A 57,671-nucleotide genomic window follows, 5' to 3' on the forward strand; every position below is an offset into this window, starting at 1 on the left:
CAGGGAGCGGGTGGGGGCGGGGTCAGGGGCGGCCTGACGGTCCGCCTCGCCGCGGCGCCGGAGCTCCTCGGGTGCCGAGAACGAGGTTGCGGTCGATATGGCGGGCTTGACGACCGCAACCTCGTGCTCGGGTGCACGCAACCTCGTGCTCGACGAGCGCTCGCTGTTGCGCCGTGCGGTGGCCGCACCTCGCCCGCGCGCGCACCATGGCTGACATGCCCATCCCGCACCTGGTCACCCGGACCAACAAGCGGTACGTCAACCCGCTCGTGCTCCGCGTGTCGTCGCGCGTGCCGCCGTTCGCGACGGTGCACCATCGCGGGCGGCGCAGCGGACGGCCGTTCACGACCCCCGTCCTGGCGTTCCGCGAACCCCCGTCGGCCACGTCCCCGCGCGAGGTCCGCGTGATCATCGCGCTGACCTATGGATCGGACGTCGACTGGCTCAGGAACGTCGAGGCGGCCGGGCTGTTCGGGCTGACACGAGGTGGGCGCGGCTACGTCGTCGACGACCTGCGACGGCTGCACGGCGACGCCGGTCTCCGGCTCGTGCCGGGCGTGATCAGGGTCGCCCTGCGGGGGCTGCGCGTGGACGAGCTCCTCGACGGACGGGTGGGGCCGCCCCGCTGAGCGGCAGCCCGGCGCGACGGCGTCCGCGCGACCCGGCTGCCATGATGGGGACATGGCACACGACCTGTGGTTCACCGGCGACCCGGAAGCCGACGCGCTGCTGTCCACCGACCCGTTCGCGCTGCTCGTCGGGATGCTCCTCGACCAGCAGGTCACCATGGAGTCGGCGTTCGCCGGGCCGCTCAAGATCTCCCAGCGCATGGGCGGGTTCGACGTGCACCGCATCGCGTCGGCCGAGCCCGAGGGGTTCGCCGCGATGGCGGCCACTCCCCCGGCGATCCACCGCTACCCGGGTTCCATGGCGGGCCGCGTCCAGGCCGTGGCGCAGGTCGTCGACGAGCAGTACGACGGCGACGTCACCCGCCTGTGGACCGACCCCGGGCCCGACGGCGGAGCCCCGGACGGCCCGCTCGTCCTCAAGCGGCTCAAGGCGCTGCCCGGCTTCGGGGAGCAGAAGGCGAAGATCTTCCTCGCGCTCCTCGGCAAGCAGTACGGCGTCCAGCCCGAGGGATGGCGCGAGGCGGCGGGAGCCTACGGCGAGGACGGGTCGCGGCGCTCGATCGCCGACGTCGTCGACCAGCACTCGCTCGACCAGGTGCGCGAGACCAAGAAGGCGGCCAAGGCCGCCGCGAAGGCGGAGCGCGCGGCCAAGGGCTGACGTTCCGGCACGCCACCCGGGGACGCCTGCGACGCGGTGTATGTTCGCTCGCATGCCTGTCTTCTCCGTCCAGGGTCACGCGACCCGGCACCAGCCCGCCGAGCGCGGGACCATCCGCCTGGCCGTGCAGTTCCGCGGTGAGAACCGGGCCTCCGTCCTCGCGCACGCGGCCCGCGTGCACGCGGACGTCGTCGACCGTGCGAAGGCTCATGTCGCCAGCGGTGCCGCGACCTGGTGGGGCTCCCAGGCCGTCCTCGCGTGGGCTTTCGACGAGTGGGTCAAGCCGAGCCCGAACGTCGACCAGGTCAAGGTGCGGCGGTTCCGCGCGGGCGCCGACGTGCAGGTGAAGTTCCAGGACTTCGCAGCCCTCGCCGCGTGGGCGGCAGAGGTCGCCGCGATCGAGGGTGTGGCGGTCAACGGCATCACCTGGGCACTCACGGACGCCCGACGCGACGGCCTGCAGCGCGACGTGCGCGCCGACGCCGCGCGGGACTCGGTCGAGCGCGCCCGCGCCTACGCCGACGCTCTCGGGTACGGCGACGTCCGGCTCCTCGCCCTGTTCGAGGACGGGCTGCGGCCCCACGTCTCCGGGGGCGGCGGCGGGATCGGGACGGGCATGCGCGGCGCTCCGCCGCCCGTCGGGGGCGCGCAGGCGTTCGAGATGCGGCCCGACGACATCGTGGTCACGGCAGCGGTCACTGCCGACTTCGAGGCGGTCTGAGCGGCAGGGCCGCAGGCACCTGGGACGTCGACTTCCCGGTGTCCCCTGCGAGAGCCTTCACGCCACCCCGCGCGTAGCGTGAGAAGAGGGCACGGCCCCGTGCCCGTTCCCTGGGAGGACCTCATGGCTCACGGCGACATCACGCACATCGACATCCCCGTCGGCGACACCGACCGCGCCCGAACGTTCTACAGCGGGCTGTTCGGCTGGGACATCGCCGAGGCCCCCGGTTTCGAGGGCTACCCCATGTGGCGGGCCCCCAACCAGATCAGCGGTGGCGGCCTCGCTCCGCGCGAGGAAGGCTTCACGAGCCCGCGGAGCTACGTCGAGGTGGACTCGATCGAGGAGTCGCTGGCCCAGGTCGAGGCCCTCGGCGGCAAGGTGCTCATGGGCAGGTCTCAGATCAGCCCGACGAGCTGGTGGGCGGTCTTCGAGGACCTCGACGGGAACCGGTTGGGCCTCTACGAGGGCGTCACCACGATGGACTGAGCCGGGCCGCGCGCCACCGGAGCAGCGCGCACCCGGTTCGTCCACGACGGCGACGAGCGCCACCGATGCTCGCGGGAGGAGGGCGCCCGGCCGTCGTGCGGGGCCTTGGCCCTGCCACCAGGCACCACGGCTCACGGCTCACGGCCCACGGCCCACGGCCCACGGCCCACGGCTCACGCCGACCCGAACACGATCCTCCCGTCGGGGTCGCTCGCGCGTCGCGGCCGCAGCCGTGGCGGCGCCGGCCACGGCAGCTCGTGCCGGACGACAGGCGCGTCGATCGCTCCGAAGTCGTCGGTCTGGACGACGACACGCTCGGGCGTGACCTCGACGAGCCGGACGCGAACCGGGTCCGGCCCTTCGCCGTCGAGCATCCAGACGTCGGCGAGCCAGGACAGTCCGGTGCTGTCGAGGGCCTCCTCGGCGTCGAGCCAGTCGACCGGACCGGTGAGGTCGTGCCCCAGCAACGAGACGGCGACCCAGGCGTCGCCGTCCGGACGGATCCACCCGATGTGCTCACGGTCGTCAGGGCGGCGGTGCGGGATCCAGGAGGCAGGCAGCATCCAGGAACGATAACGAGCGGGACCTGGTTCCGACCAGGAGATTCGGCCACGCGCCGACCCCGGACGACGGAAGCCGTCGCCCTGGACCCTCCAGCCCCACCGGCGACGACCAAGCGGTCGTCGTCCCACGCACAGGCGGTCGTCGTCCCACAGAGCCCGAGATACGACGCCCACCGCATGCTCCGCACCGGGGTCTCGGGCACCAGGTGCACCAGAGTCAGCGGGTCGTCAGAGGCAACGAGGCACCGGAGTCGGCGGGATCACCCCTCGCCACCGGCACCGCCACCGCGGCCGCGGGTCGTTGCCGCGACGTGCCGGATCCGTCGGGTCCTCCCGCTCGCGGCGAGGGTGTCCAGGACGTCGGCACGCGTCGCGGAGCTCGCCGCGCGCAGCTGGAGCCAGTCGGACCAGCCGTCGACGCCCAGCCCTTCGGCCGCCGGTCGGAGCCCGTCGTCCGGCGCGGGGACTGCGCCCGACACCGACTCGAGGATCTCCAGCTCCGCGGCCCGCCGGGCCACGAAGTCGGCCACCGCCCAGTCGCTCGTGAGGGCCACCCAGCGTGCCCTGTCTACCGACGGGACACGCTCGAGAGCGGCGACGACCACCCCGCTCGCCATGACCTGGTCGTCGTCCTCGGCGACGGCAGCGGCCACCAGGTCGTGCAGGCCCCGCCCGAGCGCCTGGTCGTAGAGCGTCCACCGGGCGTGCTCGTCGGCCAGGTCGCCGGAGAACGCGAGTTCCCGTGCGAGCCGGCTCAGGTCCGCTCCTGGTTCCTGCCTCGTCATCCGCCCACCCTCGGCTTTCATCGAGCACGACCTTCCGTCCAGTCGACCACGACCTTGCGGTCGCCAAGCCCCTCAGAACGACCGCAACCTCGTTCTCGGCGCCCGGACGCACCCAGACCACCGACGGCAGGATCAGCCCTGCTGCGGGGTGCCCGTCCCCTCGCGGAAGCCCTCGGCGAAACCCTCGCGGTATCCGTCGGCATACCCGGCCTCACGGGCGAACCGCTCGATGGCCTCACGACCGGTCACCTGCCCGGCGGTCACGCCCCGCGCGTACGCCTCGGCAGAACCCTCACGGAACATGTCGGTCTCCGAGTCCCGCACGAGCACGCGCGCGCCCGGCCCGTCCTCGTCGGTCACGAACCGCCCGAGCCCGCGCACGACGGCCACGGGTCGGCCCGCAGCCTTGCCGCGGACGAGCTCGGAGGCCGCGGCGACCTGGTCCGCGACGGCCGTCACGGTCACGGACAGCTCGCGCCCGTGGGAGTCGACGCCGCCCCGCAGGTCGTCGAGCGCGAGCACCCCGGCGACGCCGATCGCCAGGTCCGTGAGCCCCTCGCGCCACGCGCGCCCGGCCGTGTCGGACACGATGACCCCGACCCGCACCCCGAAGCGTTCCGCGAGCGCCGCCCGCAGCGCGCGGGCCGAGGCGTCCGGGTCGACGGGCAGCAGCAGCACGGTGCCCTCGGGGGTGTTGGACGCGTCGACTCCCGCCGCGGCCATGACGAGGCCGAGCCGGTTCTCGACGATCCGCAGCACGCCCCCGGGCGACGGCCGGGTGGCCACGACGCGCACGGTCTCCTCGGTGATGGCCTGCTCGCGGTCGGCGGCAGCGACCACGCGCCCCTCGGCCTTTGACACGACCTTGCTCGTCACGACCACGACGTCGCCGTCGCGCAGCCCGCCCTCGCGGTCGAGCGCGTCGCCCACGATGCGCGCCAGGTCGTCACCGGGCGAGATCTCCCCGATGCCCGACGGCGCCGCGACCGTGAAGCGGGTCTCGTCGCCCACGGCGTGCCCCGCCTCGGGCGACGTCTCCCGCTCGGGGCGGGCTCCGCCGTCGGGCAGCGGGACGGACGGGCCCGTCACCGGACGAGCTTCGGCAGGACGTCGCGCGAGAACGTGTCGATCCACTCGCGCTGGTTGCGGCCCACGTTGTGCAGGTAGATGCGGTCGAAGCCGAGGTCGACGAACTTCTGGATGTAGGCGCGGTGCACGTCCGGGTCGGACGAGATGACGAGGCGTCCCTCGAAGTCCTCGGGACGCACGAGCTTGGCCATCTGCTCGAAGTCGAACGGCGAGCGGATGTCTGCCTTGGGGAACTTCATGCCGCCGTTGGGCCACTCGGTCATGGCGTTCGCGAGCGCCTCCTCGTCGGTCTCGGCCCACGACATGTGGAGCTGGAGGACCTTGGGCATGGTCTGCGGGTCACGGCCGGACTCGCGGACGCCGTCGTCGAACTTGCCGAAGAGCATCGAGATCTTCTCGAGCGGTGCACCCACCGTGATGAGCCCGTCGGCGTGCTTTCCCGCGCGCTTGGCCGTGACGGGCCCCGCGGTCGCGACGAGGATCTCCGGGGCGACCTCGGGCATGGTCCACAGCCGCGTGGACTCGTGCTTGTAGAACTGCCCCGAGTGCTTGGTGTCCTTGCCCGCGAGCGATGCGGCGAAGAGCTTCTTGATGATGTCGATGGCCTCGAACATGCGGTTGATGCGCTCGGGGGCCTCGGGCCAGTACTGCGCGGTGACGTGCTCGTTGAGCGCCTCGCCCGAACCCAGGCCCAGCCAGTGGCGTCCCGGGTACATCGCGGCGAGGGTCGCCGAGGCCTGCGCGACCATCGCGGGGTGCCAACGGAACGTGGGCGCCGTGACGCCGGGACCCAGGTCTCCGCGCGTGCGCTCGCCGAGGGCCGACAGGACGTTCCACACGAACGCCGAGTGCCCCTGCGCGGGGACCCAGGGCTGGAAGTGGTCAGCGGCCATGACGCCGGAGAAGCCCTTGCTCTCCGCATACTCGGAGAGGGCGATCACCTCGGTCGGGTGGAACTGCTCGAGCATCGCGGCGTAGCCGATCGTCAAGTCCATGGACCGACCTTAGTACGGGCGCCCGGCCCTCTCGCGTCGGTACCGGGTACTTGCCGCAGGGGGTACCTGGTACTTGTCGCAGGACGGCCACCCGGTCGTGCGGACCGGGCGGCCGTCCTCGTCTCAGCCGGTGCTGCTCACGTGAACAGCGGCGTGAGCGCGGCGTACTCCTCGACCGAGCCGTCGCGCAGGCACACCTCGATGATCTGGCGCCCCAGAGGGTCCAGGTCGTCGGTGAGGAACTGCTGCAGCTCGCTCTTGAAGAAGTCCGTGATGATCCTGGCCCCCTCGTCGTAGGCCTCGACCCCCACCTGGGACTGCATCTCGGGTCGGAGGAACGTCGGGCGGACGAGCTGCCCGTCGATCTTCATCTCCTGGAGCGTGTAGCCGAACAGGGGGCAGCGCGAGGGCGTCAGCTCCTCGGTGCGGATCTTGCCGCCGCCGCGACGGGCGAGGTACTCGCGCGTGAGCCACTCGGCCGCGAAGTCGACCTTGTACGCGCCGATGTGCTGGTTGGGCGTGAGCACGTAGCGGGTCCGGTCCATGTCGACGAGCTGGCGCAGCAGCAGGTTCGCGGCCGCGACCTTGGTGCCCGTCGAGAAGGGCCAGTACGAGCCGACGCCCTCGGCGACCATGCCGCCGTGGGCCAGCTTGTCGGTCGCGGTCTTGGACTCACCGATCGAGGGGTTCTTGTCCCCGCGCGGGGCGATGAGCCGCCAGATCCATGCGAGCGACGGCGGCACGATGTGCATCATGCCCATGATCCCGTAGGTCGGGTTGTCGCGGGTGCAGGCCGGCATCCGGGCACCGAAGGTCCGCACGTCGACCTCCTCGGCGCCCGTGACGTCGGTCAGGAGGTGGCGGGGCACGACCACGCGGGGGTTGGGGCAGCGCTTGCCCGTCGAGTCGAGCGTGTGCTCCCAGGGCAGCACGGTGGCGTCCGGTACGCCGTCGATGTTGAAGAAGACGAGCGGCTGGTCGGGGTGGATGCAGGCCCGCTCGAGGTGGGCGTCCTGGCCGTAGCCCGTGAGGTTGTCGACGCGTACGAACCACCCGTCCTCGGCGTCGGCGACCACCAGGCGCCCGTCGCCCGTCTGCAGGTCGACGTGGCACAGGGTCATGTCGTCCGTCACGGGGTCCAGGGCGCTCGTCTCGCCGAGGTTGATGACGTAGGGCTCGTCGGTCACGACGTTGGTGCCCAGCAGGATGCGCCCGTCCTCCTGGCGGCGGATCTCCTGGCACATCTCGGACTTGCCGCCGCCCGAGGCGCCCTCGTGCATGATCACGGTCTCGTTCTCGTAGGGGGTCGTGACCCGGACCGAGGACGCGTGCGCGGTGACCCATCCCTCCTGCTCGCCGACGTCGAGCAGGACGGAGAACACGCCCTTCTTGGCGCTCGGGCCCGGGTACAGGTTGTACGCGAAGACTTCGTGCAGCGTCTCGGAGCGGTCGTGGACAACGACCTGGCGGCCCTCGAAGTGGGTGTGCCGGAACGGCGGGGCGACGTAGAGGATCGAGCGCGGCTCGAACGGGCCCAGCTCGTCGAACGTGACCCAGCCCTGCAGGTCGACCAGGGTCAGTGCGAAGAAGGCCGAGTTGACCGGGCAGATCGCGAGCGACGGGTAGCCGTGCGTGAGGCCACCTGCCTTGAAGGGCACGACGACGAGGTCCTGACCGGCGAGCCAGTCGAGCGTCTCGGCCTTGACGGCGTCGAACTCGGCGTCGAACACGTCGCGGTAGCGAGGCTTGTCGGTCGGCAGGTCGTCGGCGATGCGCATGCAGTCCGGGTCACGACGGCGCATGTAGTCCTCGGGGTAGTTCACCGCGATGCCGTTCTTGCACCGCACGACCTCGGCCTCGGGGACGAGCGTGCCGAACACGTCGTACTCGACCGTGAACCTCGGCCCGCCCTGGGGGCCGAGCGAGAGCTGGTAGAGCTCCTCGCGCGAGGAGGGGACGATGATGTTCGCGCACGCATCCAGGGCGGCCTGGACAGCGGGGGGAAGGACCATGCCTGCGGGGATGCCGGCGGGGAGGGCGCCGGTGCCGCGCACGGCCACGCTGTCGATCAGTGTCATTGCTACTCCAGGGTCGGGCCTCGCACGAAGGCGGCGGAGAGACGGGGCACACCCACACGCGCCCATGTCTTTGCTGGAAGGTTACGAGTAGATGACCTTGCGGACCAGGGACCTTCGGCCCTTCCCGCACCCGTCAGAGGTCACCTCGGCTATCGTCGCCGGGTGATCACGCCCTCCGCAGGACAGCGGCCCCTCGACGCGCGCGCACTCGTGGAGCCCGTGGACCGCTCCGCGGTCCTCGCGGCCCGCTCCCACGGGCCCGCTCGCCGCTCGGCCGCGGTCGTGGTGGTCGGGACCCTCCTCGGAGCGGTGCTGGGCGCCTTCGCGCTCTCGCTCGTGGCGGTCACGATCGGCCTCGTCCTCACCCTGATCACGCAGTGGGTGTACGGCGCACTGAATGTGACCCCCTCCTTCGCCCTCGTGCCGTGGCTCACCCTCCCCGCGGCCGTGGGCGTCTGCGCGCTCCTCGTCGTGGGCGCGCGCCGAGGGACCGCGCAACGGCGCGAGCGGTCCTACCGGCTGAGCCGCTTCGCCGCGGCGAACGGGCTCGACTTCACGCCCGAGACCACGGACCTGGACCGGCCCGGGTCGATCTTCCGGATCGGGGTCGACGGCGTCGTCCGCGACGTCCTGCGCACGCAGGGCCCGCACCCGGTGGAGATCGGCAGCTACACGTCCCAGGAGAACAGCACGCGCGGCGGGAGCCACTCGTGGGACTACCTGACGGTCCCGTTGGACCGCGCCCACCCGCACATCGTCCTCGAGCGACGCCGCACCCTAGGAGCGCGCGGGACCCTGGCCCCGCGCCGCCCGCTGCGCTCGCTCGACCTCACGCTCGGGAGCGGGCTCGACGAGCACGTCCGCGTCCTCGGCCCCCGGGCCGCGCAGGACGTGGCCCGGCAGATCCTGTCCGTCGAGGTCGTCATGCCCCTGCTCGGGGCGCCCGTCTCGGCCGAGATCGTCGAGGACCGCTTCTACGTGTACAGCCGAAGCCCCCTGGTCACCCTCGACCCGGCGACGTGGGAGTGGCTCCTGCGACTGGTCGCGACGCTCTCGAGCGCCCTGCACGACGGGAACGGACGGGGGGCCACCGAGGCGGCGCACGAGCCTCCGGGCCCCATGCCGCCTCCCCGCCGGGGCGACGGCCGCTGGGTGGTGCGGATCCTGCTGCTGTACCCGGTCGCGGCGACCGTCGCGATCCTCGTGGCGGCACTGCTCGCCCGCGGCTGAATCGGCTGCACGCCGGGCACACGCCCGGAGCGCGGCGGGGCGTACCGGGCGCCGAGATGCCGTCGGCCCATGCCGCCGGATCTGGGAGAATGTCGACCATGAGCTCACCCGCCGAGGGCACCACGCCCGCACCCGCCACCCCTCCCACCACCGCACCCGCCCCCGTCGAGGGCACCGAGGTCATCCGTGCCGTGGTCGGAGAGGTACCGGACAAGGTGAGCCTCGACGGCCTCGAGGCCAAGTTCGACGCCGCCTGGAAGGACCAGGGCACCTACTCGTTCGACCGCTCCAAGACCCGCGAGCAGGTCTACTCGATCGACACCCCTCCGCCCACGGTCTCGGGCTCGCTGCACGTGGGTCATGTGTTCTCGTACACGCACACCGACGTCGTCGCGCGCTTCCAGCGCATGCGCGGCCGCGAGGTCTTCTACCCCATGGGCTGGGACGACAACGGCCTGCCGACCGAGCGCCGTGTGCAGAACTACTACGGCGTGCGCTGCGACCCGACGTTGCCCTACGTCGAGGGCTACGAGCCCCCGCTCCAGGGAGCCGAGGGCAAGAGCGTCAAAGCCGCCGACCAGCAGCCCGTCTCGCGGCGCAACTTCGTCGAGCTGTGCGAGCGCCTGACGGCCGAGGACGAGGTCCAGTTCGAGGAGCTGTGGCGCCGCCTGGGCCTGTCGGTCGACTGGTCGCACCACTACCAGACCATCGGCGTGCCGGCACGCATCGTGGCGCAGAAGGCGTTCCTGCGGAACCTCTCGCGCGGCGAGGCGTACCAGTCCGAGGCCCCGGGCCTGTGGGACGTCACGTTCCAGACGGCGGTCGCGCAGGCCGAGCTCGAGGCGCGCGACTACCCGGGCCACTTCCACAAGGTCGCGTTCCACGCCGCCGGCGGCGAGAAGGTCTACATCGAGACCACGCGCCCCGAGCTGCTCGCGGCCTGCGTCGCGCTCATCGCGCACCCCGACGACGAGCGCTACCAGGGCCTGTTCGGCACCACGGTCACGTCCCCCCTGTTCGACGTCGAGGTGCCCGTCCTGGCGCACCCCGCCGCGCAGATGGACAAGGGCGCGGGCATCGCGATGTGCTGCACGTTCGGCGACCTGACCGACGTCCAGTGGTGGCGCGAGCTGCAGCTCCCCACGCGCTCGATCATCAACCGCGACGGGCGCATCACGCGCGAGACGCCGGCGTGGCTGACGTCCGAGCGCGCGGTCGCGCTGTTCGAGGAGATCGCGGGCAAGACGACCTTCTCGGCCCGCACGGCCGTGGTCGACGCGCTGCGCGAGACCGGCGACCTGGACGGCGAGCCCGTCGCGACCCAGCGCAAGGCGAACTTCTTCGAGAAGGGCGACAAGCCCCTCGAGATCGTCACCTCGCGCCAGTGGTACATCCGCAACGGCGGGCGCGACGTGCCGCTGCGCGAGGAGCTGCTCGAGCGCGGGCGTGAGCTCAAGTTCCACCCCGAGTTCATGCAGGTGCGCTACGAGAACTGGGTGGGTGGCCTCAACGGCGACTGGCTCGTCTCGCGTCAGCGCTTCTTCGGTGTCGCCATCCCGCTGTGGTACCCGGTCCTGGAGTCGGGCGAGACCGACTACGAGCACCCGATCGTCCCCGACGAGGCGCTCCTGCCGATCGACCCGTCCTCGGACGTCCCGGCCGGCTACACGGCCGAGCAGCGAGGCGTGCCCGGTGGGTTCGTGGGCGAGCCGGACGTCATGGACACCTGGGCCACCTCGTCGCTGACCCCGCAGATCGCGGGCGGCTGGGAGTCGGACCCGGATCTGTTCGAGCGCGTCTTCCCCATGGACCTGCGCCCCCAGGGCCAGGACATCATCCGCACGTGGCTCTTCTCCACGGTGGTCCGCTCGCACCTCGAGCACGGCTCGCTCCCGTGGACCAACGCCGCGATCTCGGGCTGGATCCTGGACCCCGACCGCAAGAAGATGTCCAAGTCCAAGGGCAACGTGGTGACGCCCATGGGCCTGCTCGAGGAGCACGGCTCGGACGCGGTCCGCTACTGGGCCGCCTCGGCCCGCCTCGGCACCGACGCGGCGTTCGAGGTCGGCCAGATGAAGATCGGCCGCCGCCTCGCGATCAAGGTCCTCAACGCGTCCAAGTTCGCGCTGTCGTTCGGCGGCAGCGAGATCACGCTCGACCCGGCCCTCGTGACCGAGCCGATCGACCGCTCGATGATCGCGAGCCTCGTCGAGGTGGTGGCCCGTGCGACCGACGCTCTCGAGGACTACGACCACACGCGTGCCCTGGAGCTCTCGGAGACGTTCTTCTGGACGTTCTGCGACGACTACCTCGAGCTCGTCAAGGACCGCGCCTACGGCGCCGGAGCCGGGCCCGACGACGTCACGCCCGAGACGCAGTCTGCTCGCGTCGCGCTCGCCCTGGCTCTCGACACCCTGCTGCGTCTGTTCGCGCCGTACCTGCCGTTCGCCACCGAAGAGGTGTGGTCGTGGTGGCGCAAGGGCTCGGTGCACCGCGCACCGTGGCCCACGACGGCCGAGCTCCTTCCCGCGACGAGGGGTGGCGTCCCCGTCGTCCTCGTGGGCGCCGGTCACGCGTTGGCCGCGCTGCGCAAGGTCAAGTCGGAGGCCAAGGTCTCGATGCGCACCCCGATCCTCGCCGTGACGCTGGCCGTCCCCGCGGAGCTCGTCGCGTCGGTCCGGGCGGCCGAGGTCGACATCCGCGGCGCCGGCCGCGTGACCGGGTCGTTCGACGTCGTCGAGGCGAGCGAGGGCCAGGGCGACCCGGCCGTCCAGGGCGGGATCGTCGTCGTGCACTCGGAGCTCGGTGAGCCCGAGGTGCGCAACCGCGGCTGACGCCGCCGAGCGGCATGACGCAGGGCCCCGACCGCACGTGTGGTCGGGGCCCTGCGTCGTCCGTCAGACCGAGGTCACACGATCTCTCCCCGGAGCCTCTTGTCGTCGCCCGACATGGTCGCGGCGACCTCGTTGGGCGTCCCGTCGTCGTTCCACCGCAGCGTGGCCCCGACGCCCTCGATGAGGTCGACGCTGCCGTCGGGTGAGAACGTGAGCCCAGCGTCCTGGCCGATCGCCGCGCGGACCAGAGCCACCGTCGCGGGCAGCTCCTCGATCCCCTCGCTCACGCCCAGGTCCGTGATGTCCGAGCGCGCGGAGCCGATGTGCAGCGGGCTCGGCCCGATCCACAGCGTGCGCCCGTCGAGCTCGGTGTCCTGGCCGTACTCGTCGGCCAGGATGAGCTCCTTGACCTGTCCGCGCGACAGGACGGCGACCACGTCCTCGAGCGAGGTCACCGCGGCGGCCTCGCGGCCCTGCTCCTGGCGGAACTCCGCGAGCACGGACTCACGGCGCCGCTCGCGGAAGCTCGCGAGCGCGTCCGCGACCTTGGCCTCGAACGCCGCCGCGTTGATGCCGGGCCCGCGACCGCCGCCCGCGACCTCGACCACGAGCTCGTCGGTGGCCTTGTTGAGGGCGGCGCGCACGAGCGGGACCGCCCGGACGTCGCCCGTGATGAGGATCAGCTCGGGGCGGTGCTCGAGGACCTGCCGGTCGAGCTCGGTCGCGACGGCCTCGGCGTTGCGGTCCCACGAGTCCTCGGCGCGTGTCTCGATGCGCTTGTGCGAGAGACCACCGGTACGGACCTTGTTGATGACGTCGTGCCCGCCCTCGACGGACTCGGCGTCGCCGTAGGGCAGGTGCCCGCCGGCGACCGACCAGGTGATGTCCGCCCCCTGGCGGTCGACCACGACGCGGACGTAGTCCACGGACTCGTCGGCCGCCCGGGCGGCCTGCAGCAGCGCGGGGACGGGGCCCCAGAGCCCCTTGGTCACGGCGGGCGGGTCCTTCAGCACGCGGTCGACGAGGACCCCCTCCTCGTCGGCGATGAGGACGCGGCCGTGCGGTCCGGGCATCCTCGTGGGCAGGGTGACGGACTCCTCGAGCTCGTCGATGATGCTTGCCGGCGCTCCCGCGTTCGCGAGGGCCCGGCGCACGCCCTTCCACCGGTTCTCGACCTCGCGATCACCCGCCTCGTTGGAACGCGTCGCGTCGAGGTAGACGGTCGCGAAGGGGCCGGGGTGGCCGAGCAGGGGCTTGAGCCAGTCGATCTTCATGCAGGCACCTCTAGACATCCATCGTCGGAGGGACGGTCGGAGGCCGACCGCCCCGATGTCCTCACCAGCCTGGTGCACGGGCACGGCGACCGCCACCGGGGGCGCGGCTTCGTCGCCCGGGACCGGGCAGGGGCTGCGGTCGCGCCGGGCCGGGGGCTGCGACCACGCCCCCGGTGGCGCGCAGCCGACAGGCGCACCCCGTCCGACGCGTGCCTCAGGACGCCTCAGGAACCGTCACGGAGCCTCAGGAGTACGTGTCGAGCACAGGCGCCTCGCCCTGGTGCGCCTCGGCGATGCTGCGGTGGTGGCGGATGACCTCGCTCACGATGAACTCGCGGAACTGCTCGGCGAACGCCGGGTCGAGTCCCGAGGCCTCGGCGATGCCGGTCAGGCGGTCGATCTGCTGCTGGTCCCTTGCGGGGTCCGCGGGCGGGAGTCCACCCTGGGCCTTGAGCTCGCCCACGCGGCGGGTGAACTTGAAGCGCTCGGCGAGGAGGTGGACCAGCGCAGCGTCGATGTTGTCGATGCTCTGGCGGAGGGTGAGGATCTCGGGGGGCACGGACGGCACCTGGGTGCCGTCGGCGTGGGGCTCGGTCATCCGTCGATCCTAGGCACCTGCGAGCCCGCCGGAGCACGGCCGGAAGAACATGAGACGCCGAGTACACAGTAAAGTCGGTCCTTGCCCCACCACTCACCGGAGAGTAGACATGACCGAATTCGCGTCGCCGAGCCTCGTCGAGGTACCGGCCACCAGCAGCATCAGCACCCTTCTCACCGACCGCGCGGAGCGGTCCGGTGACGACGCGGTGATCGAGCGACGCCTCACGCAGGGCGGCCCCTGGCAGCCCGTCACGGCCCGCGCCTTCGACGACGAGGTGATCGCGGTCGCCCGCGGCCTGGTCGCGCGCGGTGTCACCGCGGGAGACCGCGTCGCGATCATGTCGCGCACCCGCTACGAGTGGACGCTGCTCGACTTCGCGATCTGGGCCGCGGGCGCCGTCCCCATCCCGGTCTACGAGACGTCCTCGGCCGACCAGGTCGAGTGGATCCTGTCGGACTCCGAGGTGAGCCTCGTCGTGGTCGAGACGTCCGCGCACGCGCAGGTCGTGGCGAGCGTCCGCGAGCGGCTCCCGCTCCTCCGGGACGTCCTGGTGCTCGACGACGGCGCGGTCGCCGACCTGCAGGCCGCCGGTTCCGCGGTCGAGCGCACCGAGATCGACGCGCGCCGCGCGGCCACGGGCCGCGACGACCTCGCGACCATCATCTACACCTCGGGGGCCACGGGACGCCCCAAGGGTGTCGAGCTCACGCACCTGAACTTCGTGCACCTCGCCCGCAACGGGGTCCAGGGCCTCGGCGAGATCGTCGCGACGCCCGACGCCCGCACGCTCCTGTTCCTGCCCCTGGCGCACGTGTTCGCGCGCTTCATCCAGGTCGTGTGCATCGCGTCGCCCACCGCGGTCCTCGCGCACTCTGCGGACATCAAGCAGCTCGTGCCGGACCTGGGCACGTACAAGCCGACGTTCCTCCTCGCGGTCCCCCGCGTGTTCGAGAAGGTCTACAACGCGGCCGAGCAGAAAGCCGGCGCGGGCGCCAAGCGCCGCATCTTCCACTGGGCCGCGAAGGTCGCCATCACGTACTCGCGTGCCCTGGACAAGCCGTCCGGCCCCTCGGTCGTGCTCAAGGCTCAGCACGCGGTGGCCGACCGACTGGTGTTCGCCACGATGCGCGCCGCGCTGGGCGGCGACCTCACGCACTCGATCTCGGGCGGGGCCCCGCTCGGCGAGCGCCTGGGCCACTTCTTCCGCGGGGTCGGCCTGACGATCCTCGAGGGCTACGGCCTCACCGAGACCACGGCACCGACCGCGGTGAACCTGCCCGGCCTGCTCAAGATCGGCACGGTGGGCCCGGCGTTCCCCGGCACCGCGATCAAGGTCGACCCCGACGGCGAGCTGCTCGTCCGGGGCGACCACGTCTTCCGTGGCTACCACAACCAGCCCGACCTGACCGCCGAGGTGCTCCAGGACGGCTGGTTCCGTACGGGCGACCTCGCCTCGATCGACACGGACGGTTACCTGCGGATCACGGGGCGCAAGAAGGAGATCATCGTGACCGCGGGCGGCAAGAACGTCGCCCCGGCCCAGCTCGAGGACCGCCTGCGCGCCCACCCGCTCGTGAGCCAGGTCGTCGTGGTCGGCGACCAGCGTCCGTTCATCGGCGCCCTGGTCACGCTCGACCCCGAGATGCTCCCGGGGTGGCTCTCGACGCACGGCCTGCCGTCCATGGACGTCGCGACCGCCGCCGCGGACCCCACGGTCCTCGCGGCCCTCGACCGCGCCGTGACCCGCGCCAACGAGGCCGTCTCGCGGGCCGAGTCGATCCGCAAGATCCAGGTGCTCACGACCGACTTCACCGAGCACAACGGGTACCTGACCCCGTCGCTCAAGGTCAAGCGCGGACTGGTCCTCAAGGACTTCTCGACCACGATCGATGACCTGTACGGGTCGCAGGTGTCGGTCGAGGCCTGACGACGGCCCCTGCCGCACGGCAAAGGGCCCGGACCGTGAGGTCCGGGCCCTTCGTCGTGCGTCAGGAGTGCGGCGCCGGCTAGGCGCTCCGCTCGCGCGGGGCCCGCTTGATCGCCGTGCGCGGGATCAGCGTGGGGTTCACGTTGTCGAGCACGGCCTCGCGCGTGATGACCACGCGCTCGACGTCGTCACGGCTCGGGACGTCGAACATGACCTGCTGGAGTACCTCTTCCATGATCGCGCGCAGCCCACGGGCACCGGTCCCCCGGAGGAGGGCCTGGTCCGCGATGGCCGCGATCGCGTCGTCCTCGAACTCGAGCTCGACGCCGTCGATCTGGAACATGCGCTGGTACTGCTTGACCAGGGCGTTGCGCGGCTCGGTCAGGATGCGTACCAGGGCGTCGGTGTCGAGCTTGGCGACCGACGTGATGATGGGCAGTCGACCGATGAACTCCGGGATGAGCCCGTACTTCTGCAGGTCCTCGGGACGGACCTCGGCGAAGAGGTCCGCTTCCTCGTGCGTGTCCATGGGGGCGCCGAACCCGACGCCGCGCTTGCGCGAGCGGGTCGCGACGATCTCGTCGAGCCCGGCGAACGCGCCGGCCACGATGAACAGGACGTTCGTCGTGTCGATCTGGATGAACTCCTGGTGCGGGTGCTTGCGCCCGCCCTGGGGCGGCACCGAGGCCGTGGTGCCCTCGATGATCTTCAGCAGGGCCTGCTGGACGCCCTCTCCCGACACGTCGCGCGTGATCGAGGGGTTCTCCGACTTGCGGGCGACCTTGTCGACCTCGTCGATGTAGATGATGCCCGTCTCGGCCTTCTTGACGTCGTAGTCGGCGGCCTGGATGAGCTTGAGGAGGATGTTCTCCACGTCCTCGCCGACGTAGCCGGCCTCGGTGAGCGCCGTGGCGTCCGCGATCGCGAAGGGCACGTTGAGCATCTTCGCGAGCGTCTGGGCGAGGTAGGTCTTGCCGGTCCCCGTGGGGCCGATCAGCAGGATGTTGGACTTGGCGATCTCCACCTGGGAGTCGTCCGACGGACGGGCCGTCTCGCCTGCCTGGATCCGCTTGTAGTGGTTGTACACGGCGACGGCCAGCGCTCGCTTGGCGGCGTCCTGGCCGATGATGTACTGCTCGAGGAAGTCGAAGATCTCGCGCGGCTTGGGGAGCTCCACGAGCCCCAGCTCGGCCGCTTCCGACAGCTCTTCCTCGATGATCTCGTTGCAGAGCTCGATGCACTCGTCGCAGATGTACACGCCGGGACCCGCGATGAGCTTCTTGACCTGCTTCTGGGACTTACCGCAGAAGGAACACTTCAGCAGGTCCGCACCATCTCCGATCCGAGCCACTACGAGCCTCCTAGCCTCGGTCTTGCTGCTCCGCCGGTGTCGATGACCCGGCGGTCCGGACGGCACCTGCCGACCTACACCCCATTGCACACCACCGGGGGCCCGTTGTCAGCCGGGCACCCCGGTGGGTCGGGAGGAATTGTCCCGATCAGGGCTTGTTCTGGATGACCGGCTTGCGGCTCTCCAGGACCTGGTCGACCAGGCCGTACTCCAGGGCCTGCTTGGCCGTGAGGATCTTGTCGCGCTCGATGTCCTCACGGACCTGCTCGACGTCGCGACCTGAGTGCATGGCCAGCGTGTCCTCGAGCCACTCGCGCATGCGGATGAGCTCGTTCGCGTGGATCTCGATGTCCGAGGCCTGCGCGTAGCCGCCGCCCTCCATCGCGGGCTGGTGGATCAGCACGCGGGCGTTGGGGAGCGCGAGGCGCTTGCCGGGCTGGCCCGCCGCGAGCAGCACCGCAGCGGCCGAGGCCGCCTGTCCCAGGCACACGGTCTGGATCTGCGGCTTGATGTACTGCATGGTGTCGTACAGCGCCGTCATGGCCGTGAACGAGCCACCGGGCGAGTTGATGTAGAGGATGATGTCGCGGTCGGGGTCCTGGCTCTCCAGGACCAGGAGCTGCGCCATGACGTCGTCGGCCGAGGCGTCGTCGACCTGGACACCCAGGAAGATGATGCGGTCCTCGAACAGCTTGGTGTAGGGGTCCTGGCGCTTGAAGCCGTAGGCCGTGCGCTCCTCGAACTGCGGGAGCACGTAGCGCGAGGACGGTGCGCCGTGCGGGAGCGCGATGCCGCCGCCTGCGCCGGCGCCCGCGAGGCGCTGAGCGGTCGAGATGTACTGCGATTCCTGGCTGGCTGAGTAGCTCAAGGTGTCTCCTCGGGTGGGGTCGTGGACGTGTGGGCGGGTTGTCGGCGAGCTCAGCTGCTCGTCGTGCCGCCGCCACCCGTGACCGACGAAGCGTTCGTCACGACGTGGTCGATGAAGCCGTACTCGAGGGCCTCAGGAGCCGTGAACCAGCTGTCGCGGTCGTTGTCCTTGAGGATCTTCTCGAGGGGCTGGCCCGTCTGCTCGGCCGTCAGCTCCGAGAGGACCTTCTTCATGTGCATGATGAGCTGCGCGTTGATGCGCACGTCGGTCGCCGTGCCGCCGATGCCGCCCGAGGGCTGGTGCATCATGACGCGGGCGTGGGGCGTCGCGTAGCGCTTGCCCTTGGTGCCCGAGGAGAGCAGGAACTGCCCCATCGAGGCCGCCATGCCCATCGCGATGGTCGCGACGTCGGGCTGGATGTACTGCATGGTGTCGTAGATCGCCATGCCGGCCGTGATCGACCCGCCGGGCGAGTTGATGTAGAGCCAGATGTCCTTCTCAGGGTCCTCGGCCGCGAGCAGCATCATCTGGGCGCAGATGGCGTTCGCGTTCTCGTCGCGCACCTCCGAGCCCAGCCAGATGATGCGCTCCTTGAGCAGCCGGTTGTAGATGGAGTCGTTCAGGCCGAGTCCCGGCCCCTCGGCTCGTGCCACCGGAAACTGATCGCTCACGTCCATCTCCTTCGTCGTTCCCTCGTCGCTCGCGACGCTCGAACGTCGCGGCTGGTCGGCTGTCCGTCGTCGACGGAGTCACCGTTGCTGTGACCCTAACGCGGGCAGGGAGCGGAAACCGTCCCGATATCCGGGGTTTTCGCTGTCGGCGCAGGAAGGGCTCCCCCGCTGCCCGACGGCGCCGCTCACCAGGCGTTCCCGGGCCCGTTCGGCGACCCTCGCCCGGGCGACCGCGCGGGTCTCGTCGGGCACTGGAGCGAGCCCTCACCCCGTGCCGTCGCCGACCCGACCATGCGCGACGGCCCCCACCTCCGCGCGGAGGTGGGGGCCGTCGTCGGGCAGCTCGGCGAGCCGCTCCTCAGGGAGATCAGGCCTTGTCGGCTGCTGCCTCGTCCTCGGAGACGACCTCGATGCCCTCTTCGTCCGTGATGCCGGTGACGTCCTCGCCCGCGGCGGCGGCAGCGGCGTCAGCGGCCGCGTCCTCCTCGTCCGAGCCGATGAACTCGCTCAGGTCCACGACGTTGCCCTCGGAGTCCTTGACCTCGACCTGGCGCAGCGCCACGGCGAGCGACTTGGAGCGCGCGACCTCGCCGACCATGGCGGGGATCTGGCCGCCCTGGTCGAGCGACTGGATGAACTCGTTCGGGTCCATGCCGTACTGGCGCGAGGCGTTGACGAGGTAGTCCAGGAGCTCGTTCTGGGCGACCTTGATCTTCAGCTGCTCGGCGAGCGTGTCGAGGAGGATCTGGTTCTTGAGCGCGTTGGTCGCGTCGACCACGACCTCGGCACGGTGCGCGTCGTCCTCGAGACGACCCTCGGACTCGAGGTGGCGGTGCACCTCTGCCTCGACCGCGCCCTGGGGCACGGGGATCTCGGTGTTCTCGACGAGGTGCTTGACGAGGGCGTCACGCGCCTCGACGGCCTGGTTCGAGGTCTTGATGCTCGCGACCTGCTCGCGCAGGTCCGCCTTGAGCTCCTCGATCGTGTCGAACTCGGACGCGAGCTCGGCGAACTCGTCGTCGGCCTCGGGGAGGTCACGCTGCTTGACCGAGGTGGCCGTGACGGTGACCTCGGACTCCTTGCCCTCGTGGTCGCCACCCGCGAGCGGCGCCTTGAAGGTCGTGGTCTCGCCGGCCGAGAGGCCCGTGAGCGCCTCGTCGAGGCCCTCGAGCATGTTGCCGGAGCCGATCTGGTAGCTGATGCCGGAGACCGAGTCGATCTCCTCGTCGCCGATGACGGCCTTGAGGTCGATGACGACGAAGTCGCCCTCGGCCGCGGGGCGGTCGACGCCGACCAGCGTGCCGAAACGCTCGCGCAGCGCGTCGAGGCGCTCCGCGATGTCGTCGGCGGAGACCTCGGCGGCCTCGACCGTGAGCTTCACGGAGTCGAGCGCGGGGATCTCGATCTCCGGGCGGACCTCGACCGTGGCCGTGAAGTGCAGCGAGCCCTCGGCGTCGAGCGGCACCTCGGTGACCTCGACGTCGGGCTGGCCGAGCGGGCGGATGCCCGACTCGTTGACGGCCTGGCGGTAGAAGCCGGAGAGGCCGTCGTTGATGGCGTGCTCGAGCACGGCAGCACGACCGACGCGCTGGTCGATGATGCGCGCGGGGATCTTGCCCTTGCGGAAACCGGGGACGTTCACCTGCTCCGCGATGTGCTTGTAGGCGTGGTCGATGCTCGGCTTGAGCTCGTCGTACTCCACCTCGACGGTCAACTTGACCTTGGTGGGGTCCAGGGTCTCGACGGCGCTCTTCACTTCGATGATCTCCAACTGATCGGGGAGCCGACGTGCGGCAACGGGGTGCGTGCATGTCCCGCCGGTTGCAGCGGGACCTGTTCGAACGTTCATCGATCGGGGCAGGCGCTGGCGCCTGGTCGATCGCGTCGCCTCGAGCGGTGCGGGCAGGAGCCTCGAAGGGCTCCGACCGGAAGGGCGCACGGACAACCCGTCCATGGTACGCCACACCTCGTGGGCGTCGGTTCGCCGGAAGCGAGGGCGGTGGCGGTGGCGGTGGCGGTGGCGCGGGTGCGGGCACCGGTGCCGGCGCCCGCATCGAGCCCTCCCGGCACACCAGGCCCAGCCCGGGAGGACCGACGGGGCGCCGGAACCGGGCTGGGGAGGCCCCCGGCCCGGCTCCTGCGCTCCCGGCCGCGCCCTCGCGCGGTCCCCCGCCTCCCCGGCCGGTCAGCCCCCGAGCGCCGACGTCGCGAGCAGCGCGCGCTCGAGCTCGGGACGCAGCACGCCGGCGGCCGTGGCCGTCAGGTGGCTGCCGTCGCGGTAGAGGAGCAGCCCGCCGAGCACGGCCGGGCATCGCTCGGTCGAGCAGAGGACCCCGGAGACGTCGACGGCCTCGACCCCGGGCACGTCGCCCAGCGCGAGGTCGACCAGCAGCGGGTCGGGCGGCAGTCCCTCGGCCCGGGCGAACGCGCACTCGTCCCAGTCGTCGATCGCCCCGGACACGCAGCTCGGGACGTCGAAGACAGGCGTCGGGGTGTCTCGCAGGTACACGACGGGCACGTCGTGCTCGGCGAACCGGTCGAACGTCGAACGCCAGGCGTCGAGCCGCAGGTCGGCCGCCTGCTCGTCCAGGAAGTACGCGGCGCTCGACCCCAGGATCACCACGTCGGCGTGCGCGGCGATCCGGGCGACCTGCGCGTCGCGCCAGCTCTCGCAGTGCTGCGACTCCTCGAGCAGAGCCTGCGGCAGCGCAGCGGGCGTGCAGCCTCCCTTGGTCACGATCGTCAGGTGCCAGCCCTGGTCCAGGGCGATGTCACGCAGCGCCCCGCTCCACTGGAACGCCTTCGAGTCGCCGAACAGCACGACCTCGGGCCCGCCGGGCGGTCCGACGACGCACTCGTCCGGCCAGTCGGTCGCGCTCAGGCTCAGCGAGCCCAGGCACGGCGTCTCGGCGGGCGGGGCGTCGAGCGCCGCGCGCGTGAGCCCTGGCGACACCGGTCCCCCGGTGCGTGCGAGCGAGGCAGGATCGAAGATCTCGTCGAGCGCGACGTCCGCCGCCGCGACGTCCTCGTCCGCGAGCGCCCCGTAGACCGCCGACCCGGCGCCCAGGCTCGCGGTCAGTGCCAGCAGGACCCCCGTGAACCCCACCGAATAGCTCGCCGAGGGCCGGAGCACCACGGCCGGGGAGTGCCGGAGCGGGGCCTCGACGCACCGGAGCACGAGCCACGCGAGGCCGCCCGCGCCGAGGGTCAGGACCACGCGCTGCGGCCATCCGAGCGGCCCCCACGCGGCGTCCGCGAGGACGAGCACCGGCCAGTGCACGAGATACCAGGCGAACGAGAGCCGCCCGACGAACCGCACGGGCGCCAGCGCCAGCACGTGCCCCACGGTCCCGGGAACCACCCGGACGTCCGCCGGCGCGGCGAGGATCGCGACCGTCCCGAGGGTCGGCAGGAGCGCTGCCAGCCCGGGGAACGCCGTGGCCTCGTCGTAGACGACGGTCGACCACCCGATCGCCGCGCACCCGGCCCAACCGACCAGCGTCCACGACGCGCGCCGGAGCCCCCGGAGCCCCCGGCGACCACGCGCCGGGGCGAGGCTCGCGTGCGGGAGCGGTGCGGCGCCGTCGGGCCTGCCGAGCAGCGCCGCCGCCAGGAGGCCTCCCACCCCGAACTGCCACGCCCGCGTGAGCGGCGACATGTAGGCGACCGCAGGGTCGCTCGCGGTCAGGACCAGCGAGACGACGAACGAGGCGACAGTGGCCACCACGAGCACCCACACCGCGGCGGGCAGGGGGCGACGACGCGTGCGCGCCGCGAGGACCCCCGTCAGCGCGAGCAGCAGCGGGAGCACGACGTAGAACTGCTCCTCGACCGCGAGGGACCAGTAGTGCAGCACGGGGCTGGGAGCCGACGCGGCCGCCATGTAGTCGGTCTCCTGCGCGATGAACCGCAGGTTGGCGACCTGCAGCGCGCTCGCGAGGACGTCGATCATGGTGTCGCGCGCTCGCAGCGGAGGGAGCACCCACCAGGCCGCGACGGCCGTGCCGACGAGCACCACGCACGCCGCGGGCAGGATGCGGCGCGCGCGGCCCGCGAAGAACGCGTGCAGGCCGATCCGTCCCGTGGACGTCAGCTCGCGCAGCAGGAGCCCCGTGATGAGGAAGCCCGAGACGACGAAGAAGAGGTCGACGCCCACGTAGCCCCCGGGCACGCCCGGGACGCTCGCGTGGAACAGCAGGACGAGCACGACGGCGAGCCCGCGCAGCCCCTCGACGTCGCCGCGGAACCCGGGCCGGTCACGCCCGGGCCGCGCGCTCACAAGGCCCCGATCATGGGGTCGAAGACGCCCGACGCGAGGAGCCCCACGAACGCGATCGCCGTCGTGAGCGCCGTGACGGCGGGCCAGCGGAGACCGCCTCCGGGGCGCGCGCTCACGCCCGGGCCCCTGCGGGCTCGGCCACGACGGGAACGTGCGAACCGGGGGCTGGGCCGCCCGGGCCGGCGGCAGACCGGCCCGGGCCCCGCGGCGCCAGGACACGCAGGCCGGCCACGACGAGAGGGACCGTGACGTACGCGTAGAAGCCCGCGAGCACGACCATGGCCCAGTACCGGTCCAGACCGTAGGCCGCGGCACCGAGGGCGATACCGACGCCCCAGGCGAGGGTCCCGAGGCCGAGCGTGACGACCATGACCCGCGCGATCGTGCGGGCGAGCACGCTCGACGAGCCCTTGCCGCCCGTCGGGACCCAGCCTGCGCTGCGTCCGACGAGCGCGTGCCCGAGCACCACGAGGTGGCTGAAGCTCTGGGCGAGCTGGACCCGCAGCACCTCTGGCCGCCACCTGGTGCGGTGGACCGCCGGGTAGAGCACGAGCAGGACCCACAGGCTCGGGAGGAAGACCAGGAAGCTCGTCGGGCTGACCTGCTCCGGGAACCAGAAGCACATGACGATCGCAGGGACGTACAGGTTGAGCGCGAACAGGGCCGTCTCGGAGTAGTAGACGAAGCCGGCCCAGACGGCGAGCCGCTGCCGACGGTCCAGCCCCGCCGTGGCCTCGCGTCCGTCCGCGACCAGGGCCACCGAGCCGTTGGCCCACCGGTACTGCTGGGTGAGGAACGGCGCGAGCTCGTCGGGGCACAGGCCGCGGGCGAGGCGCACGGGGACGAACCGGGTCACGAACCCGGAGCGCAGCAGGGCGATGCCCGTGTACATGTCCTCGCTGTGGTCGATCTCCGGGAATCCCCCGACCGTGTCGAGGGCCGAGCGCCGGTAGAGCGCGTTGGTCCCGCAGCACACGGTCGCGCCGTAGCGGTCGCGCGAGGGCTGGACCCAGCGGTAGAAGATCTCCTGCGTCGCGCCCGCGGTGCGCTGCAGCCACCCCATGCGCTCGTCGGTGTCGAAGTCCTGCGGGCTCTGGACGATGCCCACGGTCGGGTCGTCGAGGTACGGGACCAGGTGGTGAAGGAAGTCGGTGCGGGGGCAGAAGTCGGCGTCGAAGATCACGATCACCTCCCCCGTCGTGACCTGGTAGGCCGACCGGAGGTTCCCGGCCTTCTTGAGGTGGCCGCGGTCGGGGCGCACCCGGTAGCGGAAGCCGTGCCGGGCCGCGAGCACCTCGACCTCGGGATCGGCCCCGTCGTCGAGGACCCACACCTCGACCTCACCGGGCCAGTCGAGCCGGGCGACGTGCCCGAAGGTGTTGTCCAGGACCCGGAGGTCCTCCCCGCACACGGGCAGGTAGACGTCGACGCTCGGGTGGGTCGACGGCGTCCACCCGGCGACCTTCAGCTCGTGCGAGGCACGCGTGACCCGGCCGCGCGCCGTCCCGGTCAGCAGCCACAGCGTGATGCTCACGACGGTCAGCCCGACGGTCAGGTAGAGACCCCACAGCCACGGCGAGCGCGCCGCGAACAGGCACACCGCGACGAGGATCGGGAGCGTGGCGACGATCCCCACGGGCTGCACCCAGCGCTGGAGCCGTTCGAGGTCCTGGTAGACGTCGTCGTCGTCCGGCGGGGACGGGAGGGGCATCCCGCTCGTCGTGGGCGGGGCGCCCGGCGTGACGGCGGTCTGGTCGCTCGACCGGGCACGTCCCGACGACGGGGTGTCCGCCGGGTCGAGCGCGCGCCCCGACCGGTCGTGGGTCGCCGGTGGGCGACCGGTGTGGTGCGGGGCAGGTCTTTGTCCGTGCAGCACTGTCACAGGAGTTCTCCGCTTCGATACCAGGTGCGCCCGAGGGCGCGGATGGCTCGCCGCGGCGACGTTGACTCGGCGGCAACCGGTCACGACGACCGATATGGAAGGAACGCTAACGATCTATTGCCACCCACAGCGGACAAAGTGCTCAAAGCGGCCTGGGCGTCTCATCCCATAAGACAGATTCGCCTGATCTGTCAGGTTCCTGCCAGCGCGCCCCTGCCCGAGGGACGACGAAGGCCCCTGCTCCGTGGGCGGAACAGGGGCCTTCGTGCTCGTCGGGGTGACAGGATTTGAACCTGCGACCTTCCGCTCCCAAAGCGGACGCGCTACCAACCTGCGCCACACCCCGATGGAGACGTCACCCGGAGGCGACGGGCGGCGGCGAGGCGCAGCTCCCCTCGGGAAGACGCACCGCTCCACCACCAGCAACGGCCAAGTGTACGGGTCCTCGCGCACGTGCGATGCCACGTTCCGCCTCACCTGACCCGCAACCGCACCGGGCAGGTCACGTACGGGCGCCCCGGGTGCGACGACCCTGCCTGACCTTTGCTAAGGTAGCGCCGCAGACCTCGCCACCACGGCGGATTCTTCTGCGCGGATGTAGCTCAATGGTAGAGCCTCAGTCTTCCAAACTGATCACGCGGGTTCGATTCCCGTCATCCGCTCCGCACCACGACCGTCTACTGGTGCCGCATGGCTGCGGCCAGCTGGTCCTCTGGATCGATCAGGTGACCGTGATCGTCGTCACCCAGGTCGATCTGCGCCCAGTGGATCGTCCCCGAGAACTCCCCGCGCGGCGTGCGGTACCCCTCGTACACGGGCATCCCGGTGTCGAGCCCCACGTCGAGCCCCTCGTCGAACGAGAAGTACATCGGATGGGTCCGCTCGACGCGCCCGTCCCCCACCGCCTGCCCGTCGACGTACAGGGTGACCACGCCACCCTTGCCGATGCCCCCGCCGTCGTACGCGAACTCCGCCCGGACCTGGTGCACGCCGCCACCGACGGGCGACGACGAGACCACCGTGGCCCGCAGGAGCCCGCAGTAGTTGTAGTGGAAGGCGAGCCTGCCGTCCTCGACGAAGAACGCCCACCCTCCCGTGCGCCCGCCCTGGGCGAGCAGCACGCCCTCGGCCGCGCCGTCGTCGGGCAGGAGGACCTCGGCCGTGGCCGAGAACGAGCGGTTCTTGACGTTGATCGCCACGTTCTCGTTGAGCCGCACCATGCCCGGGTACAGGCGCAGGGTGTCCCCCTGGACGAGCGTCGGACGACCCGCGAACTCCGGGTTCATGCGCTCGGCGGCCCGGTCGTCGAGCGGGAGCACGTTGTAGCGCGTGGCCTCGATGAGGAAGAGCTGCTGGAGCTCGGCGAGCTTGGCCGGGTTCTCCTTCGCGAGGTCGCGCGACTGGGTCCAGTCCGTCGTCGTGTCGTAGAGCTCCCACACGTCCTGCGAGAAGTCCGGCGGCTGCCCGACGAGGATCCACGGCGTGCGGTGGCGCGTCTGCGCCGTCCAGCCCTTGTGGTAGATCCCCCGGTTGCCCATGATCTCGAAGTACTGCGTGAGGTGACGCTCCTCGGCGTCCGGGGCGTCGAACGAGTAGGCCATCGACACGCCGTGCATGGGGACCTGCGTGACCCCGTTGACCGTGTGCGGCTGCGCGAGGCCCGCGAGCTCGAGGATCGTTGGCGCGACGTCGATCACGTGGTGCCACTGGTGGCGCACCTCGCCCCGCGCGGCGATCTTCGCGGGCCAGTGCACGATCGTCCCGTTCCTGGTCCCCCCGTAGTGCGAGGCCACCTGCTTGGTCCACTGGTACGGAGTGCACATGGCGTGCGCCCAGCCCACCGCGTAGTGGTTGTACGCCTCGGGCCCGCCGATCTTGTCGACGTGCTCGGCCCAGAACTCCGCGGTCTCGTACTCCGCTCCCCCGTTCGCCGCGGCCGAGAGCATGTATGCGCCCTCGAGGCCGCCCTCGGCCGAGGCCCCGTTGTCGCCGATGATGTAGAGGACCAGCGTGTCGTCGAGGATGCCGAGCCCCTCGATCGCGTCCACCACCCGGCCCGTGTGGTGGTCCGCGTACTCGAGGAAGGCCGCGTAGACCTCCATCTGGTGCGCCAGGAACCCCTTGCGCTCCGCGGGCATGTCGTCCCACGCCGGGATCTCGGCCGGGCGCGGCGTGAGGACCGCGTCCGCGGGGACGACGCCGAGGGCCTGCTGGCGCGCGAAGGTCTCCTCGCGCACGGCGTCCCAACCCTGGTCGAACTTCCCCCGGTACTTCGCGATCCAGTCCTGCGGGACGTGGTGCGGGGCGTGCGTCGCGCCGGGCGCGAAGTACACGAAGAACGGCTTGTCGGGCGTCAGCGCCTTCTGCTGGTTGATGTACTCGATCGCCTTGTCGGCCAGGTCCGGCATGAGGTGGTAGTCCGGGTCGTCCGGAGGCTCGATCAACGAGACCCCGTCGACGAGGGCCGGCGTGTACTGGTTGGTCTCGCCGCCGATGAACCCGTAGAACTTCTCGAAGCCGGAGAACGCGGGCCAGTGGTCGAACGGCCCCGTGGGGCCGCTCTCCCACACCGGGACCTCGTGGCACTTGCCGAACTGCGCCGTGTTGTACCCGCTCTGGCGCAGGATCTCCGGCAGCGGGACGCACGAGTTGGGACGCGTCGAGCGGTAGCCCGGCGACGGGGTCGCGGTCTCGGTGATCTGCCCCATGCCGACCTGGTGGTGGTTGCGCCCCGAGAGCATCGCGGCACGCGTCGGCGAGCAGATCGCCGTGGTGTGGAAGCGCGAGTACTTGAGGCCGGCACCCGCGAGCCGCTCGGCCGTCGGTGTGCTCGCCGGGCCGCCGAACGCGCTCGACGCGCCGAACCCGACGTCGTCCAGCAGGACCAGCAGGACGTTGGGTGCCTTCTTGGGCGGCCTCTTGACCTCGAGCGGCGGGAGCGGCTCGTCGAGCTTCCTCGCATCCATGACGATCGGTCCCCGGTAGACCTGGTCGGGAACGGGGAGGACGGAGCCCGGGAGTTCTTCAGCCATGCTGGTCCCTTCATCGACACGTGACGACGCCCGTGCGACGGCACACGGACGTTCCCGACGATAGGTGCGAGCCCGGCACCTCGCGACGGGAAGGAAAGCCCGCCCGACGGCGTTGGCACCTGCGTGCGACGACCCACGCGTCTTCCCCCGAGCCGGCCCTCCCGACTTCACCCGCGAGGGGTCCGGTCGGGGATGAGACACCGTTGCAGCCCGGTGCAGGGGCCGATAGCCTCGGGCCAGGCACCATGACTCCGCAGGGCACCTCGCCGACCACGGCGCGGGCTGCGACTGCGGGCAAGGACGACACAGGACGAGGAGAGCGATCATGACCACGCGTCACGCCGGCTCCTCCCCCGCGGTGAGCACCCCCGCGCGCGCGCTGTCCTGTTGTCCGTGCCCCACCTGTCGCTAGAGCGTCCCCTCCCCCGGGAGACGCTCCACCCGACGACAGGCCCCGTGGCGCGTCCCCTGCCCCGTCGCAGCCCCGTGCCACCCCAGGCAGCTCCCGCTGATCCCCCTCGGTCCCGGCTCTCGCCGCAGGCCACCAACGATGAAGAGGAAGTCATGGCACGCATCTACGACGACGTCACGAAGCTCGTCGGCAACACGCCCCTCGTCCGCCTGAACAAGCTCACCGAGGGCCTCGGCGCCACGGTCGTGGGCAAGCTCGAGTTCTACAACCCCGCGAACTCGGTCAAGGACCGCATCGGCGTCGCGATCATCGACGCGGCCGAGGCCTCGGGCGAGCTCAAGCCGGGCGGCACCGTCGTCGAGGCGACCTCGGGCAACACGGGCATCGCCCTGGCCATGGTCGGCGCGGCACGCGGCTACGACATCGTCCTGACGATGCCCGAGACCATGTCCAAGGAGCGTCGCGCGCTGCTGCGCGCGTTCGGCGCCGAGCTCATCCTGACGCCGGGCTCCGAGGGCATGAAGGGCGCGGTCAACAAGGCCGACGAGATCGTGGCCGAGCGCGAGGGCGCCATCCTGGCCCGCCAGTTCGCCAACGAGGCCAACCCCGCGATCCACCGTGCCACGACGGCCGAGGAGATCTGGGCCGACACGGACGGCGAGGTCGACATCGTGGTCGCCGGCATCGGCACCGGTGGCACCATCACCGGGGTCGGTCAGGTCCTCAAGGAGCGCAAGCCGAGCGTCCAGATCGTCGCGGTCGAGCCCGAGGAGTCCGCGATCCTCAACGGCGGCGCCCCCGGCCCGCACAAGATCCAGGGCATCGGCGCGAACTTCGTCCCCGAGATCCTCGACACGAGCGTCTACGACGAGGTCATCGACATCAACGCCGAGACCGCGGTCGAGTACGCGCGTCGTGCCGCCAAGGAGGAGGGCCTGCTCGTGGGCATCTCGTCCGGCGCCGCGATCGCGGCCGCCCTGCGACTCGCGGAGCGTCCGGAGAACGCCGGCAAGCTCATCGTCGTGATCATCCCGTCGTTCGGCGAGCGCTACCTGACCTCCGTGCTGTACGCCGACCTGCTGGACTGATGAGACCTCCCAGTCCCCTGCGACGCTTCCTGAGAGTCCTCAGGGAGGACCTCGAGGCCGCTCGGCACCGCGATCCCGCGGCGCGGAACGGCTTCGAGGTCGCGCTCATCTACCCGGGCCTGCACGCGGTGTGGGCGTACCGCCTCACGCACCGCATGTGGCGCGAGCCCGCTCTGCGCCTGCCCGCCCGGATCATCGCCCAGGTCGCTCGGGCGGCGACCGGCGTGGAGATCCACCCGGGAGCCAAGATCGGGCGCCGTCTGTTCATCGACCACGGCATGGGCGTGGTCATCGGTGAGACCGCGGTCGTGGGGGACGACGTGCTGCTCTTCCACGGGTCGACCCTCGGCGGGCGCTCGATGAAGCGCGGCAAGCGGCACCCGACCCTGGGCGACCGCGTGGTCGTGGGGGCCGGCGCCAAGATCCTCGGTCCGGTCTGGGTCGGCGACGACGTCCAGGTCGGCGCCAACGCCGTGGTCGTCAAGGACGTGCCCGCGGGGTCGGTGGCCGTGGGGGTCCCGGCCCGCAACCGCGTCCCGGAGCCGGTCGTGCCGCCCGCCGAGCCGGCCGAGGACCCGTCGCTGCTCATCGAGTACGTGATCTGACGACCGACGGCCATCAGGCCGAGCACAGGAGGGGCGGCGCCACGCGCGCCGCCCCTCCTGTGCTGTCCGGGGCGACGGGCCACTCTGCCGCCTCGCCTCCGGGCGCTCCCGGCCGGACCACGACCCTCCGCAGGCCGACCGCCGTGGCGGGTACCCGGCGTCGGGCACGGTAGATTGAGCCGCGGTTCCTAGGACTCCCGGTTCTGGGAACCTCGCTCGACGCACGTCGAGCCCGCGGACCCGTCCGCACCTCAGCGCCGAGGAACACACGAGGAGAACGCCATGCGCATCGGCATCCACACCGGCTACTGGTCCGCCGGACCCCCGCCCGGCATCCAGGAGGCGATCGTCGCCGCGGACCGCCTGGGCGTCGACTCGGTCTGGACCGCCGAGGCCTACGGCTCGGACGCCTTCACGCCGCTCGCGTGGTGGGGCTCGCACACCTCGCGCATCCGGCTCGGGACCGCGGTCGCGCAGATGTCCGCCCGCACCCCCACCGCGACCGCGATGGCCGCACTGACGCTCGACCACCTCTCGGGCGGGCGTGCGATCCTCGGGCTCGGCGTCTCGGGCCCGCAGGTCGTCGAGGGCTGGTACGGCCAGCCCTACCCGCGTCCCCTGGCCCGCACGCGCGAGTACGTCGAGATCGTGCGCGACGTGATCTCACGCCAGGGCCCCGTCACCTACGACGGCCAGTTCTACCAGCTGCCCCTGACCGGCGAGGGCACCACGGGGCTCGGCAAGGCGCTGCGCTCGACCGTGCACCCGCTGCGCCCCGAGATCCCCATCCACCTCGCGGCCGAGGGCCCCAAGAACATCTCGCTCGCGGCCGAGATCGCGGACGGCTGGCTGCCCCTGTTCTACAGCCCGCGCATGGACCCCCTGTTCCGCGGCCTGCTCGACGAGGGCTTCGCCCGGCGCTCGGACGAGCGCTCCCCCGCCGCCGGCTTCGAGGTCTCGGCCACCGTCCCGGTCGTGGTGGCCGACGACGTCGAGCAGGCCGCCGACAAGGTGCGCCCCTTCATCGCGCTCTACGTGGGCGGCATGGGCGCCAAGGGCGCGAACTTCCACCGCGACGCGCTCGACCGCCTCGGCTACTCGGACGCGTGCGACGAGATCCAGGCGCACTACCTCGCGGGCCGCAAGGCCGAGGCCGTCGCGGCCGTCCCGACCGCCCTGGTCGAGGACGTCGCGCTCGTGGGGCCCGAGGCCAAGATCGCCCACGACCTCGAGGCGTGGCGCCGTACCGCGGTCACGACCCTCCTGGTCCAGGGGGACCCGACGGCGGTGCGCACCGTCGCGGGGCTGCTCGCCCGGGCCTAGGTCCCGCCTGAGTCCGGAGCCCCGTGCGCGGTACGCCAGGCGTCGCTCGCACGGGGCTCCGGACTCAGGAAGGCTGCTCGGGAAACCAGACCGCCCTGCGCAGGTCGACGCGCTCGCCGCTCGGCCGCAGGGGACACCCCTCGGCCCGCAGGTTCGCGAGCGCGGTCGTCAGGTGATGGGCCGGCGGGGATCCCGCAGCGTTGACCACGCGCCACCACGGCAGGTCCGCATCGCCGGGGCCGTCGCCGTCGGAGCGCGCGAGCACCTGGCCCACCTGGCGCGGGCCGCCCCGGCCCAGCGACTCCGCGACGATCTCCGCGACGAGGCCGTACGTCATGGCCCGCCCGCTCGGGATCGCCGCGACGAGAGCGAGCACCGCGTCCGCGTACTCCTGGCGGGCGTCGGCAGGGTCGGTCTCGTGGTCCACCGGGCGAGCGTACCCGGCGCTCCCCCCGACAATTCCCCTGGCACGCTCGCCCCGCACGCCCCGATGATGAGGGCATGACCACCCCCTCCCGCCGTCCCCTGCCCGCCGGCTACCGCATCGCGCCGCTCACCGAGGCCGACAAGCGCGCGCTCCTCGACGTGGACACGTGGGCCTTCCCCTCCGAGGTCGACCTCGACGAGCAGGTCGAGCTCCCGCTGCCCCTGACCTGGTCGCGGACGTTCGGCGTGGTGAGCGAGCACCAGGACGCCGACGCCGTCCCGCTCGACGGCGCGGTCCCGACCGTGAGCGAGCTCGCGGCCATGCACTCCTCGTACCCGTTCTCCCAGTTCCCGGTGCCGGGCGGGACGCTGCCGGTGAGCGGCCTGACCTGGGTGGGCGTGCATCCGCAGCACCGTCGCCGGGGCATCCTCAGCGCCATGATCGACGTCCACTTCGAGCAGGCCAGGGCCGCGGGCGAGCCGGTCTCGGCGCTCTTCGCGGCCGAGGCCCCGATCTACGGACGCTTCGGCTACGGGCAGGCCGCGCAGGACCTGCGCCTGACCATCCCCCGGGGTGCAGCCCTGCGCGACGTCGCGGGCGCCGACGAGCACACGGTCCGCATCGAGAAGGCCGACCGCGCGCGGCACGGGGAGCTCGTCGACACCCTGCACCGCGCTGCCGGGGCCGACCCGGGCGGTCACGGCACGGGGATCAACCGGCCCGGCTGGGTCACGCGCGAGACGCCCGAGCTGCAGGAGTCGTGGTGGTCGGACCCGGCCGTGTTCCGCCGGGGCCGCGAGTCCGAGCGCATCGTGGTCGTCGAGCGCGACGGCGAGCCCCGGGGCTACGCGACCTTCCGCCGCAAGGTCGCGTGGGAGACCACGGGCCCGCGCGGCACGGTCAGCACGGGCGAGGTCGTCGCGCTCGACGCCGCTGCCGCCCGGGCCCTGTGGGGCGTGCTGACGGACCTCGACCTCACGACCGAGATCGAGCCGTTCATGATCCCGGTCGACGACGCCATCACCCACCTCCTGGTCAACCCGCGCGCCGCGGCCGGGCGCGTGGCGGACAACCTGTGGGTCCGTGTGCTCGACGTCCCCGTGGCCCTCGCCGGGCGCCGGTACGCCGGGGACGTCGACGTCGTCCTGCACGTGAGCGACGAGCGCGTCCCGGACAACTCGGGCCACTGGCGGCTGCGCGCCACGGCGTTCGGCGAGGCGACGTGCGAGCGCACCGACGACCCGGCCGACCTGTCGCTCGACGTGCGCGAGCTGGGCTCGGTCTTCCTGGGCGGGGTGTCGCTCGCCGCGCTCGCGACGGCCGGGCTCGTCACCGAGCACCGGCCGGGCACGCTGGGAGCCGCCGCCGCGGCGTTCGGGTGGCCCGTGGCGCCCGTGTCGAGCTGGGTGTTCTGACCGACCCCACGTCGAGTGCATGGTTCGGCTACGACACGCCGGGCGTGTCGCAGCCGGATCATGCACTCGACGGCCAGGAGAGGACCGGCTCAGCGGTCGGCGAGGCCTCGGGTCACCGCTGGCACGTCGGGCACCAGTAGAGCTTGCGGCCCGCGAGGTCCTTCATGAGCACGGGCGTGCCGCACACCCGGCAGGGCAGCCCGTCGCGGTGGTAGACGTAGAACGCCTGGTCGGCGGGCACCGCCCCGGCCGATCCGTCGGTGTTCTGGCGCACCTGCTGACGAGTGGCCCCGGGGGCAGGTGCTGCGCGCGGGTGCGTGGCGCCGTCGGGCAGGCGGTCCTCCGGGCGGGTGGTGACGATCGCGCCCGTCGCGGCCCCCTCACGCATGAGGACGACCAGGTCCTCCCAGATCTCCCGCAGCGTCTCGGCGGGCACGTCGCGGCCCGCGGCGAGCGGGTCGCGACCCGCGCGGAAGAGCGCCTCGGCGCGGTAGATGTTGCCCACCCCCGCGACGACGTCCTGGTTCATGAGGAGCTGCCCCACGCTCGTGCGCGAGCGCCGCACGGCTGCCACGAAACGGTCGGGGCCACCCGCGGGGGGCGGGTCGTCGCGGATCGGGTCGGGTCCGAGCCGCGCCTCGACCGCGCGCACCTCGTCGGCGGACACGACCTCGCACGCCGTGGGACCGGTCAGGTCCGCGACCGCGTGGTCGCCGACCAGCCGCACGCGCACGGCCCCGCGGGGCGGCGGAGGGGTCCACCCGTCCTCGCCCTGGGGGGCGAGCGACGCGAGCGGGCCGGCGGGGATCGAGTCGCGCTCGCCGATGCGCTTGCGGGGCGCACCGATCGCGTGCACGACGGCGGAGCTCCCGTCTCCCGCGAACGTCCAGGCCCCGTAGAGGCCCAGGTGGACGCGAAGCCAGCGCAGCTCGTCGTCGGGCGGGACGGCGGGCGCACCGCCCGGACCCGGGCGTGCGGACGCGTCGGCGAAGCCCAGGAAGAGCTGCTTGCCCCAGGCGCGCGAGGCGACCAGACGTGATCCGTCGAGCAGCGCCGCGCCCGCCTCGAACCGGCCCTGCGGGCTCGAGACCGCCAGGACCTGGCCCGCGAAGAGCTCGCCGAACGTCCGCGCGAGGCGGTGGACGGTGTGGCCCTCAGGCACGGGTCGCGCCGTACAGCCCGCGCACGCGGGAAATCGCCGACAGCCCGCGCACGCCGGGCACGGAGAAGCCGGACCTCACGCCTGGTGGCGCGAAGCCTCGTAGGCGGCCAGCTGGTCGATGCGACGCTGGTGGCGCGCGTCGCCGCTGAACGGCTCGGCGAGGAACGCGTCGATGAACGACGTGGCCTCCTCGACCGTGTGCTGGCGCCCGCCGACCGAGATGACGTTGGCGTCGTTGTGCTGACGGGCCAGCTTCGCGGTGTCGAGGTTCCAGGCCAGGGCGGCGCGCACGCCGTCGACCTTGTTGGCGGCGATCTGCTCGCCGTTGCCCGAGCCGCCGATCACGACGCCGAGGCTCCCGGGCTCCGCGACGACGGCCTCGCCGGCCGCGATGCAGAACGACGGGTAGTCGTCGAGGGCGTCGTACTCGTGGGCGCCGTGGTCCACGACGTCGTGGCCCGAGCTCTTGAGGTGCGTGACGAGGTGAGCCTTGAGCTCGTACCCCGCGTGGTCCGCTGCAATGTGAACGCGCATGGCCCCCATCATCCCCGATGGACGCCCCGGATGCGTTCGCGCTCGCATAACCTGAGACGCATGACACAGACCACACCACACGTCGCGGGCCAGACGGCGGGCGCCGCAGGTGGCCCGACCTCCGGCATCGACCTGTCCGCGATCGACCCGGCCGTCCGCCCGCAGGACGACCTGTACCGGCACGTCAACGGCAGGTGGATCGAGTCCCACGAGATCCCCGCCGACCGCTCGATGGACGGCTCGTTCCGCGCGCTGCACGACCAGGCCGAGGAGCACGTCCGCGAGATCATCAAGGACGCCGCGGCCGCGGTCGAGGCCGGTGACGCCACGGGCGTCCAGGCCCAGATCGGCGCGCTCTTCGCGAGCTTCATGGACACCGGCACGATCGAGGCGCGCGGCGTCACCCCGCTCGCCCCGGACCTCGCGCTGCTCGCAGCCGCGACGACCCAGGCCGAGCTGACGGGCGCGCTCGGCGCGCTCCAGCGCACGGGTGGGGCCGGCGCGTTCGGGTTCTGGGTCGACAACGACGCCAAGGACCCCGAGCAGTACGTCGCGTACCTCTACCAGGGCGGCCTGGGCCTGCCCGACGAGGCGTACTACCGCGAGGAGCAGTACGCCGACGTGCGCGCCAAGTACGTCCCGCACGTCGCGCGCATGCTGACGCTCGCGGGCGTCACCGCGGACACGTGGGGCGCGACGCCCCAGGAGGCCGCCGAGCGCGTGCTCGCGCTCGAGACGCAGCTCGCGGCCCACCACTGGGACGTGGTGCGCGACCGCGACGCCGACCTCACGTACAACCCCATGACGCTGGGTGCGCTCGCCGGGTCCGCGCCGGGCTTCGACTGGCACGCGTGGGTCTTGGCCCTGGGGGCGCCCGAGGGCTCGCTCGACCACCTCGTGGTCCGCGAGCCGGGCTTCGCGACCGGGTTCGCCGAGCTGTGGCAGTCGGTGCCGCTCGAGGACTGGAAGCTGTGGGCCGTCTACCACCTGGTCTCGGCGCGCGCGCCGTACCTCACGGACGAGCTGGTCGAGGCGAACTTCGACTTCTACGGCCGTACGCTCTCCGGGGCGCAGGAGGTCCGCGAGCGCTGGAAGCGCGGTGTCTCGCTCGTCGAGGGCGCGCTGGGCGAGGCCGTGGGTGCGGTGTACGTCGAGCGGCACTTCCCGCCGGCCCACAAGGCCCGCATGGAGGAGCTGGTCGCCTACCTCGTCGCGGCCTACCGCGAGTCGATCCTGGGGCTCGACTGGATGACGGAGGAGACCAAGGTCAAGGCGCTCGCGAAGCTCGAGGCCTTCACACCCAAGATCGGGTATCCCGTCAAGTGGCGCGACTACTCGGCCCTCGTGGTCGAGGCCGACGACCTGCTGGGCAACGTGCGCCGCTCGAACGCGTTCGACCAGGACCGCGAGCTCGGCAAGATCGGCAAGCCGCTCGACCGCGACGAGTGGTTCATGACCCCGCAGACGGTCAACGCGTACTACAACCCGGGCATGAACGAGATCGTCTTCCCGGCCGCGATCCTCCAGCCTCCGTTCTTCGACCCCGAGGCCGAGGACGCGGTCAACTACGGCGGGATCGGGGCCGTGATCGGCCACGAGATCGGCCACGGTTTCGACGACCAGGGCTCCAAGTACGACGGCGACGGCCGCCTCGAGGACTGGTGGACGCCCGAGGACCGGGCCGAGTTCGAGATCCGCACCAAGGCGCTCATCGCCCAGTACGACGCGTTCCGCCCGGTCCAGCTGCCCGCGGACGGCCCGCACGTCAACGGCGCGCTGACGATCGGCGAGAACATCGGCGACCTGGGCGGGCTGTCGATCGCGCTCAAGGCGTACCGCATCGCGCTGGGCCGGCCGTTGTCGGAGGCGCCCGTGATCGACGGCCTCACGGGCATCGAGCGCGTGTTCCTCGGCTGGGCCCAGGTGTGGCAGTCGAAGGGTCGTGACGAGGAGGTCGTGCGCCGTCTCGCGACGGACCCGCACTCGCCCAACGAGTTCCGCTGCAACGGCGTGGTCCGCAACGTGGACGAGTTCTACGAGGCGTACGGCGTGACGGAGTCCGACGCGCTGTACCTCGCCCCGGAGGAGCGCGTCCGCATCTGGTGACCTCCCCTGACGGGCGCTGCCCCGGTCCCCGTCGGGGGACCGGGGCAGCGTGCGTCGCGGTGCCGGGGGCGTGCGTCCCGGCTGGTCCGGCCCGACGGCGCCGCTCGCCCGGGTGCGTCACGCACCCGGGCGGTCGGCGTCAGAAGGAGGACAGCCCAGCCTTGGCCACGTTGAACCCCTTGCCGGTCTCGCTGTCCGTGCAGCGCATGCCGGTCTTGGAGCTCGTGCACGTGTAGGTCCCGACCGTCTTGGTCTGGTCGTACTCGAGCACGGCCACGTCGTCGCCGGCCTTCTGCGGCTGGGCGGCGGCCGGGACGCACGGGATGTCGACCCCGTCCGCGGTGAGGGTCACGAGGTAGCCCGTGGTGCCCTTGCACCCCTCGACGGGTGCGGGCTGCGACGCCAGCTCGGCGATCCCGCACGAGATGCCCTGGTCACCGATCGTGCAGGTGATGTTCTTGCTGGGCGTCGTGACGGTCTCGCCCGTGACCGCGACCGGGGCGTCCTCGGCCGGGGCCTCGGGGGTCGCCGCGGGCGCCTCTGCGACCGTGCCCTGCCCCTCGGGCGTCGCCGGGTCCTCGCTGCCGCCCGCCAGGCTGATCGCGAACGCGATGACGATCGCGACGAGGACGACGTCGACCGCGATGAACGCGATCCAGCCGGGGCTGAGCCGACGGCCACCACCCGAGCCGCTGCCCTTCCCTGGGCCCTTCGGCCGTGCCGGGGGCTGCGCGGACCCTGCCGACTGCGCCTGCTCGGCGTAGGTCGGCTGGTAGGGCTGCGCGGCCGGCTGAGGTGCGTACGCCGGTTGCTGGGGAGCCTGCGCCGGCTGGTAGGCGACCTGGGCCTGGTAGGCGGCCTGCTGCGCGGCCGCCTGCTGAGCGGCTTGGCCCGAGCCTGGGGCGAACGCGGGCGGGGGCGGCTGGTACGCGGGCTGCTGCTCGTAGACCGGCTGGGCCGCGGGGGCGACGGGCTGCGCGGGCTGGTACGCCGTCGCCTGCTGGTCCTGGCCGTAGCCCGGCTGGGCCGGCGGCTGCTGGTAGGCCGGCGGCTGCGCAGCGGGCACGGGCGCCTGGTAGGCGGTCGCCTGACCGTCGCCGTACGACGGCTGCGCGGGCTGGTACGCCGTCGCCTGCTGGTCCTGGCCGTAGCCCGGCTGGGCCGGCGCCTGCTGGTAGGCCGGCGGCTGCGCAGCGGGCACGGGCGCCTGGTAGGCGGTCGCCTGACCGTCGCCGTACGACGGCTGCGCGGGCTGGTACGCCGTCGCCTGCTGGTCGGGCGACGGAGGGTTCGGGTACGTCACGGGCTGCTGCGCCGCCGGCTGGAAGGCCGGCGGGCGCCGAGCAGGCTCGGAGTGCGGGGGCGGCGGAGGCACGGGGGCGTTGCCGGACATCACAGCTCCTCAGGGGACTGGACCCCGCAGTTTCGGGGCAGAAGTACGCAGCATGGCACGACGATCCTGCGTCGGTCGAACCGCGCCCCTGTCCGATGAGTCCCCTATGCACCCCATGCGAGGTCGGCGTTCCGGCCGCCTGCCCCCTGCTCGGGGCGGGTCAGCGCACCTGCTCGTGAACGTGGACCCCGGTCCCAGGCCGCCAGGTCTCGGTCCGGACGCTCTCGCCGTCGACAGTCGTCAGCGCGACACGTGTGAGGTCGATCCAGAACAGCCGGAAGGACTCGTCCGGCGCCTCCGCCCCGGCCGCCCCGATGCGGAGCGCGTCGTCGGCCGAGGAGCCGCGGGCGGTGCCGTCGATCTTCACGTCCCCGCTGGTCATCGACCCGTCGCCCGGGTTGGAGTGCAGCACGAACCGCGGGTCGAGCCGCAGGTCCATCGACTTGCCCGAGCGCGACGCCGAGCCGATCCACGCCTCGTCCCCGGCGAAGCCGACCTCGGTGCCGCTGACCCGGGGCGAGCCGGTGAGCGTCCGCGTCGCGAGGACGTGCTGCGAGGTCGCCTCGAAGCGGGCGCGCACCCGCGCGGCGAGATCGGGGGCGTCGTCGACGAACTGCTTCCAGGAGGCCATGCCGCGATCCTTCCACGTCGGCCGAGGCGCCCGACCCGGAGGGACGACGACGGCGCGCCTCCGGCCCGGGCCGGGGACGCGCCGTCGGGCGGGCGGGTCCGTCAGTCGAAGACCGGGCCCTGCGTGCGCGTGCGCTTGAGCTCGAAGAATCCGGGCGTCGAGGCGACCAGGACGACCCCGTCCCACAGCCGTCCAGCGTCCTCGCCCTTGGGCGCGGGAGTCACGACCGGACCGAAGAACGCGACGTCGCCGAACGCGACGACGGGCGTCCCCACGTCCTCGCCCACGCGCGAGATGCCCTCGGCGTGCGAGGCGCGCAGCTCGGCGTCGTAGCGGTCGCTCGTCGCGTGCTCGGCGAGCGACGCGGGCAGGCCGACCTCGGCGAGCGCCTCGGCGATCACCGCGTCGAGGTCGCTGCGCCCACCGGGGTGCAGGCGCGTGCCGATCGCGTCGTAGAGCGGCTTGACGACCTCGTCGCCGTGCTCCTGCTGCGCCGCGATCACGACACGGACCGGACCCCAGCCGCGCTCCATCAGGTCCCGGTACTTCTCGGGCAGCTCGCGACCCTCGTTGAGGACCGACAGGCTCATGACGTGCCAGCGCACGCTCACGTCGCGGACCGTGGAGACCTCGTCCATCCACCGGCTCGTCATCCACGCCCAGGGACACAGGGGGTCGAACCAGAAGTCGGCGGTACGCACGGGGGCGTCGGTCTCGCGCAGGTCGTCAGCGATGTCCGACGTCGTCACAGCAGTCACGTGGTCAGGTCTCCTCGGTGGGTCGAAGGTCTCGCGAGGGCAGGACGGACCTGCTCCCCGAGCACTCAACGTCGCCCGTGCCCCGGTCATTCCTGCAGGCCAGGCATGCTGCGCAAAGTCCGCGACCGGCCGGTCGCCGCGTGGGAGAATCGTCGTGGCCTACCGGCCAGCCCGATCCGTACTGAGGAGATGTTGTGCCCGGAGAGAACCTCACCCGCGCCGAAGCCGCCGAGCGCGCTGGTGTCGTCACCGTCCGTTCCTACGAGGTCGCGCTCGACCTCACGACCGGACCCACGACGTTCGGCTCGACCACGGTGGTGCGGTTCGCCGCGACCCCCGGGGCGAGCACCTTCATCGACCTGATCGCACCGACGGTCCACGAGATCACCCTCAACGGTGAGGCTCTCGACGTCGCGCAGGTCTTCGCGGACTCCCGCATCCAGCTGTCGGGCCTTGCCGCCGAGAACGAGCTCCGCGTCGTCGCGGACGCCGCGTACACCAACTCGGGCGAGGGCCTGCACCGCTTCGTCGACCCGGTCGACGGCGAGGTCTACCTGTACAGCCAGTTCGAGGTCCCCGACTCGCGCCGCGTGTTCGCCGCGTTCGAGCAGCCCGACCTCAAGGCCACGTTCCAGTTCACGGTCACCGCGCCGTCCGCCTGGCAGGTCGTGTCGAACTCCCCCACGCCGGCGCCCGTCCCCGCGACCCACGCGACCGACTCCACGGTCGAGGCCTCGACCTGGGCGTTCGAGCCCACGCAGGTCATCTCGACCTACATCACCGCGATCGTGGCGGGCCCCTACGTGGTCGAGCGTTCCGAGCTCACGTCGTCGGACGGACGCGTGATCCCGCTCGGCGTGTTCGCACGCAAGTCCCTCGCGCCGCACCTGGACGCCGACTACATCTTCGAGAAGACCCGCCAGGGCTTCGCGTTCTTCGAGGAGAAGTTCGACTACCCGTACCCGTTCGCCAAGTACGACCAGCTCTTCGTGCCCGAGTTCAACGCCGGGGCCATGGAGAACGCGGGCGCCGTGACGTTCACCGAGACGTACGTCTTCCGCTCCAAGGTGACCGACGCGATCAAGGAACGCCGCGTCGTGACGATCCTGCACGAGCTCGCGCACATGTGGTTCGGCGACCTGGTCACCATGAAGTGGTGGAACGACCTGTGGCTCAACGAGTCCTTCGCCGAGTGGGCCTCGACGCTCGCGACCGCCGAGGCCACCGAGTGGCACGAGGCCTGGACGACGTTCGCGGCCATGGAGAAGTCCTGGGCGTACCGCCAGGACCAGCTGCCCTCGACGCACCCGATCGTCGCGACGATCAACGACCTCGAGGACGTGCAGGTCAACTTCGACGGCATCACCTACGCCAAGGGCGGCTCGGTCCTCAAGCAGCTCGTCGCCTGGGTCGGCATCGACGCGTTCATGGCCGGCGTGGCCCAGTACTTCACGAAGCACGAGTACAAGAACACCGAGCTGAGCGACCTGCTCACCGAGCTCGAGGCCACGAGCGGGCGCGAGCTCGGCTCGTGGTCGCGGCTGTGGCTCGAGACCGCGGGTGTCAACACCCTGCGCCCTGAGATCGAGCTCGACGCGCACCACCGCATCGTGTCGTTCTCGGTGCTCCAGGAGGCCCCGGCCGACTACCCGACGATCCGCCCGCACCGCCTCGCGATCGGCTTCTACAACGTGGTCGGCGGCAACCTGGTGCGCGAGCACCGCGTCGAGATCGACGTCGACGGCGTCCGCACCGAGGTCCCCGAGCTCGCAGGGCTCGACCGTCCGCAGCTCGTGCTGCTCAACGACGACGACCTGGCGTACGCCAAGATCCGTCTCGACGAGTCCTCGCTCGAGGTCGCGATCGAGCACCTCGCGGACATCACGGACCCGCTCGCCCGCTCGCTCGTGTGGGGCTCGGTCTGGGACGCGACGCGCGACGGCGAGACCCCGGCAGGCGAGTACGTGCGCCTGGTCCTCGGCAACATCGCCCGCGAGACCGAGTCCACGACGATCCGCACCACGCTCAACCAGCTCGCGCTCGCGGCGAAGTCCTACGTGACGCCGGGCAAGCAGGCCGCGACGCTCGCGGTCGTCGGCGACGAGCTGTGGCGCCTGGCCCAGTCGGCCCAGGCCGGCACCGACGCGCAGTTCCAGTTCGTGAAGTTCTTCGCGCACCTGGCCTCGACGCCGGCCCACGCCGACGCGCTGCGCGGGCTGCTCGACGGGGCGGTGACGCTCGAGGGCCTCGAGATCGACACCGACCTGCGCTGGGAGATCCTCGAGGGCCTCGTCCTCCTGGGCCGTGCGGACCAGGCCGAGGTCGACGCCGCGCTCGCCCAGGACCACACGGCCACGGGCCAGCAGTCGGCAGCACGTGCGACCGCGACGGCCCCGACGACCGACGCCAAGCTCGCCGCGTTCGCCTCGCTCGTGGACTCGGACGAGGCGCCCAACGCGATCGTGCGCGCCACGACGCAGGGGTTCCAGCACGTCAACGACCCGGCCGTGCTGGCCCCGCTCGTCGAGAAGTACTTCGCCTCGCTCACCACGCTGTGGGCCGAGCGGAGCTACCACATCGCCGAGACGCTCGTCGTGGGGCTCTACCCCGCGCCGCTCGCGAACGCCGAGCTGCGCGACGCGACCCAGGCCTGGCTCGACTCCCACACCGACGCGGCCCCAGCGCTGCGCCGTCTGGTCGTCGAGAACCTCGCAGGCGTCGAGCGGGCGCTCGCAGCGCAGGCTGCGGACGTCTGAGGCTGACGCACCGCTGACGACAGGACGCAGGGGTGGAGGGGAAGGTCCCTCCACCCCTGCGTCCGTCGTTTCCGGCGCCTGCACGAGGTAGCGGGATCACGTCGACGTAGAGGGCCGGAACCCTCTGTCTCGACGGCAGGCCTCTACCCCGGCGACAGGATCAGGACAGCGCCTCGCGCATGACCTTCGCGAGCGAGAGCAGCCGGGCGTTGTCGAACAGGTCCTCGAGCAGCACCACGTTGCCGGACGGGTCGCCCAGCGGCACCTTCCAGTTGGGGTACTCCTGGTCCGTGCCGGGCTGGTTCTGCGTGCGTCGCTCCCCCACGGCGTCCGCGAGCGAGACCCCGAGGAGTACCGCGGGCGACTGGGTGACCAGCACGTGCAGGGCCTCGACGAGCTCCCGTTCCGACGGGTCCTCGCCCACGAGCCCGCGCTCGACGAGCAGGCCGACCATCGTGTCGCGCTCCTCGCGCGCCTCACGGCGGACCACGTACGCGGGCTCGGTCAGCAGGCCGAGCCGTTCGCGCAGGTCCACGTGCTCGCCCGCGAGGTATCCGGCGGTCGGCGGCAGGTCGTGGGTCGTGATCGTGGCGAGCGCGAGCCGACGGTACGCCTCGGGAGGCAGCGGTCGCCCGCCCTCCCCCTTCTCGAACCACAGCACCGACGTGCCGAGGATGCCGCGCTCGGTCAGGTAGTCACGGACCCAGGGCTCGAACACCCCGAGATCCTCGCCGATCACGACCGCCCCGGCGCGCTGCGCCTCGAGGCACAGGATCCCGATCAGCGCCTCGTGGTCGTAGCGGACGTAGGCTCCCGCGTCGGCGCGCGCCGCTCCCGGGATCCACCAGAGCCGGAACAGCCCGATGATGTGGTCGACCCGGATAGCGCCCGCGTGCCGCAGCACGGTGCGCAGCAGGTCGCGGTACGGCGCGTAGCCGGCCTTGGCGAGCGCCTGCGGGTGCCACGGCGGCTGCGACCAGTTCTGGCCCTGCTGGTTGTACATGTCGGGCGGCGCGCCGACCGTCACGCCCCCGGCGAGCACGCCGCGGTGCGCCCACGCGTCCGCGCCGTGCGGGTGCACGCCCACCGCGAGGTCGTGCATGACGCCGATCGACATGCCGGCCTCGCGGGCCGTGCGCTGCGCGACCTCGAGCTGCTCGTCCGCGACCCACTGGAGCCAGCAGTAGAAGTCGACCTGGTCGTCGAGCTGCTCGCGCAGCGCCGCCACCCCGGGAGAGGACGGGTCGAGCGCGTACGGCGGCCAGTCCTGGTCACCGAAGTGGTCGGCGAGCGCGCACCACGTCGCGAAGTCCTCGAGCCCCTTGCCCTGCTCGGTGCGGAAGGCGTCGAGCGCCGCCTGCCGGGCCGTCGAGCGCGGCGCGGCGAACACGACCTCGAGCGCAGCCTTCTTGGCCTCCCACGCGGCGTCGCGGTCGATCGGCCCGGGGTCGGAGCTGAGGTCGCGGACGGGGTCGAAGGCCCACTCGACGAGCGACCTGTCGGCCGCCGTGAGGTAGCCCGTCTCGCGCACGTCCTCGACACGGATGTACAGCGGGTTGACGAAGCGCCTGCTCGTCGGCAGGTAGGGCGAGGGCGTCATGGGGGTTCGTGGCTCGGCCGCGGCCAGGGGGTTCACGAGCACGAAGTCCGCACCGGCCCGGTGCGCGCCGAGCCATGCGAGGTCGGCGAGGTCCGCCAGGTCCCCGACGCCCCACGAGGCGCGCGAGCGCACCGAGTAGAGCTGCGTCATGAGGCCCCAGGCGCGGCCTCCCGAGCGCAGGGGATCAGGGAGCTCCAGGCGCTGCGGCGTCACGACGAGCGTCGCGCGGGACTGCGTGCCGTCGCTCGTCGCGTGGATCTCGTGCCACCCCAGGGGCAGGTCCTCGGGGACGGCGAAGGTCGCCCGGCCCACGGCGCGCCCGTCGACCGTGCGGGGCTCGACGTAGTCGTCGACCTGCGGCAGGTCGCGCCGTTCGCGCACTGCGGGGGCCGTCGACCGGTAGCCCGGCGCCTCGGGAGGCTCGAGCTCGACCCACACCTCGACCTGCGCACCGTCCGTGACGTGCACGGGGAAGCGCGCGCCGACGCCCTGCCGGACGACGACCGTGGGCGGCAGCATCTGGCGCCACGTGTCGTCCTCGGAGTGCTCGAGGCTCACGGCGACCTTCTCGGGGGACGAGGCGGGCACCCCGAGCGCCTCGAGCACCGCGACGAGCGTCTGTGCGCTCACGGGGCGACGTTCCCCGTCGAACCCCCAGAAGTCGGGCGCCACTCCGTGGACCGCGGCCAGCTGGACCAGCGGTTCGGGCACGTCGGCCGTGACATGTTGGAGAGCGCTCACGAGGCGATCCTGCCAGAGCACGACCCGCTCGGCAGACCTTCGGCCCGGCGCGGCGTCGCGCCGGCCGCCGGACCAGCCGCCGGACCACGCCCGTCTCGCCCGTCGCAGGTCCCTCACGGCGTCTGCGCAGACCCCGCCCATGCTCTCCTGGTGAGGCTCGTCACGCGGGGTGCGCGACGCCGTCGGGCGCCCTGCGAGGACCGGTAGCCTGCCGGGATGGCATCACCGACCCCGACCCCCCTCGACGACGTCACTGACAAGTTCCAAGAGCAGGCCAACGTCTGGCTCGAGTGGTTCCTCGGTGCTCCCCTCCGGATCATCCTCATCATCGCGATCGGCTCGATCGCGCTCGCCGTGGTCCGGCGCATCATCGGCAACGTCACCGAGCACATCGCGGACGGCACCCCGATCACCGAGCGGCGCGGCATGAAGGGCCTCAAGGGCCTCTCCGAGTCGCCCATGGGCACCATCCTGGTGCGCGCCAACCCGCTCGCGAGCGCCCGCCGCGCTCAGCGGGCCCGGACGATCGGGTCGGTCCTGCGCTCGACCGCCAACATCCTGGTCGGGACGACCATCGTGCTCATGGTCCTCACCGAGCTCGGCATGAACATCGCGCCGTTCCTCGCCTCGGCGGGGATCGTAGGCGTCGCGCTCGGGTTCGGCGCCCAGAGCCTCGTCAAGGACTTCCTGTCCGGCACGTTCATGCTGCTCGAGGACCAGTACGGCGTGGGCGACTCGGTCGACTTCGGGGTCGTGTCCGGGACGGTCGAGGAGGTCGCGCTGCGCGTGACCAAGGTCCGCGACGGCGACGGCACCCTCTGGTACATCCGCAACGGTGAGATCCTGCGCACGGGCAACAAGTCGCAGGAGTGGGGCCGCGCCTCGGCCGAGGTCCACGTCGCCTACTTCGCGGACCTCGACGAGGTCCAGCGGTGCCTGCGCGAGGCGGGCGCGGAGGTCGCCGCCGACCCCGTCCTGGGGACCTATCTCCTGGAGGAGCCGACCGTGTCCGGCATCGAGTCCATGAGCCCCGAGGAGCTCGTGCTCAAGGTCAGCGTCAAGACGCAGGCCTCGATGCAGGGCGAGATCTCCCGGGCGCTGCGCAAGGCGGTCCGCGAGCGCCTCGCCGCGGCGCACGTCCCGATGGCCGGGGCCGAGGAGCCCTCGACGACCGAGGCGGCCCCCGCGGACCACCTGATCGTCCCGGTCCACGGGACGCCGCCCGCCCAGGTGTCGGCTCCCGCGACCACGCCCCACGACGCGGCGCGTGCGGACGCCCCGCGCGAGGCGAACCAGGGCTCGCCGATGGCCGAGCGGTAGCCGGAAGCCGGTTGCTGGGCAGCGAGCCTCAGGACCAGGTCAGGACGGGCTCGCCCGCCGCGACCTTCGTCCCGGGCGTGACGAGCAGCGTGAGCAGCCCGGGGTCCCCCTGGAGCGCGACCACCGGGCACACCGTGGACAGCCCGAGCGAGGCCACCCGCGCGGGCTCCCAGGTGATGAGCGTCGCGCCCGCGACGACCCGTTCGCCCGCCTCGACGTGGAGCCGGAAGCCCTCGCCGCCGAGCCGGACGGTGTCGATGCCGAGATGCACGAGGACCGTGCGTCCGTCACCGGTCTCGAGCGCGAACGCGTGCGGGAACAGGGACCCGACGACCCCCTCGACCGGCGACACGACCGCCGAGACCCCGGTCTCGTCCGCGCGGGGTTCGATCGCCAGCCCGGGGCCCACGAACTCCTGGGAGAAGACCGGGTCAGGGACGTCCGCCAGCGCGACGACCGTCCCGGACAGCGGCGCGGCGACCACGAGGCCCGGCCCGTCGTCCGGCGAGCCGGGCCCCGTGGGCCGTGCGTCCTGTCCGCTGCGGGGCATCTGCTCGCGTCAGCGCAGGGTGTCGAGCTCGGCGGCGAGGTTGTCGGCCTCCGGGCCGACGATCACCTGGATGATCCGCCCCGAACGCACCACACCGAACGCCCCGGTGGCCTTGAGCCGCGCCTCGTCCACGAGCGTCGGGTTGGTCACCTCGACACGCAGCCGGGTGATGCAGGGTTCGAGGTCGACGACGTTCTGCTGTCCGCCGAGCGCCTCGAGGATCTGCTGTGCCTTGCTCATGTACGAACTCCTGACTCCTGTGCTGCGGGCGCCGTTGCCTGTGCGAAGGACTGCGAACAGGCCTCTTTCCTCCACCCTAGTCTCAGTCCGTGCCCGGGGGGCGTGAGGCGTGCGGGCGATTTCTCGGCGTCCTCGCACGCCCGACGGCGCCGCTCGCCTCGTGCGCGGCGGTCACCGCCCGCTTGGCGGTCCGTGTGCGGCTGGGGAACACTGCGGGAGAGGACACCGGCCGACCGCCGGACCCGACCAAGACCCTGGAGGACGACGTGGCCAGCGAGGTACAGCGGACCATCACCGGTATCGGGGTGTGCCCCGGCAAGGTCGTGGGACCGGTCGTCTTCCTGCCCGAACCGCTCGCGGAGCCCTCGCCCGGGCTCCGGTTGCGCCCCACCGCGGACCTGCAGGCCGAGGCCGACCGCATCCCGGTGGCCGCCGCTCAGGTCCAGGCGGACCTCGAGCGGGCCGCGGCGAGCGCGACGGGCGACACGCGCGACGTCCTCGAGGCCACGGCTGCCATGGCGGCCGACCCGACGCTCGCGGCCGACGCCGCGCGCCGCGTCATCGACGAGCACCTGATCGCCGAACGAGCCGTCTGGGAGGCCGCCGAGTCCGTCGCCCAGCAGTTCGAGGCCCTGGGCGGATACTTCGCCGAGCGCGCGCGCGACATCGCCGACGTCCGCGACCGGATCGTCGCGGCGCTCTCGGGCAGGCCTGCCCCCGGCGTACCCGACCACCCCGAGCCGTTCGTGCTGGTCGCGCTCGACCTGGCCCCCTCGGTGACCGCGAGCCTCGACCCCGCCCGGGTCCTCGCGATCGTGACCGACGGCGCCGGACCGACCTCGCACACCGCGATCGTCGCGAACGCCATGGGTATCCCCGCGGTCGTCGCCGCGACGGGCGCGAGCGAGGCGCTCGCCGCCGGCGACACGGTCCTCGTGGACGGGTCCGCGGGCACGGTGCTCGTGCACCCCACCGACCAGCAGGTCGCCACGGCCCGGGCTCTGGCGGCGACCGTCCGCACGTTCTCGGGCGAGGGGCGCACGGCCGACGGCCACCGCGTCCAGCTCCTGGCCAACATCGGCGACCCTGCGGGAGCCGAGCCCGCCGCGGCGGCCGGAGCCGAGGGAGTGGGACTGTTCCGCTCCGAGTTCTGCTTCCTCGACCGCGAGCAGCCGCCCACGACCGAGGAGCAGGTCTCGGCGTACCGCACGGTCTTCCACGCGTTCGCCGGGCGCAAGGTCGTGATCCGCACGCTCGACTCGGGGGCCGACAAGCCGTTGCACTTCCTGTCGGTCGACGACGAGGAGAACCCCGCGCTCGGTGTGCGCGGCCTGCGCACGGCCGAGAAGTGGCCCGAGCTCCTCGAGCAGCAGCTCGAGGCCATCGCGATCGCCGCCGCGGCCGAGGAGGCCGAGGTCTGGGTCATGGCCCCCATGGTCTCGACCGTCGCCGAGACCGAGTGGTTCGTCGCGCGCTGCGCGGCGCACGGCCTCGAGACCGCGGGCGTCATGATCGAGGTCCCGAGCGCGGCCCTGCTGGCCGGCCCCATCCTCGCGCGAGCGCACTTCGCATCGATCGGCACCAACGACCTGACGCAGTACACCATGGCGGCCGACCGTCTCCTGGGGTCGCTCGCCGAGCTCTCCGACCCGTGGCAGCCCGCGGTGCTCCAGCTCGTCGCCGCCACCTGTCGCGGTGGGGACCTGCAGGGACGGCCCGTCGGCGTGTGCGGCGAGGCGGCCTCGAACCCCGTGCTCGCGGCCGTGCTCGTCGGGCTCGGGGTGTCCTCGTTGTCCATGACCGCGCGGGCGATCCCGGACGTCGCCGCGCTGCTCGGCGCGGTCACGATCGGCCGGTGCCGTGAGGTCGCCCAGCTCGCGCTCGCCGCCGAGAGCGCGGCCGAGGCGCGCGCCGTCGTGCGGGCTGCCCTGCCCCAGCTCGACGAGCTGGGGCTGTGAGGTGCACGGGAGCGGCGAGCGTCACGTCGTGACGGCACCCCCGGGCGTGACGCCGGGTGGGATGATGGCGGCGTGACCAGCGATCCTGTTCCCCACCCCGGCGCCTCGCCCGCGCCGCTCCCCGTGAGCGCCGCCGCCCCGCGGCTGCGCGAGTCGCTCGCCTCGACCGGCTCGTTCTACGACGAGATCGGCGGGCACGAGACCTTCGTGAAGCTCGTCGACGTCTTCTACGCGGGCGTCGCGGCGGACCCGGTGCTCAAGCCCATGTACCCCGAGGAGGACCTCGGCCCGGCCAAGGTCCGGCTGACGACGTTCCTCGAGCAGTACTGGGGCGGGCCCACCACGTACTCCGAGCAGCGCGGGCACCCGCGCCTGCGCATGCGCCACGCGCCGTACAAGGTGAACCCCGACGCGAGGGACCGCTGGCTCGCCCACATGCGCGCCGGCGTCGACTCCCTGGACCTCGCGCCGCTGCACGAGGCCACGCTCTGGGACTACCTGGAGCGTGCCGCCCACTCGCTGATCAACACCTTCGAGGAGTGACGTGACCGACGTGACGGCCCCCCGCGCCGACCAGTCCGAGCAACGCGACCAGACCCAGCCCCTGCGTACCAAGGTCACGGCCGACGAGCTCGCCCGTGACCCGCTGGGCAACCTGCTGCGCGCTCTCCAGCTCGAGGAGAAGCCGGCCGACGACTCGCGCTCGGACGGCGCCGACGTGCGCTTCGGCGGGCTGAGCGTCGACCAGCCCAACGCCCGGATCTACGGCGGCCAGGTGCTCGCCCAGGCGCTCATGGCCGCAGGCCTGACCGTCGAGGGCGACCGCCGTCCCCACTCGATGCACGGCTACTTCCTGCGCGCGGGCGACCTCGACGCCCCCATCGAGTTCGCGGTCGAGAAGCTGCGCGACGGCCGCTCGTTCAGCGCGCGCCGCACCCACGCGGTGCAGCACGGCAAGCCGATCCTGTCGATGATCGCCTCGTTCCAGGAGGAGCAGGACGGCGTCGAGCACACCTCGCCCATGCCTGAGGCCCCGGACCCCGAGACGCTCCCGTCGGCGTTCGACGAGCTCGGCAAGATCCCGCACCCCGCGGCACGTTCGCGCTCGCACGAGGCCGCGTTCGACCTGCGGCACGTGGGCGGCTCGCTCTACCTGGGGCCCGGCGCCGAGCGCACCGACCAGCAGATGGTGTGGATGAAGGCGCGCGGCCCCGTCGAGGGCGACCAGCTCCTGCACCGCGCCCTCATGGCGTACGCGTGCGACCAGATCATGCTCGAGCCCGTGCTGCGCAAGACGGGGTCGAGCTGGGTCACGCCCGGGGCGTCGATCGCGAGCCTCGACCATGCGATGTGGTGGCACCGTGACGCACGCGTCGACGAGTGGCTGCTCTACGTCCAGTCCTCGCCCAGCGCGCAGGGCGGGCGCGGCCTCGGCGCCGCCCGGGTCTTCACGCGCGACGGGACGCTCGTGGCGAGCATCGCGCAGGAGGGCATGCTGCGGCTGCCGGTCTGACGGGCGAGCCGCCGGGACGCGGTGCAGGATGACCGGATGGTCCGCCTGCGCCGTGTCTCGGTCTCCTCGCCCGGGTACGGCCGACGCCGCCACGGGAAGGGCTTCTCGTACCTCGACGTCGACGGCTCCCGGCTGACCGACCGGGACGAGGTCGCGCGCTGCACGCGCCTGGTCGTCCCGCCCGCGTGGACCGACGTCTGGATCTGCCGCTACGCGAACGGGCACGTCCAGGCGTTCGGGTACGACGACGCGGGGCGTGGCCAGTACCTGTACCACGACCAGTGGCGCGAGCGCAGGGCCCGCCGCAAGTTCGACCACGTCCTCGCGGTCGGTGCCCGGCTTCCCGCCGCACGCCGGCGCGTCGCCAAGGACCTCGCGCTCGACGGGATACCGCGGGACAAGGTCCTCGCGCTCGCGTTCCGGCTCCTGGACCTCGCGTACTTCCGGGCCGGCAGCGAGGCGTACGCGAAGCAGAACGGCAGCTACGGGCTCGCGACGCTGCTCACCGAGCACGTGCGCGTGCGGCGCGACGGCTCGGTCCACTTCCGCTATCCCGCGAAGTCGGGCCAGGTGCGCGACGTCGTCGTCGAGGACGAGCGCGTCCGCGAGGTCGTCACGACGCTCGTGCGGCGCCGCGGGGCCGCCGAGCTGCTCGCCTGGCGCGAGGAGACGCCCGACGGCGTGGTCTGGCACGACGTCACGAGCACCGACGTGACCGGGTACCTCAAGGACCGCCTGGGCGAGGACGCGACCGCGAAGGACTTCCGGACCTGGCACGCGAGCGTCCTCGCGGCCCGCGCCCTGGCAGAGGCAGGCGACCCACCCCGCTCGGCCCGCGCTCGACGGGCCGTGGTCGCGAGCGTGGTCCGGGACGTCGCCGACGAGCTCGGCAACACCCCGGCCGTCGCACGGTCGTCGTACGTCGACCCGCGTCTGATCGACCTCTGGGAGGCCGGGCGGACCATCGCGCCGCTCCTGGGCAAGCGCCGGAGCCAGGCCGCGGTGGAGCGTGCGGTGCTGGACCTGCTGGGCTGACCCGCGGGTCGCGAGCGGCCGCGCCCCGGGTCACCATGGGGAGCATCATGACTCCAGCCGACGACGCCGCTCCCCCGCCGACCGCGACCGCCCCTGCCGACCTGCCGACCGAGGGCTCCGCGCCGGCCCCCCTGACCGTCGCCGTCACGGGCGTCACGGGGTACGTCGGTGGCCGCCTGGTCCCCGAGCTCCTGGATGCCGGGCACCACGTCCGGGCGCTCGCCCGGCGGCCCGAGCGGCTGTCCGGACGCGACTGGGCGCAGCACGTCGACCTCGTGCAGGCCGACGCGTCGGACCTCGACCAGATCCGCGACGCGCTCCGAGGGGCCGACGTCGCGTACTACCTCATCCACTCCCTCGGCACGGGCAGCTCGTTCGCGGCCCGCGACCGGCGCACCGCGCTGACCTTCGCGCAGGCCGCCCGTGAGGCGGGCGTGGGCCGGATCGTCTACCTGGGCGGCCTGTTCCCCGACGTCGACGACGCCGAGCTGTCCCCGCACCTGGCCTCGCGCAAGGAGGTCGGGGAGATCCTCCTCGCCTCCGGGGTCCCGACGACGGTGCTCCAGGCCGCGGTGATCCTCGGCTCGGGCTCGGCCTCGTTCGAGATGATGCGCTACCTGACCGAACGGCTGCCCGCGATGACGACGCCGCGCTGGGTCGACAACCGCATCCAGCCGATCGCGATCCGTGACGTGCTGCGCTACCTGGTCGGCAGCGCCACCATGCCCGCGGCCGTCTCGCGTGCGTTCGACATCGGCGGTCCGGACGTCCTGACCTACCGGCAGATGATGCAGGGCTACGCCCAGGTCGCCGGGCTCCCCCGTCGGCTGATCGTGAGCGTCCCGGTCCTGACCCCGCGGCTGTCGAGCCACTGGGTGGGCCTCGTGACCCCCGTCCCCGCGAGCATCGCGCGACCGCTCGTCGAGTCGCTCGTCCACGAGGTCGTGTGCGACGAGCACGACATCGCGCGGTACGTCCCGGACCCTCCCGGCGGGCTGATCGGCTTCCGGCGCGCGGTCGAGCTCGCGCTCGAGCGCATCCACGACGGCGAGGTGACCACGCGCTGGTCGTCGGCCGCGGTCGAGGGCGCGCCGAGCGACCCGCTGCCCTCGGACCCCGACTGGGCGGGCGGCTCGCTCTACGTCGACGAGCGGCGCCGCGTGGTCGACGCCCCGCCCGACGTCCTCTGGAAGGTCGTCGAGTCGATCGGGGGGCAGGGCGGCTGGTACTCGTGGTCGCTCGCGTGGCGGGTCCGCGGGCTCATGGACCGGTTGTCCGGAGGGCCGGGCCTGCGCCGAGGGCGCCGGGACGAGAACACGCTCGTGGTCGACGACGTCCTGGACTTCTGGCGCGTCGAGGCGATCGAGCCGGGGCGCCGTCTGCTGCTGCGCGCCGAGATGCGGCTCCCCGGCCTGGCATGGCTCGAGCTGCGCGTGGACGAGGCGGCCGAGGAGGTCACGGGGCCTGACGACGTCGGCCCCGCCCCCGAGGACGCGTCCGGCCCGGGCCGGACGTACTTCGCGCAGCGCGCGCTCTTCCACCCGCACGGGCTCGCGGGCCAAGCCTACTGGTGGTCCGTCAAGCCGTTCCACGGCGTGGTGTTCGGAGGCATGCAGAAGAACATCGCCGAAGCCGCGGAACGGGCAGCCGCCGCGACGCGCACGGCCGACCGGGCCGTCACTCCTCCGCGGTGAGCATCCGGTCCACGAGCGCGAACGCGGTCTCGCTCACGACCATGCCCGCGAGGGTCACGTCCGTGAGGTCCGCATAGTCCTCGATGAGCTCGCGGATGTCCTCGTCGAGCACGCCAGGCCGGTGGACCGCTCCGCGCGCCGGGACGGCCCCCGAGACGAGGTCGAACGCGAGCGAGGCGATCGCCGCGAGCAGGGGGTCGTCCGAGGCGATGAGCCGGGCGATCGCGGCCCGTCCGGCGAACGAGGTCGCCTCGCCCGTGACGGCCTGGACCGCGAGCAGAGCGACCTGCAGCGTGCGCGGCCCACCGAGGAACGCGGCGTCCAGGCCGGGCAGCAGCTCCTGCGCGGCGAGCAGGACCTCGAGCTGGAGGTCGACCTGCTCGGCGGGCTCGCCGGGCAGGTGCGCGGCCCCCATGGTCAGCAGCAGGAGCGCGACGCCGCTGCGGACCTCCTCAGCCAGCCCCTCGTCGCGCACGACCGCGGCCAGCACGCGCAGCGCGGGCAGCGACGCCTCGTAGAGGGCGCCGTCGTGGTTGACGACCTGCCACAGCAGGTCGAGCGCCTCGTCGCGCTCGGGTCCCTCGGGCCCGACGACGGCGCGCACCAGGGCAGGGAACGCGTCGGCCGGGCCGAACGCCCCCTGGAGCCCCTGCCAGTCCACGGCGCCGAGCTCCGCCTCGACCTCGGAGACGTGAGGGATCACCCGCTGGTCGGCAGGCACTGCGGGCGCGGCGATCTCGGGTTCGACGGTCTCGCGTTCGGCGGTGACGGCCTCGGCCTCGCCGACGACCTCTACGGTGTCCACGCGCGCATCATGACATCTACCGGGGACATCCGTCACCGTCGGGTTCGTCACCACCCCTCTGAGCATCTCGTCAACGCCCCCTGCGCCGGAACTCCAGAGGGTCCTCGACGAACGGCTGCCAGGCCGCGCGCTCGACGTCGGTGATGCGCCGCGGGGCCCCCGTCGACGCGTCGACGACCACGATCGTCGTCGCGGCCTTGGCATAAGGGCGGCTCCCGATCGAGGGCCCGGTGCGCCCCGAGGGCTCGGGCCACTCGGTGTGCACCTCGTAGCAGACCTCGAGGCTCGCCCCGCCCAGGTGCCCGAGCCACATCTCGACGCGCACGGGGCTGCGCGTGAAGCCCAGCGGCCGCAGGTACTCGATCTCCTGGCGGGCGACGAGCGTGTGCGAGGTCGCGTGCGGGCCCGTGTCGAGCACGGCCGTGGGCCAGCTCTCCTCGACCGTGGCCTCGGGATGACGCCAGAAGGCCGTGATGCGGGCGTCCTCGAGGAGCCGGAGCATCTCGACGTTGTTGACGTGCTGGTAGGCGTCGAGGTCGGACCAACGCAGGGCGACGGGGACGTGCAGGCGGGTCATGGAAGTCCTTTCTTCGATTCCGCAGGGCCTCGCACCACGTCGCGGCCGACGGCTCGGGACGTGGGGGCACCCGGGCCACCCTACGCCCGCCTCACCCCGCCGCGATATGGGCAGCCACGCGGCACGTGGTCAGGGCCGACAGCTCCTCGGCCACGGGCAGGCGCACCTGGCCGTCCGCGACCCGTCCGATGCTCTCCCGCAGCCTGCGCCGGGCGCGCGCGGCCCGCCGTCGGGCACCCAGCGCCCCCGCCAGGCGCGAGACGAGCGCCACGACCAGCCCGACCAGCGCCCCGCCCACGACCATGAGCGTCGGCCACGGGAAGCCGCGCCAGGTCGGCGTCTCGGGGGCAGGCAGCTGGAGGTACGCCAGGACCGCGAGCACACCGAGCCACACCAGCCCCGCCACCAGCACGCCCAGCACGACCCACTGGACGAAGCTCACCACGCCCCACCAGAGGGGGCGCCGCGTGGCCTCGAGCTCGGTGCCGGCCACGGCGAGGTCGAGCGCGTCGTCCAGACCGTCGGTGCTCGCCGTGACCCGGGCCCGCGCGGCGAGCACCCAGTCCTCGGGCGCGCCCGTCGTCATGGTGCCGACGTACTCGCGGACCGCGACGTGGGCGCGGGCAGCGAGCGTGGGCGAGGCGGGCGGGAGCGAGGTGCGCGCGAGCTCGGGCCGGTCCGTGCCGCGCGTCAGGCCGAGCCTGCGCAGCGGGTCCACGCGCAGCCGCCCGATCCAGCGCGTGGGGGGCCAGCCGGTCGCGGCCCGGGCGCGCCGGTTCGCCGACCCCCGCACGGCGTCCACGACCGTGGGCACCCCGGCCGCCGCCTCGAGCGCGTCGACGAGCCGCTCGCGCGCGGCCTTCTGCGAACGGTCGGGGACCTTGTCGCCGCACGCGTCCGCGATCCGCGCCGCGACCGTGCGCAGGTCCGCGACCATGCGTGCGACGGCCGCCTCGCGCCGCGCCGCGGCCTGGTCCAGGAGGGCGTCGAGCTCGTCGATCCCCTGGCCCGTGGTCGCCGAGACGCCCAGCACGCGGGCCGCCGCGAGCCCGTCCTCGGCCACGAGGCGACGCAGGTCCGCGAGGCACGCGGTCGCCTCCTCGGGGGTCAGCCGGTCGATCTGGTTGAGCACGACCACGACGACGTCGCCGTGCCCCGCGAGCGGGCGCAGGTAGCGCTCGTGCAGCGCCGCGTCGGCGTACTTCTGCGGGTCCACGACCCACACCAGCAGGTCGACCCGCTCGACGAGCCGCTCGGCGATCGCCCGGTGCTCGGTCTCGACCGAGTCGTGGTCGGGCAGGTCGAGCAGCACGAGGCCCCGGGTGTCCACGGTCGCACGGTCGGCGGCGTGGTGCCGGTCCCCGACCTCGAGCCAGCTCAGGAGCGGGTCCGCGCCCGGGCCCCAGACGACCGCCATGGGGCGCGACGTCGTCGGGCGCGTGATGCCCGGGCGCGCGAGCGGCGCCCGGGCGATCGCGTTGAACAGCGACGACTTGCCCGACCCGGTCGAGCCCGCGAGCGCAACGACCGTGTGCTCGGCCGACAGCGCGCTGCGCGTGGCCGTGCGCTCCAGGACCGCCCGGGCGTCGTCGAGGAGCGGGGCGGGCAGGCGCCCCTCGCCCGCGGAGACCGCGGTCTCGAGCGCGGCGACCCGGTCGGCGAGGTCGAGGCGGGCCATCAGCGCCCGTCCCCGGGTTCGTCGGTCGAGGGCTCCTCGGTCGTGTCGGCCGGGCGCGCGCCGAACAGGCGTCGCCAGAAGCCGGGGCGCTCGGTGCCCGGCGCCTCGTCCGCGGGGGCGTCGGGGGTCTGCGGGTCGCGCGCGTGCGCGCCGCGCAGGGCCCCCGCCTGCCCGACGACGGAGCCCGGGTCCTGCGCGCCGGTCACGTCCGCGGCACGGGCCTTCTGCTCGCGCCGCGCGGCCCGGCGCACCTCCTCGGCCGCGGCCCGCAGCGGGGCACCGGTCGCGTCCCCCGTGCCGAGCGCGTCGAGCTGGGACGTGAAGCGTCGGGCCTCGCCGTCGAGCACGGCCCCGACGCGGGCCGAGAGACGGTCCTGGGCCGTGCGCGTGAGCCGGCGCACGGCGTCGTCGCCGAACACGGCCTCGAGGAGCTTCTGGGCGAGCACCGCCGTGCCCCCCGCGATGCCGAGCTCGGCCCCGGTGATCCCGCCCGTCGACGCGAAGACCAGGACCATGAGCGAGACGCCCAGCCCGTTGAGCCCGAACGACAGGGCGCGGGCCGTGCCCCGCTTGGCCGCGGCCTGCTCGCTCACGAGCGCGAGGACGTCCGCCTGCCAGCCCCGGATCTCCTCGGCGACCCGCGTGCGCAGCGTGCCCGACGCGCGGGACAGGTCCAGCCCGTCGAGCAGTGCGGCCCCCGAGGGGTCGGCACGCCATGCGCGGTAGCTGCGCTCGGCGGCCTCCTCGGCAGCGTCGAGCACGACCGACTCCAGCCCGTGCGTGATGGCCTCCTCGACCTCGGGGACCTTGCGCCCCTTGCCGCGGAAGAAGCCGCTGACCGCGTCACGGACCGAGCCGACCTTCTGCTCGACGGCGCGGAAGAACTCGCCCGTCCCGACGAAGTCCTGCCAGCGAGAGAGCACCTCGCCGCGCAGCATGGTGCCGTCGCTCGTCGCGGCGAGGATCGTCCGACGCGCGTCCTCGTACGCAGCGCCGACGGCCGCGCGCAGGTGTCCGTCGGCCTCGTGCTGCGCGTCGACCGCGCCCGCGAGGTCGGTCGCGCGGCGCACCAGGTCGTCGACCACGCCGTCGCGCGTCGCGTCGATCACGGCCGAGCGCGCGCCCGCGTCACCACCGAGGGCCGTGAGCCAGCGCGAGATCTCCCCCACCGCGGTCTCGGGGAGGAGCCCGTCGACGAGCTGCGCCTCGGGCACCAGGAAGATCGGCGCGTGCCCGAGCCCGTTCTCGGAGGCCAGGCGGTGCAGGTCCGCACCCACGGCCTCGGCGCCGGGGTCGACCCGGTCGAGCACGAGGGCCACCTGGGCGCGGCGGCGGGCGGCCTCGTGGAGCAGGTCCCACGGCACGGCGTCGGCGTAGCGCGCGGCCGTCGTGAC

At 72.6% G+C, this 57,671-nt stretch carries 46 protein-coding genes and 2 tRNA genes (1 of these 48 running past the window's edge); 20 read left to right on the forward strand and 28 right to left on the reverse strand.

The features are described from left to right. Window positions 1-215 precede the first annotated feature (215 nt). From OERS_RS10635 to OERS_RS10650, 4 genes are all read left to right on the forward strand, one after another. A complete protein-coding gene (locus OERS_RS10635) occupies window positions 216-629 on the forward strand; it encodes a PNPOx family protein (protein ID WP_068625773.1) in 414 nt (137 codons plus the stop codon). 52 nt (window positions 630-681) lie between these two features. Beyond that, complete coding sequence (locus OERS_RS10640; protein WP_068625743.1) at window positions 682-1,287, forward strand: HhH-GPD-type base excision DNA repair protein; 606 nt, start codon at window positions 682-684, stop codon at window positions 1,285-1,287. A 52-nt stretch (window positions 1,288-1,339) separates the two neighbouring features. Next, the gene (locus OERS_RS10645) at window positions 1,340-2,008 is read left to right on the forward strand and encodes an SIMPL domain-containing protein (RefSeq protein WP_169834210.1); all 669 of its coding nucleotides are present in this window, start codon (window positions 1,340-1,342) and stop codon (window positions 2,006-2,008) included. 123 nt (window positions 2,009-2,131) lie between these two features. After that, the gene (locus tag OERS_RS10650) at window positions 2,132-2,497 is read left to right on the forward strand and encodes a VOC family protein (RefSeq protein WP_056648612.1); all 366 of its coding nucleotides are present in this window, start codon (window positions 2,132-2,134) and stop codon (window positions 2,495-2,497) included. Window positions 2,498-2,670: 173 nt separating this feature from the next. Here the strand turns inward: OERS_RS10650 and OERS_RS10655 are convergent, their stop codons facing one another. From OERS_RS10655 to OERS_RS10675, 5 genes are all read right to left on the reverse strand, one after another. Further along, on the reverse strand, window positions 2,671-3,060 hold the full coding sequence (locus tag OERS_RS10655; RefSeq protein ID WP_068625745.1) for a hypothetical protein: 390 nt from the start codon (window positions 3,058-3,060) through the stop codon (window positions 2,671-2,673). 260 nt (window positions 3,061-3,320) lie between these two features. Further along, window positions 3,321-3,845, reverse strand: coding sequence for a hypothetical protein (locus tag OERS_RS10660; RefSeq protein ID WP_068625746.1), 525 nt, complete (start codon window positions 3,843-3,845; stop codon window positions 3,321-3,323). A 132-nt stretch (window positions 3,846-3,977) separates the two neighbouring features. Next, complete coding sequence (locus OERS_RS10665) at window positions 3,978-4,856, reverse strand: coenzyme F420-0:L-glutamate ligase (protein WP_139107786.1); 879 nt, start codon at window positions 4,854-4,856, stop codon at window positions 3,978-3,980. 74 nt (window positions 4,857-4,930) lie between these two features. Beyond that, a complete protein-coding gene (locus OERS_RS10670) occupies window positions 4,931-5,929 on the reverse strand; it encodes a TIGR03557 family F420-dependent LLM class oxidoreductase (protein WP_056762146.1) in 999 nt (332 codons plus the stop codon). Between the two features lie 137 nt (window positions 5,930-6,066). Further along, entirely contained in the window at window positions 6,067-7,941 is a 1,875-nt protein-coding gene (locus tag OERS_RS10675) for a DUF4914 family protein (protein WP_056648992.1), read from the reverse strand. A 228-nt stretch (window positions 7,942-8,169) separates the two neighbouring features. On the opposite strand from OERS_RS10675, the gene OERS_RS10680 reads away from it, so the two are divergent. Next, window positions 8,170-9,237: a hypothetical protein gene (locus OERS_RS10680; RefSeq protein ID WP_068625747.1), complete on the forward strand. Its 1,068-nt coding sequence runs from the start codon at window positions 8,170-8,172 to the stop codon at window positions 9,235-9,237. Between the two features lie 98 nt (window positions 9,238-9,335). Continuing rightward, window positions 9,336-12,071, forward strand: coding sequence for a valine--tRNA ligase (valS, locus tag OERS_RS10685; protein WP_082848913.1), 2,736 nt, complete (start codon window positions 9,336-9,338; stop codon window positions 12,069-12,071). Window positions 12,072-12,145: 74 nt separating this feature from the next. Here valS and OERS_RS10690 read toward each other — a convergent pair whose 3' ends face one another. Beyond that, window positions 12,146-13,345, reverse strand: coding sequence for a baeRF2 domain-containing protein (locus OERS_RS10690; RefSeq protein WP_068625749.1), 1,200 nt, complete (start codon window positions 13,343-13,345; stop codon window positions 12,146-12,148). Between the two features lie 244 nt (window positions 13,346-13,589). Then, on the reverse strand, window positions 13,590-13,943 hold the full coding sequence (locus OERS_RS10695) for a chorismate mutase (RefSeq protein ID WP_068625750.1): 354 nt from the start codon (window positions 13,941-13,943) through the stop codon (window positions 13,590-13,592). Between the two features lie 109 nt (window positions 13,944-14,052). On the opposite strand from OERS_RS10695, the gene OERS_RS10700 reads away from it, so the two are divergent. Beyond that, the gene (locus OERS_RS10700; RefSeq protein ID WP_068625751.1) at window positions 14,053-15,873 is read left to right on the forward strand and encodes an AMP-dependent synthetase/ligase; all 1,821 of its coding nucleotides are present in this window, start codon (window positions 14,053-14,055) and stop codon (window positions 15,871-15,873) included. A gap of 79 nt (window positions 15,874-15,952) precedes the next feature. Here the strand turns inward: OERS_RS10700 and clpX are convergent, their stop codons facing one another. The 7 genes from clpX to OERS_RS10735 all read right to left on the reverse strand — a co-directional run bounded on the left by clpX (window position 15,953) and on the right by OERS_RS10735 (window position 25,270). Further along, window positions 15,953-17,224: an ATP-dependent Clp protease ATP-binding subunit ClpX gene (gene clpX, locus OERS_RS10705; protein WP_056648595.1), complete on the reverse strand. Its 1,272-nt coding sequence runs from the start codon at window positions 17,222-17,224 to the stop codon at window positions 15,953-15,955. A 148-nt stretch (window positions 17,225-17,372) separates the two neighbouring features. After that, complete coding sequence (locus OERS_RS10710) at window positions 17,373-18,092, reverse strand: ATP-dependent Clp protease proteolytic subunit (protein WP_082608699.1); 720 nt, start codon at window positions 18,090-18,092, stop codon at window positions 17,373-17,375. A 50-nt stretch (window positions 18,093-18,142) separates the two neighbouring features. After that, entirely contained in the window at window positions 18,143-18,763 is a 621-nt protein-coding gene (locus tag OERS_RS10715; RefSeq protein WP_369800567.1) for an ATP-dependent Clp protease proteolytic subunit, read from the reverse strand. Between the two features lie 367 nt (window positions 18,764-19,130). Then, window positions 19,131-20,519 carry a trigger factor gene (gene tig / locus OERS_RS10720; RefSeq protein WP_056648987.1) on the reverse strand — a complete coding sequence of 463 codons (1,389 nt, stop codon included), beginning with the start codon at window positions 20,517-20,519 and terminating at the stop codon, window positions 19,131-19,133. A 429-nt stretch (window positions 20,520-20,948) separates the two neighbouring features. Beyond that, window positions 20,949-23,042 (reverse strand): acyltransferase family protein, encoded by a 2,094-nt coding sequence (locus OERS_RS10725; protein ID WP_068625752.1) that lies wholly within the window; start codon window positions 23,040-23,042, stop codon window positions 20,949-20,951. A gap of 112 nt (window positions 23,043-23,154) precedes the next feature. Next, complete coding sequence (locus OERS_RS10730) at window positions 23,155-24,753, reverse strand: glycosyltransferase family 2 protein (RefSeq protein ID WP_068625753.1); 1,599 nt, start codon at window positions 24,751-24,753, stop codon at window positions 23,155-23,157. Between the two features lie 443 nt (window positions 24,754-25,196). Beyond that, window positions 25,197-25,270: transfer RNA gene (locus OERS_RS10735), tRNA-Pro, on the reverse strand. Between the two features lie 245 nt (window positions 25,271-25,515). Here OERS_RS10735 and OERS_RS10740 point away from each other — a divergent pair. Next, window positions 25,516-25,586 (forward strand) — tRNA-Gly (locus tag OERS_RS10740). A 15-nt stretch (window positions 25,587-25,601) separates the two neighbouring features. Here the strand turns inward: OERS_RS10740 and OERS_RS10745 are convergent. Then, on the reverse strand, window positions 25,602-27,956 hold the full coding sequence (locus tag OERS_RS10745) for an arylsulfatase (RefSeq protein ID WP_068625754.1): 2,355 nt from the start codon (window positions 27,954-27,956) through the stop codon (window positions 25,602-25,604). A 564-nt stretch (window positions 27,957-28,520) separates the two neighbouring features. On the opposite strand from OERS_RS10745, the gene cysK reads away from it, so the two are divergent. From cysK to OERS_RS10760, 3 genes are all read left to right on the forward strand, one after another. Then, window positions 28,521-29,456, forward strand: coding sequence for a cysteine synthase A (gene cysK, locus OERS_RS10750; protein WP_056648589.1), 936 nt, complete (start codon window positions 28,521-28,523; stop codon window positions 29,454-29,456). Further along, window positions 29,456-30,061: a serine O-acetyltransferase EpsC gene (epsC, locus tag OERS_RS10755; protein WP_068625755.1), complete on the forward strand. Its 606-nt coding sequence runs from the start codon at window positions 29,456-29,458 to the stop codon at window positions 30,059-30,061. Before cysK ends, epsC begins: the two co-directional genes overlap by 1 nt. A 282-nt stretch (window positions 30,062-30,343) precedes the next feature. Beyond that, window positions 30,344-31,384 (forward strand): LLM class F420-dependent oxidoreductase, encoded by a 1,041-nt coding sequence (locus OERS_RS10760; protein WP_068625756.1) that lies wholly within the window; start codon window positions 30,344-30,346, stop codon window positions 31,382-31,384. 64 nt (window positions 31,385-31,448) lie between these two features. Here the strand turns inward: OERS_RS10760 and OERS_RS10765 are convergent, their stop codons facing one another. Then, entirely contained in the window at window positions 31,449-31,811 is a 363-nt protein-coding gene (locus tag OERS_RS10765) for an MGMT family protein (protein ID WP_056762163.1), read from the reverse strand. A 74-nt stretch (window positions 31,812-31,885) separates the two neighbouring features. On the opposite strand from OERS_RS10765, the gene OERS_RS10770 reads away from it, so the two are divergent. Continuing rightward, complete coding sequence (locus OERS_RS10770; protein ID WP_068625757.1) at window positions 31,886-33,226, forward strand: GNAT family N-acetyltransferase; 1,341 nt, start codon at window positions 31,886-31,888, stop codon at window positions 33,224-33,226. Between the two features lie 112 nt (window positions 33,227-33,338). Here OERS_RS10770 and OERS_RS10775 read toward each other — a convergent pair whose 3' ends face one another. Beyond that, the gene (locus OERS_RS10775; RefSeq protein WP_068625758.1) at window positions 33,339-34,388 is read right to left on the reverse strand and encodes an Fpg/Nei family DNA glycosylase; all 1,050 of its coding nucleotides are present in this window, start codon (window positions 34,386-34,388) and stop codon (window positions 33,339-33,341) included. 75 nt (window positions 34,389-34,463) lie between these two features. After that, window positions 34,464-34,922 (reverse strand): ribose-5-phosphate isomerase, encoded by a 459-nt coding sequence (locus OERS_RS10780; RefSeq protein WP_056648578.1) that lies wholly within the window; start codon window positions 34,920-34,922, stop codon window positions 34,464-34,466. Between the two features lie 60 nt (window positions 34,923-34,982). On the opposite strand from OERS_RS10780, the gene OERS_RS10785 reads away from it, so the two are divergent. After that, window positions 34,983-37,028 (forward strand): M13 family metallopeptidase, encoded by a 2,046-nt coding sequence (locus OERS_RS10785; protein ID WP_068625759.1) that lies wholly within the window; start codon window positions 34,983-34,985, stop codon window positions 37,026-37,028. 139 nt (window positions 37,029-37,167) lie between these two features. Here OERS_RS10785 and OERS_RS10790 read toward each other — a convergent pair whose 3' ends face one another. From OERS_RS10790 to OERS_RS10800, 3 genes are all read right to left on the reverse strand, one after another. Beyond that, on the reverse strand, window positions 37,168-38,421 hold the full coding sequence (locus OERS_RS10790) for a hypothetical protein (RefSeq protein WP_068625760.1): 1,254 nt from the start codon (window positions 38,419-38,421) through the stop codon (window positions 37,168-37,170). A 160-nt stretch (window positions 38,422-38,581) separates the two neighbouring features. Then, window positions 38,582-39,052 carry a pyridoxamine 5'-phosphate oxidase family protein gene (locus OERS_RS10795; RefSeq protein ID WP_068625761.1) on the reverse strand — a complete coding sequence of 157 codons (471 nt, stop codon included), beginning with the start codon at window positions 39,050-39,052 and terminating at the stop codon, window positions 38,582-38,584. Window positions 39,053-39,153: 101 nt separating this feature from the next. After that, on the reverse strand, window positions 39,154-39,810 hold the full coding sequence (locus tag OERS_RS10800) for a mycothiol-dependent nitroreductase Rv2466c family protein (protein WP_409365926.1): 657 nt from the start codon (window positions 39,808-39,810) through the stop codon (window positions 39,154-39,156). Window positions 39,811-40,004: 194 nt separating this feature from the next. On the opposite strand from OERS_RS10800, the gene pepN reads away from it, so the two are divergent. After that, window positions 40,005-42,566: an aminopeptidase N gene (gene pepN / locus OERS_RS10805; RefSeq protein ID WP_068625762.1), complete on the forward strand. Its 2,562-nt coding sequence runs from the start codon at window positions 40,005-40,007 to the stop codon at window positions 42,564-42,566. A 160-nt stretch (window positions 42,567-42,726) separates the two neighbouring features. Here the strand turns inward: pepN and malQ are convergent, their stop codons facing one another. Then, window positions 42,727-44,907: a 4-alpha-glucanotransferase gene (gene malQ / locus OERS_RS10810; protein ID WP_056762652.1), complete on the reverse strand. Its 2,181-nt coding sequence runs from the start codon at window positions 44,905-44,907 to the stop codon at window positions 42,727-42,729. Window positions 44,908-45,123: 216 nt separating this feature from the next. On the opposite strand from malQ, the gene OERS_RS10815 reads away from it, so the two are divergent. Further along, a complete protein-coding gene (locus OERS_RS10815) occupies window positions 45,124-46,227 on the forward strand; it encodes a mechanosensitive ion channel family protein (RefSeq protein WP_068625763.1) in 1,104 nt (367 codons plus the stop codon). Window positions 46,228-46,255: 28 nt separating this feature from the next. Here OERS_RS10815 and OERS_RS10820 read toward each other — a convergent pair whose 3' ends face one another. Both OERS_RS10820 and OERS_RS10825 read right to left on the reverse strand, forming a co-directional pair. Continuing rightward, window positions 46,256-46,777: a PTS sugar transporter subunit IIA gene (locus tag OERS_RS10820; RefSeq protein WP_083201379.1), complete on the reverse strand. Its 522-nt coding sequence runs from the start codon at window positions 46,775-46,777 to the stop codon at window positions 46,256-46,258. A gap of 9 nt (window positions 46,778-46,786) precedes the next feature. Then, window positions 46,787-47,017, reverse strand: coding sequence for a glucose PTS transporter subunit EIIB (locus OERS_RS10825; protein WP_056648565.1), 231 nt, complete (start codon window positions 47,015-47,017; stop codon window positions 46,787-46,789). A 266-nt stretch (window positions 47,018-47,283) separates the two neighbouring features. Between OERS_RS10825 and ptsP the strand changes: the two genes are divergently transcribed. From ptsP to OERS_RS10850, 5 genes are all read left to right on the forward strand, one after another. Continuing rightward, window positions 47,284-48,975: a phosphoenolpyruvate--protein phosphotransferase gene (gene ptsP / locus OERS_RS10830; RefSeq protein ID WP_068625776.1), complete on the forward strand. Its 1,692-nt coding sequence runs from the start codon at window positions 47,284-47,286 to the stop codon at window positions 48,973-48,975. Window positions 48,976-49,119: 144 nt separating this feature from the next. Further along, on the forward strand, window positions 49,120-49,518 hold the full coding sequence (locus tag OERS_RS10835) for a globin (protein ID WP_056648978.1): 399 nt from the start codon (window positions 49,120-49,122) through the stop codon (window positions 49,516-49,518). A gap of 61 nt (window positions 49,519-49,579) precedes the next feature. Further along, the gene (locus OERS_RS10840; RefSeq protein WP_056648976.1) at window positions 49,580-50,488 is read left to right on the forward strand and encodes an acyl-CoA thioesterase; all 909 of its coding nucleotides are present in this window, start codon (window positions 49,580-49,582) and stop codon (window positions 50,486-50,488) included. A gap of 36 nt (window positions 50,489-50,524) precedes the next feature. Next, on the forward strand, window positions 50,525-51,523 hold the full coding sequence (locus tag OERS_RS10845; protein ID WP_068625764.1) for a DNA topoisomerase IB: 999 nt from the start codon (window positions 50,525-50,527) through the stop codon (window positions 51,521-51,523). 47 nt (window positions 51,524-51,570) lie between these two features. Further along, window positions 51,571-53,217 carry an SDR family oxidoreductase gene (locus OERS_RS10850; protein WP_068625777.1) on the forward strand — a complete coding sequence of 549 codons (1,647 nt, stop codon included), beginning with the start codon at window positions 51,571-51,573 and terminating at the stop codon, window positions 53,215-53,217. On the opposite strand, the gene OERS_RS10855 is transcribed toward OERS_RS10850, so the two are convergent. The 4 genes from OERS_RS10855 to OERS_RS10870 form a co-directional block, all read right to left on the reverse strand. Beyond that, window positions 53,201-54,022, reverse strand: coding sequence for a hypothetical protein (locus tag OERS_RS10855; RefSeq protein ID WP_068625765.1), 822 nt, complete (start codon window positions 54,020-54,022; stop codon window positions 53,201-53,203). The genes OERS_RS10850 and OERS_RS10855 overlap by 17 nt on opposite strands. Before the next feature lie 70 nt (window positions 54,023-54,092). Next, window positions 54,093-54,599, reverse strand: coding sequence for an acyl-CoA thioesterase (locus OERS_RS10860; protein WP_068625766.1), 507 nt, complete (start codon window positions 54,597-54,599; stop codon window positions 54,093-54,095). Window positions 54,600-54,690: 91 nt separating this feature from the next. Then, window positions 54,691-56,277, reverse strand: a complete 1,587-nt coding sequence (locus OERS_RS10865) for a GTPase family protein (protein ID WP_068625767.1) — start codon at window positions 56,275-56,277, stop codon at window positions 54,691-54,693. After that, a protein-coding gene (locus tag OERS_RS10870) for a dynamin family protein (RefSeq protein ID WP_068625768.1) crosses the window boundary here: on the reverse strand, window positions 56,277-57,671 show its 3' portion. 768 nt of this gene lie beyond the right edge of the window; 1,395 of the gene's 2,163 nt are visible here — the last part of the coding sequence; the start codon falls outside the window, past its right edge; its stop codon occupies window positions 56,277-56,279. The genes OERS_RS10865 and OERS_RS10870 overlap by 1 nt, the downstream gene beginning before the upstream one ends.

The organism is Oerskovia enterophila (genome assembly GCF_001692445.1).
GTDB lineage: Bacteria > Actinomycetota > Actinomycetes > Actinomycetales > Cellulomonadaceae > Oerskovia > Oerskovia enterophila.

Coding starts and splice junctions, on each gene's coding strand:
- OERS_RS10635 (WP_068625773.1), top strand. CDS start 216: ATGCCCATCCCGCACCTGGTCACCCGGACCAACAAGCGGTACGTCAAC.
- OERS_RS10640 (WP_068625743.1), top strand. CDS start 682: ATGGCACACGACCTGTGGTTCACCGGCGACCCGGAAGCCGACGCGCTG.
- OERS_RS10645 (WP_169834210.1), top strand. CDS start 1,340: ATGCCTGTCTTCTCCGTCCAGGGTCACGCGACCCGGCACCAGCCCGCC.
- OERS_RS10650 (WP_056648612.1), top strand. CDS start 2,132: ATGGCTCACGGCGACATCACGCACATCGACATCCCCGTCGGCGACACC.
- OERS_RS10655 (WP_068625745.1), bottom strand. CDS start 3,060: ATGCTGCCTGCCTCCTGGATCCCGCACCGCCGCCCTGACGACCGTGAG.
- OERS_RS10660 (WP_068625746.1), bottom strand. CDS start 3,845: ATGACGAGGCAGGAACCAGGAGCGGACCTGAGCCGGCTCGCACGGGAA.
- OERS_RS10670 (WP_056762146.1), bottom strand. CDS start 5,929: ATGGACTTGACGATCGGCTACGCCGCGATGCTCGAGCAGTTCCACCCG.
- OERS_RS10675 (WP_056648992.1), bottom strand. CDS start 7,941: ATGGTCCTTCCCCCCGCTGTCCAGGCCGCCCTGGATGCGTGCGCGAAC.
- valS (WP_082848913.1), top strand. CDS start 9,336: ATGAGCTCACCCGCCGAGGGCACCACGCCCGCACCCGCCACCCCTCCC.
- OERS_RS10690 (WP_068625749.1), bottom strand. CDS start 13,345: ATGAAGATCGACTGGCTCAAGCCCCTGCTCGGCCACCCCGGCCCCTTC.
- OERS_RS10695 (WP_068625750.1), bottom strand. CDS start 13,943: ATGACCGAGCCCCACGCCGACGGCACCCAGGTGCCGTCCGTGCCCCCC.
- OERS_RS10700 (WP_068625751.1), top strand. CDS start 14,053: ATGACCGAATTCGCGTCGCCGAGCCTCGTCGAGGTACCGGCCACCAGC.
- OERS_RS10730 (WP_068625753.1), bottom strand. CDS start 24,753: ATGCCCCTCCCGTCCCCGCCGGACGACGACGACGTCTACCAGGACCTC.
- OERS_RS10745 (WP_068625754.1), bottom strand. CDS start 27,956: ATGGCTGAAGAACTCCCGGGCTCCGTCCTCCCCGTTCCCGACCAGGTC.
- cysK (WP_056648589.1), top strand. CDS start 28,521: ATGGCACGCATCTACGACGACGTCACGAAGCTCGTCGGCAACACGCCC.
- epsC (WP_068625755.1), top strand. CDS start 29,456: ATGAGACCTCCCAGTCCCCTGCGACGCTTCCTGAGAGTCCTCAGGGAG.
- OERS_RS10760 (WP_068625756.1), top strand. CDS start 30,344: ATGCGCATCGGCATCCACACCGGCTACTGGTCCGCCGGACCCCCGCCC.
- OERS_RS10770 (WP_068625757.1), top strand. CDS start 31,886: ATGACCACCCCCTCCCGCCGTCCCCTGCCCGCCGGCTACCGCATCGCG.
- OERS_RS10780 (WP_056648578.1), bottom strand. CDS start 34,922: ATGCGCGTTCACATTGCAGCGGACCACGCGGGGTACGAGCTCAAGGCT.
- OERS_RS10785 (WP_068625759.1), top strand. CDS start 34,983: ATGACACAGACCACACCACACGTCGCGGGCCAGACGGCGGGCGCCGCA.
- OERS_RS10790 (WP_068625760.1), bottom strand. CDS start 38,421: ATGTCCGGCAACGCCCCCGTGCCTCCGCCGCCCCCGCACTCCGAGCCT.
- OERS_RS10795 (WP_068625761.1), bottom strand. CDS start 39,052: ATGGCCTCCTGGAAGCAGTTCGTCGACGACGCCCCCGATCTCGCCGCG.
- OERS_RS10815 (WP_068625763.1), top strand. CDS start 45,124: ATGGCATCACCGACCCCGACCCCCCTCGACGACGTCACTGACAAGTTC.
- OERS_RS10820 (WP_083201379.1), bottom strand. CDS start 46,777: ATGCCCCGCAGCGGACAGGACGCACGGCCCACGGGGCCCGGCTCGCCG.
- OERS_RS10825 (WP_056648565.1), bottom strand. CDS start 47,017: ATGAGCAAGGCACAGCAGATCCTCGAGGCGCTCGGCGGACAGCAGAAC.
- OERS_RS10845 (WP_068625764.1), top strand. CDS start 50,525: ATGGTCCGCCTGCGCCGTGTCTCGGTCTCCTCGCCCGGGTACGGCCGA.
- OERS_RS10850 (WP_068625777.1), top strand. CDS start 51,571: ATGACTCCAGCCGACGACGCCGCTCCCCCGCCGACCGCGACCGCCCCT.
- OERS_RS10860 (WP_068625766.1), bottom strand. CDS start 54,599: ATGACCCGCCTGCACGTCCCCGTCGCCCTGCGTTGGTCCGACCTCGAC.
- OERS_RS10865 (WP_068625767.1), bottom strand. CDS start 56,277: ATGGCCCGCCTCGACCTCGCCGACCGGGTCGCCGCGCTCGAGACCGCG.